The organism is Alteromonas sp. ABE4_545 (assembly GCF_056161325.1).
Window position 1 is genome coordinate 115134 of sequence record NZ_JBSWYY010000007.1, and the last position, 57671, is coordinate 172804.

Below are 57671 nucleotides of genomic sequence, written 5' to 3' on the forward strand. Positions count from 1 at the left end.
ACCAAAGTCATCAAGCAGAAATAAACTTGCTTGTGATGACTTGTCGACAACCGCGAATTGCGACACACTGTCGCGGTTGTCTTACTTTTTAGGCATGACGAGATTGAAATACGACTGGTTATTATTAGGCGGCACTCTGGCACTGCTAAGTGGTTGTGCAAACACAGTAGCTAGCACAAATGGGCACAACGATGATGTTTCAACAACACCGTCTTTGCCCTCTCTTGCGTTGCATAAAAAGTCGCAACCGTTTAATGATATTGATGTAAATGTGTTCTCAACTTACCTAAGCGAAGCGTCACAGCAAGCCTGTCAAACCGCAAATCAGCACCATACGCCGTGTACTAACGATGTAATTGCGCCACAACAGTTTTTATCTGCATTAACAGACAGCGCCTTATTCAGAGAATTAAGTCCATCAGCGAATCAATTTGATTACGAGTTGCTAATTGGCAATCAAGCCAGCGCCGCTTACGAACAGCAACACGTTTTTACCGAAATCACCTTAGTATGGCGAGGCGTGGAACTCGACACATGGCAACAAGCCGCCTCGACTGATGCCCACCTGACCGACGCAGATAAAGCCAGTGCGATTGTGAACCAGTGGGGCGAATACGCCCATCAACAATCTTTGTTTTCTGCTGACTTTTTGTATAAACAGTTAGGCGCGAGTAACTACATAAAAGAACTGCAACTGCCGGCTTCGATTGGCGAATTCCAACAAACAGGCATTCAACTGTATCCCGACCCGTTTAAAGGGGCCATCGTGCGCTACCTGCACCCGGAATATGAAGAGGCAATTCTCGATATCAGCGTATACCCTATTTTGGATTCAGCGAACGGTAACGCCGAACAGCTATTGCTCCAAGAGTTAAAGAAAGAACAACAAGATGCAGCCCACATTGCGAAAACACGAGGAATGACACTGTTCGTTGACACCCCAGTCTCTCGCTTTCCATTACATAATGAGCAGATGGGTGCCGTGCTGGCAATGCATGCCGAAAAATCTGATAACGAATCTTTATTTGCTACTATCTATTTGTTTAAACAAGAAGATAAGTTCATTAAATTAAGCACTACGTTTCCCGAACGCGTGGGCGATGAGTTAGTAAGAAATGCCTTACCGCAAATTCAGGTGCCACGAGAGTCACCACTAATGGCGCAAATCCGCAACCTGTCCTCGCCCAAGTAACTCGTCTTGCCCAAACACAAAAAACCCCGGACTTTGCCGGGGTTGATAATATTGCGCACGTCACTCACATGAGTGATTACTTTTTCTTACTGTGAAAAGCCATCATCCGTTTGCGCTTGCGTTGCTGAGCAAGGGTTAATTGGTTCTTCTTGCCCTCAAATGGATTCGCCCCTTCGCGGAACTCAATTTTAATCGGCGTTCCCATTACCTCTAGCGCTTTGCGGAAATAGTTCATCAAGTAACGTTTATACGACGTGGGTAAGTCATCCACTTGGTTACCGTGAATAACAATAACAGGTGGGTTATATCCCCCAGCGTGGGCATATTTCATCTTCACTCGACGGCCACCTACCATTGGCGGTTGGTGGTCTTCTTGGGCCATCTCCATAATTTGCGTCAGCATAGACGTATTTACCCGTCTTGTGGCGCTGTTGTACGCTTCTTGTACCGATTCAAACAAGTGCCCTACGCCAGTGCCGTGTAGCGCCGAGATAAAATGCAAACGCGCAAAGTCGATAAAGCCTAATCGACGATCCAATTCACGTTTAATTTCATCTTTAACGTAAGTATCCAGCCCGTCCCACTTATTCACTGCAAGTACTAATGAGCGGCCAGAATTCAACACAAAGCCTAGCAAACTCAAATCCTGATCGGTGATGCCTTCTCGCGCGTCAATCACCATCAATACCACATTGGATTCTTCAATTGCTTGTAAGGTTTTTACGATAGAGAATTTCTCGACCGCTTCTGACACTTTCCGGCGTTTTCGTACACCTGCAGTGTCGATGAGAATATATTCTCTGTCGTCGCGCTCAAGAGGAATATACACACTGTCTCGGGTGGTGCCAGGTTGGTCATAAACCACCACGCGCTCTTCACCGAGAATTCGGTTGGTCAGCGTTGACTTACCCACGTTGGGTTTACCGACAATGGCAAGTTTAATGGGGAGTGATTGCAGACGCTCCAATTGCGCTTCTGCATCTTCCTCATGTTTGACTTCCTCTTCTTCCTGACGCATTTCAGGAAACTGCTCTTCGAGCGGAACTAAAGCCGTAGCCATTAGTTGGCTTATGCCTCGGCCATGAGCCGCTGCAATCTGATGCACATTACCTATGCCCAGAGAATAAAACTCGGCACTTTCACTGTTACCATCGATACCATCGACCTTATTGGCAACGAGGAAAACTTGCTTGTTGCTGCGGCGCAAATGGTCAGCCAAGCCCTGATCAGCAGGTAACAGGCCTGCTCTTGCATCAACAAGAAACAACACAACGTCCGCTTCTTCGATAGCCAGTAAAGATTGATGAGCCATTTCGGCATCAATTCCAGCTTCATCGCCGGTAATACCACCGGTATCTACCACAATAAATTGACGACCTTCAAAGGTTGCCTGACCATACTTTCGATCACGCGTGAGACCAGGATAATCTGCCACCAACGCGTCGCGGGTGTTCGTTAAACGATTAAATAGTGTGGACTTGCCCACATTAGGTCGCCCAACTAGAGCAACTACGGGTAGCATAAATCTGATTCCTTACCCTGTTAAAAATAACAAAAGGGCTGCGCAACGCGCAGCCCCAAATTCGGTTGTTCGCAACGGCAACGCCGTTACGTACTCACAATTACGGCTTAGGTAACTTAACTGCGGCTACTTCACCGTCGCGCGTGGTAGCAATAATCATGTCGTTCACTTTAAGTGGTGCAGAGAACAAAGCTTCGTCTTCGTCATCGCCACCCACTTCAATGCGTGAAACAATCTTACCGGTTTCTTGCTCAATAAAGTGCATGTAACCCCAATTATCGCCAACTACAACGTATTCATCAAATGGTTCTGCGCTCGTTAGCAAACGCCCACGCAAACTATTTTGTGACCACAACTCTACGCCGTTACGGCGATCAAGTGCGTACACATATGCATTGTTGTCTACCACAAACAACTTGTTACCTTGAACCGAGATGTTGCGATAAGCGCCATATTCGCGCTTCCATACAACTCGACCACTGCGCATTTCTACCGATGCGAGCGTTCCATTGTAAGACACAACATAAATAGTACCGCCGACAATCACCGGAGAGGTATCAACGTCAACAATACGCTCAAGCTCAGTTGCCCCAGCTGGCGCTGTAATTGCCGCTTCCCAAGCCATTAAGCCTGAGTTAATGATATTCACCTGTAGTTTGCCCGTAGGCGTACCAACCAGCGCACCACCATTACCCGCTGCTGGGGCCGAAATACCACGAAGCGTAAGTGGCGGCACGTCAGTTTCGGTTTCCCACAAGGTTTCACCTGTGGTGATATCCAAACCAAATAGCGTACCAGCCCCAGTGTTCACTACCAAAATGCCTTCATCCATTGCTGGCGGCGCTAACACTTCGCCATTCAAAGACACTTCCCAGTCTAGTTCACCAGACTCGGCATTCAAGGCCATTAATTTGCCGTCTTCCGTGCCAATAAATACGCGGTTGTAACCCACGTTTAATGCACTGACTTTAGCCGACGCGCCACTGCGCCATAAACGGGCAATTGAATCCCAAATACCATCGTCGGGAAAAATAGCAAAATTCGTTTCCCAAATGCGCTCACCGTTTTCTGGATTCAGTGCTGCAACCACACCATGACGCTCTGCCGCATAGAGTTTATCGTATGCATATACAGGGCGTAGTGTTGAGAAATAATCATCAACCCCTTCACCTAGGTCGGTTTGCCATACAATTTGAGGCTCAAATTGCATTTCGATAGGTTTTAAGCGACGAATTTCTAACTCTTCTTCATCGGCAAACCAATCTGAAATAGTACTACAGCCACCAATGCTCGCGAGCATAACAGTGGCAACGCAAGCTCGCGTAAGCGACTTGCGGTTCACTCGTGTTTTACGCATAAAGCTAGCAATCATTTATGAGCCCGCCGTAACAGACAGGTTATCAAGTTTCATTTCAAGCAGGCGGTTGCCCCCGGCCTTTTCAAGGGCGGTAGAATAAGCTAAACGGGCTTGGTCGAATTTTTGTTGTGCAACGTAAATGTCGCCTTTAATCTCTTCAACTTGAGCAACGAATGCGTCTTCAGTTACACCTGCTAAGGTAGTTAGTGCGGCGTCGTACTTTTCTTGTGCCAATTGAACACGCGCTAGTCGTGTACGTGCAACACTGGCTAAATGCTCGTCACCGGTATTGGCGATAGCAGTGTTAAGATGTTTTTCAGCTGACACTAGGTCGTCTGAAGAGACCGCTTGCTGTGCAGCAACTAATGCAGCAATATCAGCATAGCCACTGTTGCCTTTGTTATCATCAATAAAAACTTCAAGCTCAGCAAGGTTACCACTGTCATCGATCGACTCAACCGCAGCTTGATAAGCAATAGACGCTGTTTCCTTTTGCTCGATTTTCATATCGGAGTAATAACGCCAACCGACCAAACCACCAAGGCCGAGTACCGCACCGACAATAATTGACGTGCCGTGGTCTTTCCAAAACTGCTTTATCGCTTCAACTTGTTGTTCTTCTGTTGCGAACTGTTCCATGCATATACCTCTATTATGCTTAGCAGAGCTTTTGTCATGCTAAGTGTTATGCTGTGTTATCTTAAATCAGTGAGTCTAACTGGCTGATAAATTCGTCTAGCGCCATTGTTGTTTGTTCACCATCACCACGTAGTGGTTTGAGTGTCACTTGCTGCTGCGCCTGCTCGTCAGAGCCCAACAATAACGCGTATTTCGCACCGGTTTTATCAGCGCGCTTTAACTGTTTCTTCAAATTACCACCACCACAATGCAACATCACACGTACGTGAGTATTGGCATCGCGAATGGCTTCAGCCACGCTAAATGCATAGCTTTCAGCATCTTCACCCAATGCCGTCACATAAACGTCTGCGGTACCTTCAGGACCAACCGCTTTTTCTAGTGTAGTAAGAAGCAGCACGAGACGTTCAAGGCCCATCGCAAAACCAACAGCGGGGGTTGCTCGGCCGCCTAATTGTTCAACTAGACCATCGTAACGGCCGCCGGCACACACGGTACCTTGCGCCCCTAAACTTTCAGTAACCCATTCAAACACAGTGCGGTTGTAATAGTCTAAGCCACGCACGAGACGAGGGTTAATCTCATATTCGATACCCGCTTGCGTCAAACGTTCACATAAAATTGTAAAATGTTGTTTAGATTCATCATCCAGATGGTCCATCAACGAAGGCGCACCCACTAATGCGGCTTGCACATCAGGGTTTTTACTGTCTAAAACACGTAACGGGTTGGTGGTCATTCGACGCTTTGAATCTTCGTCGAGTTTATCTTCGTGTTGCTGTAAGTAAGCAACCAAAGCATCGCGATACGCTTGTCTCGCCTCATTGGAGCCTAGCGAATTAATTTGCAAGGTTACGTGGTTTTCAATACCGAACACCTTCCAAATACGCGCGCTGAGTAATATCACTTCGAGGTCAATATCAGGGCCATCCAGGCCATAGGTTTCCACGCCAAACTGGTGGAACTGGCGATAACGCCCTTTTTGTGGACGTTCGTGGCGGAACATGGGCCCCATATACCACAAGCGTTGCTGCTGATTGTAGAGTAGACCGTGCTCGTTGCCCGCTCTTACACAGCTCGCTGTGCCTTCGGGACGAAGCGTTAGGCTATCGCCGTTGCGATCTTCAAAGGTGTACATCTCTTTTTCAACAATATCGGTAACTTCACCGATTGAACGCTTAAACAGATCAGTACTTTCAACAATTGGCGTGCGGATTTCTTGATAACCGTAGCTTGCCACGACTTGTCTCAATCGCGTTTCTACTTCTTGCCAGATACCAGAAACTTCTGGCAGACAGTCATTCATCCCACGAATTGCCTGAATTGTTTTCGCCACCTGTGACTTCTCTTTCTTTGGGTTATAAATAAAAGCCCCGTATTATAGGGGCTTTAGCAGTAAACAACAATCGTTGAAAACAATTGAACAAAAACCAAACGGTCAGTTTTTCAATTGAATTTGTATCTTGTTATTTTCGTCGAGCATGGAGGCTTTAGCACGAATGCGCTTTTCGAGTTGATCAACGAGATCGTCATTCGCGAGGCGTTCTTTTTGGCGCTTGCCATCAAGGTAATAACCGCTCATATTCCGCGCCCCTGTTAGCCCTAAATCAGACACTTCTGCTTCGCCTGGGCCATTCACCACACAGCCGATAATCGACACATCCATAGGAGTGAGAATATCTTCCACGCGCTGCTCAAGGGCATTCACGGTGCCAATAACATCAAATTCTTGCCGTGAACAACTCGGGCAAGCAATAAAATTAATACCACGAGAACGAATGCGCAGAGATTTTAGAATATCAAAGCCAACTTTAATTTCTTCCACTGGGTCAGCCGCCAACGACACCCGTAAAGTGTCACCAATACCTTCGGCCAACAACATGCCCAAGCCGACTGCACTTTTAACCGCGCCAGCTCGTTGACCGCCTGCTTCAGTAATACCCAGGTGCAACGGTTGGTCAATTTGTTGAGCCAATAAACGATACGCCCCCACGGCTAAAAATACATCCGAGGCTTTCACTGACACTTTAAACTGATCAAAATTGAGTTTGTCGAGAATATCAACATGTCGCATTGCCGACTCTACCAAGGCTTCGGGTGTAGGTTCACCGTACTTTTCCTGTAGGTCTTTTTCCAGCGACCCGCCATTTACGCCAATGCGAATGGGGATGTTTTTGTCTTTGGCACAATCAACAACCGACCGTACACGCTCCATGTTGCCGATATTACCTGGGTTAATACGCAGGCAATCAACACCGTATTCAGCCACTTTCAACGCAATGCGATAATCAAAGTGAATATCTGCGATTAGAGGAACGTCGACTTGCTTTCGTATTTCTTTAAATGCCTCTGCTGCGTCCATCGTTGGCACTGACACTCGAACCAGTTCTCCGCCCACACCGACAATTCGCTTAATTTGCGCAACCGTGGCGTCTACATCGGTAGTCGGCGTGTTCGTCATCGATTGCACAGCAATTGGCGCGCCATCACCTATCGGTACGTTACCCACATTGATGCGGATAGACTTTCTACGTTTGATTGGAGATTCAGCAAACATCATGATTCCTGTAGGGGTAAATTGAATCGAGCAGTGCGCCCTTCTCTAAAGCGCGACAAATCTACGGGTTCACCGTCAAAGGTCAGTTTCACAACTTGTGGCGCACCTAGAGTCACTTCAAAAGGCGCATAACCTGTCACGGGCATCACTCGTCCCGCGGCTTTAATGCCATAGGCGATACGTTCACCACTGGCGTCGGTAATATTAACCCAGCAATCTTCGCTAAAGGTAAAAACCAATTCGACCGGCGCCCCCAAGTTTACAGGTTCGGCAACGGCTGGTTGTGGGGTTGTTTCTGCAACAAACTCGCTGCGCTCATCAGCATCGTCGGCGACTGTCGCGGCGTACTGGTCTGCCAATACATCTTCTTGCACTGGTGTAGACAAAGGTTCGTCAATCGTTCCATCTGAAGCGAGTGATGACTCACTATCTACGTTTTCATCAGCTGGTGCTTGTGTTGAATCGAACGTTTGCGCACTTGTGTCGACACTATCCTGACTGTCTTCGGCAGTCACCACTGCGGCAACGTCTTCACTTTCATTGGTAACCGAATCAAATAGGTCACTGGTTGAATCAGTTTGTTGAAACCACCACACCACGGCACTGGCGATAACCACAATGAGAATAACATACGTTACCATCATCCAACGGTCGTCGTTGGCCTGCTTTGCTACGCGGCGTGAAAAACTCTGCAATTTCGCCGGTTCAGGCTTGGCCGTGTGATACTGCTCAAAACTCTCCACCACTGCCGCGACATCTAACCCCAAGTGTTTGGCGTAAAGCTTCACGTATCCCTTTGCAAAGGTAACGGATGAGTTATCATTAATTTTGTCATGCTCGATGTCATCGATATTACTAACCCGCAAATATAGCTTATTCGCCATATCAAGCTGCGTCATGCCTTGAGCTTCTCGCGCTAAACGCAGTTGTGTACCTGGGCTCGTTTGCGTATTCGAGTCTTGTTCGTTATCAACAACTTCTGGTGTTTCTTCTGTCATATTCGCGATTCCCTACTTACTTTGCTGCTCGGGTGGAACCAACCAAATTTTTTGACCCACTTTGATTACACTTGTTGAACTAAGATTGTTCCATTCTCTCAGTGTGTCTAACTTAATATTATATTTAAGCGATAAACGATATAGGTTTTCAGTTGCGTTAACAATATGGAAGCGGCGATCGTTCTGAGCTTCCCCCAGCTCTGCATCGCTCGTTGTTTTTGTTACTTCCTGAACGTGTGCAACTGAAGGTGCAGGATCTGAATTTTGCGCTTCGCTCTGGGCAGATTCAGCGACTTTGGCCTTACGCGTCACTGATACCACAGGAAGTGGCTCTTCATGTGCCATATATTGTTTTGTAATAGGGTGATTAGGGTACATGCTAACCAACATGTCACCATAGCCTCGCGCCGTCATGATATCGCCCTGCCCTTCGGCAATTTGCACCGACTTCCACAAGATATCAGGCGTAATCTTGCCCGTTTTTTGATAGCGTTTCATGGCGTCACTGGCCTTGTCCCATTGCTTCTGGGCCAAGTGTAACTCTACTAACAACAATAAACTTTTGCTTCTGCCGGGCTGGTGATTGAGCGCGCTTTCCAAATAGGTTTCTGCTTCGTCAAACCGCGCTTCACTTTGCGCACACAAAGCCATGTTTTCGTAGGTTTCTGCGGTATTCGCATATTGAGGGTTGTTAATCGCTTTATCGAAATACACTTTAGCGTCGTCTAATCGACCAAGTTGACACAAAAACGCGCCGTAACTATTGGCTATATCGGCGTTATTGGGTGCCAGTTGCAATGCTTTCTTATACGACGACTCGGCTCTGGCGGTCTCTTCGACTAGCTGATAATAATAGCCTAGGCCGTAATGCACGTCGGGTAGTGATGGCGCATACTGAAGCGCCATATCTAAGTTTTTCTTGGCTTGGGTGAAGTTCCCATTTTTAAGATAAGTTAAGCCAAGCGAAACGCGGGTTTTGGCCGCGTCCTGAGCGTCGAAATCCCCGTTTGAAAAACGGTTGTTACTCGATTGACTCACACAGCCAAACAGTGTGAAACAAATCATAAAAATGGCGGCGGTGATACGCATAGGACTCCTACCCTTTGGTTATCATCTTGTTATTCTGCCATTTTTACCGAAATTGCTTCACCCTTCATCTGTTTTTTCAACATTCTTTTGGTTCGGTCGACAACATCCCCCACTAATTGGCCACATGCAGCGTCAATATCGTCACCACGAGTTTTGCGTACAACTACCGTAAAACCGTAGCCCATCAGTACTTTAGCGAATCGATCGATACGCGAATTACTCGAACAGGTGTACGGTGAACCGGGATAAGGGTTAAAGGGGATCAGGTTAATTTTGCTCGGTGTGTCATTCAGTACTTTCGCTAACTCATGCGCTTGATCAGTACTGTCGTTAATTTGGTTAAGCATCACGTATTCAACTGTGACCTTACCTTGGTTCGCCCGAGACTTACTTAAATAACGACGCACACCGGCAAGGAATACATCGATAGGGTACTTTTTGTTAATCGGTACAATTTCATTACGCAACGTATCGTTAGGCGCATGTAACGAAATGGCAAGTGCCACGTCAATTTGGTCTCCCAGCATATCCAATGCAGGTACCACACCCGAGGTACTCAACGTTACGCGACGTTTCGACAAACCAAAGCCGAAATCGTCCAGCATAATGTCCATCGCTGGCACCACGTTTTTCAGGTTAAGCAAAGGCTCACCCATGCCCATCATCACCACATTGGTCACTGGGCGCTTAGAAGTATCGTTAGACAAGCCGAGCGTGGTTGCTACTCGCCATACTTGCCCGATAATCTCGCTGACCGTCAAGTTACGGTTAAAACCTTGTTGTGCGGTAGAGCAGAAGGTACATTCAAGCGCACACCCTACCTGAGATGACACACACAAGGTTGCGCGATCCGCTTCAGGTATCCACACGGTCTCAACTTCTTGCCCGCCTTCCAATTTCAAGGCAAATTTAATTGTGCCGTCTGTCGCTTGCTGGTAATAAGCAATTTCAGGCGCTTTAATCTCACATTTATCGATGAGCTTCTCACGCAAGCCTTTATTCAGGTTTGTCATTTCATTGAAATCACTGACCCCTTGCTGATAAATCCACTTCATTAGCTGATCAGCACGAAATGGCTTTTCGCCAATTTCCTTGAAAAAATTACGCAAGCCTTCGCGATTAAAATTAAGCAGATTGATCTTTGCCATGAATAAAAACCTTTATGAAACGGGAAGCTATCTATGACGCAAAAAGGGAGCCAAAGCTCCCTTTCTGGTCGTTGACACGTTTATTTTAGCGTGTACGAGGGCAAATCTCTTCTTCTGAGAAGAAATAAGCGATTTCACGTGCCGCTGATTCAGGAGCATCAGAACCGTGAACTGCGTTTTCGTCGATAGAAACCGCGTAGTCTGCACGTAGAGTACCTGCAGCCGCTTCAGCTGGGTTAGTTGCACCCATGATTTCACGGTTTTTCACTACTGCGTTTTCGCCTTCAAGTACTTGAACCATTACTGGGCCAGAAGTCATGAAGTCAACCAATGCACCGAAGAAAGGACGCTCTTTGTGTTCAGCGTAGAAACCTTCAGCCTGCTCTTTGCTCATGTGCAGCATTTTAGAAGCAACAATGCGCAGACCAGCAGATTCGAAACGATTGTAAATTGCACCGATCACGTTTTTCGCAACGGCGTCAGGCTTGATAATAGAAAACGTACGCTCTAGAGCCATTTTCTGTCTCCGTCAATTAAGTAATATTTAAAATTTTGGCCGCGAATTATAGGCAAAATTCTTCCCGTTGACTAATTTTTTACGCACTTTTTTGCAGCTGAATGACAGTTTTATTATAACCGCCTAATTTAGCTGAAAAAATTATAGTTTTTGTAGGGCAGTTTGCTTAATTTTCTGAACGATTGCGCGAAGGCCATTACCTCGTGTAGGCGTAATATGACGCTCAAGGTCGAGCTCGCCAAAATATCCGTCTACGTCGAATTCGGTGATGGCCTGAGGGGTTTTGTCATGAAATGCGGCCAGTACCAAGACTAACAGGCCCTGAACGATTACCGCGTCGCTGTCTACATCAAACTGAAGTTTGCCGTCTTGTTCACGCGTTACCAGCCACACATTCGACTGACACCCTTTTACAATACGATCAGCCGTTCGTTCTGATTCAGGCAAACCCGGTAATGCTTTTCCCAAGTCGATGATATATTGGTAACGCTGTTCCCAGTCGTCAAAAAACGCCAAATCGTCAATGATTTCTTCTGTGCTTGGCAACGCCATGATGTGTCCTGATGTATGAATATCGTTAGAAAAACAGCCCAGCTTCAAGCTGCGCTTCTTCACTCATCATATCACGAGACCAAGGTGGATCGAATACCAACTCCACTTTTACCTGCGTGACATTGGGCACCAAACCCACGCGATATTCTACATCACCAACTAAAACCGGTCCCATACCACAGCCTGGAGCGGTCAATGTCATATTAACTTGTACGCTTTTGTTATCTTGATCAACGTGAACACCGTAGATCAAACCCAGTGACACCAGGTTAATTGGGATTTCGGGGTCGTAAATGGTTTCTAAGGCGTCCCATATCTGTTGCTCGCTAATGCTGCCATCGGTCGGCGCTTCAAAATCGAGAACTTGGGGCTTGCGCCCTAGCGCGTCGGCATCGGTGCCATCAATTCGCAACATATTGCCGCGCCACGTAATGGTGTAATTCCCGCCCAAATCTTGGGTGATATTGACAAATTCGCCTTCAGGAACCGTTTGCTTTTCACCGGAAGGAACACGTCTAGCGAGTACGTCACGTTCGGTGACGACCATTTTTTGCGCCATAGTAAACTACTTATCCCGCTGTAATGTTGAAGCTTTCACCGCAACCGCATTCATCAACCACATTGGGGTTGTTGTATTTGATAATGCCGTTGATCCCTTCCATCACATAGTCGATTTCGGTGTTTTTCACCATCGGGATTGCATCACGCGCGACAGCCAACTTGATGTTTTCGTTTACTTCAACAATTTCGTCGTTTTCTTCAGCAGCTTCAGCAAAATCCAATACGTAGGCATACCCTGTGCAACCACTGACCTTGGTTGAAAAGCGAATCAGTGTGCCCGGCTTGTCTTTTAACTTACGCTCAAAGTGTTTAATGGCAGTATCCGTTAACGTAACCACTGACTTACTGGGTACAAAAGTTTCAACAGACATAGTTATTCTCCGTTACGCTAGCATCATTTGCGCCTTGCGCAATGCTGCAAACAAGCTATCAACTTCGTCTAAGGTGTTGTAAATAGAGAAAGAGGCGCGCGCTGTACCTTTGATTCCCAAACGGTTCATTAGGGGTTGAGCGCAATTGTCACCTGTGCGAATAGCCACACCTTGACGATCTAAAATAAATCCAATATCAGCAGGGTGAGCGTTGTCAAAGACAAAACTCAAAATACCCACTTTGTTTTCAGCCGTACCAATTAAGCGCATGCCCTCAATGGTTTTCGCTTGTTCCATCGCCGTTGCGATTAACTGTTTTTCGTGGGCTTGAATAGCGGCTAAGTCTTGCGCAGCGAACCATGCGAGCGCCGCCCCCAAGCCAATAGCACCAGCAATATTTGGCGTACCCGCTTCTAAGCGATTCGGCAACGCGCCCCATGTGGCGTCTTGATAACTCACATCAGCAATCATTTCACCACCGGTTAGCCACACAGGCCAATCTTCCAATACCGACTTTCTTCCCCACAACACGCCCACACCAGTGGGACCGAAAATTTTGTGACCAGAAAACGCATAGAAGTCGCAGCCAATCGCTTGTACGTCTACGTCGCCGTGAGCAATCCCCTGAGCGCCGTCAACCAACACCCATGCGCCCTTTTCTTTGGCTTTTTCAGTCAGCCACTGAATAGGGTTGATCGTACCTAACGCATTGGATACATGGGGGAAAGCCACTAATTTGGTGTTGTTACTCAACAGCGACTCAAATGCCACTAGGTCAAGTTCACCATTGTCAAAAATAGGCACTACTTTTAATGTCGCGCCACTTTGCTTACAAGCTTGCTGCCAAGTCACCAAGTTAGCGTGGTGTTCCATTTCGGTCACCATGACTTCATCACCGGCCTTAAGTAACGTGCCTGCGCCACGAGCCGCAAGGTTTATTGCCTCTGTGGTACCACTGGTCCAAATGACTTCTTCACGCGATGATGCGTTGATAAAAGTTGCCACAGTGTCGCGAGCTTGTTCATAACGACGCGTAGCTTCATCTGAAAGCTGATGCGCGCCACGATGAACATTGGCGTTGCAGTGAGTGTAAAAGTCGACAATCGCGTCGATCACTACCTGAGGTTTTTGCGTCGTTGCCGCGTTATCAAGGTAAACCAGAGGTTTGCCGTCTACCTTCTGCGATAAAATGGGAAACTGAGCGCGCAAGGCTTGTAGGTCGAAACTCATTTCACCTCCATCTCGGCGAAACGTTGGCTAAGAATGGGCTGTAGCCAATCAGACACCGCCGCATTAGGCATGTTGTTAATCAACTCTTGAATAAAGCCAAAATTCAACATCACTAGCGCTTTACTACGCTTAATACCGCGACTCAATAGATAATAAAGTTCTTGCTCAGAAATTTCGGCAATGGTCGCACCGTGTGCACAGCGTACGTCATCGGCATAAATCTCAAGCTCTGGCTTAGTGTTCACCACACCACGGCGAGACAAGAGCAAGTTGCGATTGTTTAACTCGGCGAGTGTTTTCTGTGCATCACGATGGATGTGAATACGCCCGTTGAACACCGCTCGCGCATTGTCGCCCACAATACCTCGAATGTTTTCTTCGGTTGTGCAATGAGGCACAGCGTGTTCGATGGTTGTGTGCAAGTCGAACAATTCGCCTTCCGCCAACAAATAAATGGCATTTATTTCAGCGTGAGCGTTTTCACCAGCGTAGTCTACGTCCATATCTAAACGTGACAAATCGCTACCAAAACCCACCACAGAGCTATTCAACTGCGCTTCGGCATGTAAACGGAAGTGACTCCCGCCAAGCTGCAATGCTTTATTGGTGTACAAAGCAAAACGGTAGTGTTCAAGCTCAGCTTTTTCTTCGAGCACGTACTCAGCAAAGCTGGTATTGGCACTCGGAGCGTCACCGTAGCCGTGTTCGATCACCGTTGCTTTTGCGTCAGATTCAATGTGTACCAACACGCGCGTGTGTTGATCAACGTTATCAGTCGCCACGTTGTGAATGTGAATCGCTTTATCCAGTGTGACACCTGCGGCAACATGCAAATAAATGCCTTGCTGAAGCACCGCGTCATTCACCATACCAAACAAGTGGTGTTGAGGTTTTACACTCCCCATCAATTGGGCAATACGGGCTTGCTGAGCGTCGTTTGCATCAGCGAAGCTGCATAATGTCACGCCTTCTGGTAACGCAATTGTGGTCAAATCTGTATGTAATTCACCACCGGCGAACACAATATGGTGCGCGTCGATACCGGGAATGGCTTGCTTTTCAACCGCAGGCGATGTCGCTGCTAAGTTGGCGTTGCGCTTTTCTAATGCCGCTAATGGAGTGAAACGCCATGCTTCTGTACGACGTGTTGGCCATGCAGTCTGTTGTAGATTTGCGAGGGCCGCCTGACGCACAGGGGCCAACCAATCTTGTTGGCTTTGGCCGCTTTCAATAACCTGTGTCAGCCATTGGCTCATGCCTCGGCCTCCTCGTAACCTTTACCTAGGAATGCATACCCTGATTTTTCTACTTCAAGGGCAAGTGATGCATCGCCACTTTTCACAATTTTACCGTCGGCAAGAATGTGAACGAAATCAGGCTTGATGTAATCGAGTAATCGTTGGTAGTGCGTAACAACGATAAAGCTTCGTTCGCCGTCGCGCTGGCTGTTTACACCATCCGCGACCACTTGAAGTGCATCAACGTCAAGGCCTGAATCTGACTCATCCAGAATACAAAGCTTCGGCTCAAGCAAAATCATCTGCATGATTTCGTTACGTTTTTTCTCACCACCTGAGAAACCTTCGTTCACACCACGCTTTAGGAAGTCGAGTGGCAAGTTAACTTGCTTGCAGGCTTCTTTGGCTTTCTTAAGAAATTCAGCTGCAGTTAGGGGCTCTTGACCACGGCTTTCACGGGCCGCATTAACCGACTCTTTCATGAATTCCATGTTGCTAACGCCAGGAATTTCAACTGGGTATTGGAACGCCAAGAACAAACCTTCGTGGGCGCGTTCTTCAACTTCTAGTTCCAACATGTCTTTGCCATTCAACGACACTTCGCCTTCAGACACTTCATAACCTTCGCGGCCAGACAACACGTAGCCCAGAGTACTTTTACCAGCACCATTAGGGCCCATAATCGCGTGTACTTCACCTGGCTTTACTTCAAGGTTAAGGCCTTTGATGATATTCTTTTCTTCTACACTGGCATGTAAGTTACTGATTTTAAGCATTGATTTTATTACCCCACTGAACCTTCAAGACTAATTTCGAGCAACTTGCCAGCTTCAACGGCAAATTCCATAGGAAGCTCTTTGAACACTTCTTTACAGAAGCCATTTACAATCATGGATACCGCTTTTTCCGGATCCAAACCCCGTTGTTGACACAAGAACATTTGTTCATCGCTGACTTTTGAAGTTGTGGCTTCGTGTTCAACAATCGCCGACGGGTTGCGGCTTTCAATATACGGGAAGGTGTGCGCGCCACAGGTATCGCCAATCAATAGCGAATCACACTGAGTAAAGTTACGTGCACCGTCTGCGCGAGGCCCCATTTGTACTAGGCCTCGGTAAGCGTTATTACTCTTACCGGCAGATATACCTTTTGAAATAATGGTAGAACGGGTGTTTTTACCAAGATGTATCATCTTAGTACCTGTATCCGCTTGTTGACGACCACGAGTCAAGGCCACTGAGTAAAACTCACCGACACTGTTGTCGCCTTTCAATACACAGCTTGGATACTTCCACGTTACCGCAGACCCAGTTTCAACCTGAGTCCAAGAAATTTTAGCGTTGGTGTGGCAGATTCCGCGCTTTGTCACAAAGTTATAAATACCGCCTTTACCGTTTTCGTCACCGGGATACCAGTTCTGAACCGTAGAGTATTTGATATTGGCATCATCTAAAGCGACCAATTCAACAACTGCAGCATGTAATTGGTTTTCATCGCGCTGAGGCGCGGTACAACCTTCGAGATAACTTACATGGCTGCCTTCATCGGCAACAATAAGCGTACGCTCAAACTGGCCGGTATTCTGCTCGTTAATACGGAAATAGGTCGACAATTCCATGGGACAACGCACGCCCTTGGGAATGTAAACAAAAGAACCATCAGTGAACACAGCGCTGTTTAACGCGGCAAAGAAGTTGTCGGTACGAGGAACAACAGAACCAATGTATTTCTTCACCAAATCGGGATACTTCTGCACCGCTTCAGAGATTGGGCAGAAAATCACTCCCGCTTCTTCGAGCTTTTCGCGGAATGTTGTAACAACAGACACCGAGTCGAATACTGCGTCTACAGCAACGCCAGCCAACATTTCTTGCTCGTGAAGTGGAATACCTAATTTTTCGTAGGTACGCAGCAATTCTGGGTCAACTTCGTCTAGTGACTTAGGTTTGTCCTTCATGCTTTTCGGCGCTGAATAGTAAGAGATGGACTGATAATCAATTTTCGGATAATCGACGTGGGCCCATTCAGGCTCGTCCATTTCAAGCCAGCTGCGATAAGCCTTCAAACGCCACTCAAGCATCCACTCAGGCTCGTTTTTCATTGCCGAAATACGTCGAATAATCGACTCGTCCAGGCCACTTTCAAACGTTTCGGATTCAATTTCAGAATAAAACCCGGCTTCGTATTGTTTAGATAACGCCTGTTCGATCTGTTCACTCATGTTGGGATCTCACTTTTGCCTGTTCTGATTGGTTTGCCTGCCTTGTTTCGCTCTTATTCTGGCTTGCAACTTACTTTTCCCGGAATGCTAGGCATTCCTCAGGACGGCACCAACCTATTTTACGTTTGTGCAGATTACAGCGACTGTCGCTAGCGCACTGCCCAATCGTGCTAATTTGTTCGCCACTTAGTGACACTTGTTCAAAAATGCGCGCGGATCATGCCCGAATAAGGCTAAATATTCAATTGTACGCATAATTTATTGCGTCCTTGCCAACCAATAAGGTTGTATTTACACAGCTTGTGAATGACTTGACGCTTGCAGCGTGGTCACTACTTCCTTTACGCGCTGGATCACATACTCAATTTCTGCTTCTGTAGTAAAGCGACCAACAGAAAACCGCAAGCCACTGTGTGCTAACTGATCCGATAGTCCTAGAGCTTTGAGTACATACGACGGCTCTAAACTTGCAGATGTACACGCCGAGCCTGTAGAGAGCGCTACATCATGTAGGCCCATGATTAAACTTTCGCCATCAACACCGGCGAAGCTTACATTTAAGTTACCCGCGACACGCTGTGCTAGATCACCATTGAGTACTGCGCCGTCGATTTGCTTCAGCCCATTCCACAAGTTGTCACGCAACGAGCGAATGCGCCCTTGCTCTTCTTTAAGCTCTGCGCCAGCTAGCGCGAAGGCCTTTCCCAAACCCACAATTTGATGGGTAGGCAAGGTGCCTGAACGCATACCGCGCTCATGACCGCCTCCGTGCATCTGCGCCGCCAATTGTACCCGTGGGCGACGACGGGCATACAAGGCACCAATACCTTTGGGGCCATAAACTTTGTGTGCCGAAAACGACATTAAATCAACGGGCAAAGTGGTCATATCAATTGCAAGTTTGCCTGCACTTTGTGCCGCATCAACATGAAAAATCACACCTTGGCTTTTACATAACTCACCAATGGCTTGAATGTCTTGTACCACACCAATTTCATTGTTCACGTGCATAATCGAGACTAAAATCGTGTCGTCTCTCATTGCATCGCGCAAGGTGTTAATATCTAGCAAGCCATTTTTTTGAGGTTCGAGATAGGTAATGCTAAACCCTTCTCGCGATAACTGTTCACATGTGTCTAAGACCGCTTTGTGCTCAGTTGTCATGGTAATAATGTGCGTGCCTTTTTCTCGATAAGCGTACGCCGCACCTTTCAGCGCTAAATTATCAGACTCTGTCGCACCAGAGGTGAACACCACTTCTCGTGGGTCGCAGTTAATTAAATCAGCCACTTCATTACGAGCAACATCAACCGCTTCTTCAGCCTGCCAGCCAAAACGATGTGAACGTGAAGCCGAATTACCAAATACACCGTCCATCGTTAGATGCTGCATCATGGCTTCAGCCACACGAGGGTCTACGGGCGTCGTTGACGCATAATCAAGGTAAATGGGAGTCGAAACAGTACTCTTCATTACAGTTGAATACTCACTTCAATTTCATCATCGAGTCGCATAGAGCTTCTATCTTGTCGCCCAGCAACAGCCTTTATATCGCCTTTTTCCATTAGCTCTCCTAATGAAATGCTGTCGAGAAACAAGCTAATGCGGTCGCTCAAATCTTGCCATAAGCTGTGGGTTAAGCAACGCTCACCAGCCTGACAATCCCCTTTGCCTTGGCATCGGGTAGCGTCGACAGATTCATCAACCGCGCGGATCACTTCACCCACTGCAATATCACGGGCTTCGCGCCCAAGGCGATAGCCGCCACCGGGACCACGAATACTGTCAACGAGTTGTTCTTTACGCAATCGCGAAAACAATTGCTCTAAATACGAAAGGGATATTTCCTGACGGGCTGATATATCGGCCAGAGGCACCGGACCACGCTCAGAATGCAGCGCGACGTCTAACATGGCAGTAACCGCATAGCGCCCTTTAGATGTTAATTTCATAATCCTTACCTCGCCGTTTGGATGGCACGAATTTTTCCATACCTGACTAAAATGGTCAAGTATAAAACCTAGTAAATTAGTCAGGAATTATTCGATGCCAACGATAAGAAAAATCAATTAAATACTGGGGTCAAAGGCATCATGCTGTTGCGCAGAATGCTTTGACACAGTGGGTGAAATACCCGTTTCCGCGAAGTCCTCGGCCGTTATCGCGGTTAGATTATCAGTACACACATCGCCACCTAACGTTCGAATGACTCCGCATAGCTCTTCTACTTTGGTGTCCATCATGTGCATGTGTTCTAACATCACCCCCATGGCGTTGGCGACTGGGTCTGGATTTTCTGCAGACACTGCGTAAGCATCAAAACCATATTTTTGCGCTATTTTATGGCGCTTCGCGTCTTGCTCGTCGTCGCTGGATTGCTTACTGACAACAATACGTCCAGGTATGCCCACCACCGTAGCGCCAGCGGGAGTATCTTTCACGACGACAGAGTTGGAGCCCACTTTAGCACCTTTGCCTATTATGATAGGCCCTAGCACTTTGGCACCGGCACCCACCACTACGTTGTTTTCTAATGTGGGATGTCGCTTACCGGCTTTCCAGCTTGTTCCACCCAGTGTTACGCCGTGATACAGGGTTACGTCATCACCAATTTCGGCCGTTTCACCGATAACCACTCCCATGCCATGGTCGATGAAAAAACGACGACCAATGGTAGCGCCTGGGTGAATTTCGATCCCTGTTAACCAACGGCTAAAAGTCGACAATGTGCGCGCCAACCATTTGAGTTCCCATCCCCACAACTTATGGCTCACACGGTGTAACCACACCGCGTGCAAACCGGGATAATTGGTAAGCACTTCAAAGGTATTTCTTGCGGCAGGATCTCGTTCAAAGACCCCTGCGATGTCTTCTTTTATGGTGGAGAACACGGCGTTACTCTTTAGTCGATTTATCGATTGACGATAAGATCCCACGTAAAATATTCAGCTCTTGGGATTCAGGACGGGCTCGATTGAACAAGCGGCGTAATTTGGTCATCACCATACCCGGATGATTCGCCACGATGAAATTCGTTTTTTGCAGGGTTGATTCCAAATGCGTATAAAAACGCTCTAAATCTTCATTCAGCGGGTATTCCTGCTCTTGCTCTGGAATCGCTTCTCGGCCTAGGTAGCCCATTCTAATTTCGTAGCACAAAGTTTGTACTGCGGCTGCCAAGTTCAGGGAGCTGTATTCTGGGTTGGCAGGAATACAAACGTGAAAATGACATTGTTGTAATTCTTCATTACTCAGACCGTTGTTTTCTCTTCCAAAAACAAGCGCTACTGGGTAATTCTCCACTTCTTGGACGAGCTTCTGACCACACTCACGAGGCTCTAGCATTGGCCAACTATGAGTACGTGAACGCGCAGAAGTACCTACTACTAATCCACAATCAGCCACGGCTTCTTGTAAGGTAGACACAATGGTAGCGTTCCCCAATACATCCCCAGCTCCGGCGGCTAATGCGCTCGCTTGCCCATCCGGTTCACTGACAGGGTCAACCAAATAGAGGTTGCTCAACCCCATGGTTTTCATAGCGCGTGCTGTCGAGCCAATATTGCCCGTGTGCGACGTATTCACCAGTACAATACGAATATTTTCTAACATACTATTTCTTACTCTGCGAAGTGGCGGCGGATCATAGCACAACTTAGCGGTAAAAGTGAGTAGCCTAACGTGCTACGCGCCATTGTACGAGGGCTCAGTGAGGAAGTGCTCTCTTACCGGTGAAAGCGAAGCTTAACCAGCGGTTTCGACTTATGACTCGATGGTAGATCAAAAAACACAGCAAGTAGGTCGCTACTACGATAAATGTAAACTTAAGCCACAAATTCACCGGCACATTGAGTAACAAACAACCTAGCAAAACAACTATGCTGTGATGAAAAAGATAGAGGGTCATCGACGCTTGACTAATTCGACTTAGCACGGGTAGCTCGACACTGCCTAAGCGGAAAAACAAGCGGATCAAAAACACCGCACTGAGTATGGCAACAAGCTCTTTCAAGTATACCGACAATACCGTACCGACCAGACCGTGAGATGGCACACACAGCATCGCGGATACAGCAAACAAAATCCCTGCTCCCGATGCTCTCAGCGAGACAGCTCGAATTTGATTCAGTAACCCTGAATAAGTGAAAATCACGCACCCCAGAACAAAATAAGGCAAATACATCACCATTGAATGGACATTAAACACGCCGAAGGGAAATGAATACAAAGGAAAACCCAACTTATTTGCGCCATAAAAACCAATAAAGAGTAACGGAAATCCCCCTACGCCTAACCAAAGAGGGAGACGACCTAACCGCTCTACACCTTGGTAAATAAACGCCCATACAGATGCATTCAACACACGTCGACAAAGTACAAACAACGCGATATAAACCAGTAAATTCACCAAAAACCACAAATGCTGTATATAACTACCCTGTCGCCAATATTCTGGCCACGTTAACGTTGTTTGACCGAAATATAACAACACAAGTTGCTGTAAGGTATTGAGCGTTAATGCCGTAACGATCAATGGCACGGCAAGACGCAGCAGGCGCTTTTTAACAAAGACATACGGGGAATAGCGTTGCCACATTAGCGCGGTGAAGAACCCTGCCATAATAAAGAATGTGGGCATACGAAAAGCGATGATGCTGTCTACAATCACGGCCATAACAAACGATGACTGTTGGTCTTCTACGACCCAGTGAGCAGCGGGGTTATAAAGCTGTGCTGCGTGAATCACAATACCTATCACCATGAGTACTGCGCGCAAGTAATCTAAATCACGATAATAGTCACCTTGCATTAATCGCACAGTGTTGGCACTCCTTGAAGGAAATACTGATAACCAAGAGCAGTAAGATGGATACCATCATCAGCAAAATACCTAGCAAAACTCGGTTTTTCGGACTTGACAAAATGCCAATGAAAATGAAGATGCTGCGAGTTATCGGCCTTCGCTGACAAGGTGTTATTAAGCGCATCCACTGCTGCCCACATCGCTTTTCTAGCCGGTGCTTTTTTCACCGCCAAAAGATGAATATCGGGCGATTCATAAATAAGGTTAACTTTGTCGATGAGAGTTTGGTAATGCGCTGCGACATCAGTGACTGTTTGCCCTCTGGCCAAGTCATTGTCGCCAGCATAAATATAGATCAAGGCGGGGCGATAGTGTGCTGGTGACCACTGCAAGTAGGCCATTAACTCACTAATAGAAGCATTACCTATTGCCCTATTTAGCCAACCGTGACAAAAAGGTTGTGCCTGCGTATTCAAACGCGCCAGTGTTGAACTCCCGAGTAATATCCCCTTTTCGGCTGACGTTGAAAAATCGTCTGTCGACACGTCGTTGACGAGGTGCTGAGCGAGCATGCGGTATTGCTCTGGCAATCTTTGCCATTGCCAATAACACAGTGCCAAAAGCATCACGACAAGCGCAATACATACGGGCCACTTTGTTAATAAAACGTGCTTCACTGTCAATCCTGCACCACAGTTAGAGGTTTTTAGTACACCTTGATTTGATAAAAGTTGCAATTCAAACTTTTGCTGCTAAACTTCGCGCGGCTTACATTTTGGGCACTTATTCGCCCAACTCATTCGATCTTTGACAATTGGTGGTACTTACATGCATCCGATGCTGAATATTGCGGTGCGCGCTGCTCGCGTGGCCGGTTCAATTATTGTTCGTGGTTTTGAAAACCGTGACGATCTAGTTTTGCAGTCTAAAGGCAGCAATGACTTTGTGACGCAAATCGATAAAGAAGCGGAAAAAGCAATTATTCATAAAATTCAGCAGTCTTACCCTAACCACGGTTTTCTTGGCGAAGAAAGTGGTGAAACTCAGGGTGAAGAAAAAGATTTTCAATGGATTATCGACCCTCTCGACGGTACCACGAACTTTATCAAAGGTATTCCTCATTTTGCTGTTTCCATTGCGCTACTCCATAAAGGTCGTTTAGATCAGGCCGTTGTTTTTGACCCGATTCGTGGTGAATTGTTCACTGCCAGCCGTGGTCAAGGTGCACAATTGAACGGGTATCGTATTCGTGCCAGCCAGCCTCGTGAAATGACTAACACAATACTAGCAACGGCATTTCCGTTCCGTGACAAATCGAGTTTTGTTAGCGCCAACGACAAGTTCTGCAAGATTTTCTCACAAAGCGGTGATGTACGTCGCTCAGGCAGCGCCGCGCTAGACATGGCTTACGTTGCAGCCGGTCGTTATGACGGTTACTGGGAACAAGGTATCAAAGCATGGGATATCGCAGCAGGCGAATTGTTGGTACGTGAAGCCGGCGGTTTGGTTACTGACTTCAAAGGCGGCAACGACCCACTATTTAAAGGCGAAGTAGTCGCAGGTAGTGTTAAAGTGGTGCAAAACTTGGTGAAAAACCTCAAGTAAGCCAGCAACAAGCAAAAACAAACAAACACAAAAAAAGCGGCGCTAAGCCGCTTTTTTGTGTTTAACGATCATATCGTTAACTCTCTTTAGGCAACGCCACATGCAGTTTTCCGTCTTTATAATCAAGGGTGATTAAAAAGTGCTGCATCAGGTCGTAACCAATTATACCTACCACTTTTTTGCCTTTAATTCGGCTACCGGTATTAGAATACTGACTTTCCAGATTCATAGACTCGCCTTTTGCAGGAAAGCTCACCAATACGTCTTTAATGTCGTAGGGGCCAAAGCCAACTTCAGTTGCATAGGCAAAATCACTCATCCCAGAGCCATTCACACCACGTGACATTGCACTTCCCTTCACATCATCGAGCAAGCCTACCTGAGATGCATAACGGCGTTCCATTATAATGCTGCCCGAATTTCCAGTATCGACTAAAAACCAAAACGGCTTGCCGTTAATCAACACTTCGGCAATCGGCATACCTCTGCCTCTGTCAGACATGGAAGGGATATTCGACACCTCTTTCATATCTACGGTGTCACGGGTAAGTAAACGAATTTGCTTTTTCGGATAGTTTAACTGCACGATAAAGTTATTGAAAAAGCCCGCACCCATCAACAGACCTACCGAATGGTGGCCCAAATTGGTTTCGATTACTTTGTCTAGGGTAAAATCTGTAGCAAAGAAATTGATATGTAAGTTATTGTACGAAGTACGACGCTCTACATCGTGTACCCCTTGAATGCGCACTTTTCCGCCTTTATTAAGCTCGAGATGATTCTTGCCAATAAACGCTTTGTTGATCCCGTGAACTTGGGCGCCAGAATCCAGCATCACTTGAGTTTCGACGCCTTCAACAGTTATGGGAAGAAAAACGTGACCACGATCTAAAGTGAAATCGATCCACTGGGTACCAGCGGAATAGGCATTAAATGCCCAAAAGAACAGTGCGAACGCACTTAAATATTTCATAAAAAATCCTTTTAATTACAACTTACTACGCACCTACATTTAGATGCGTAGTAAGAAGTATACGCATTTAGGGCAATGCGTCTAGATCTTCGCCTTCTTTTTCCACTTCTGTTGGCATCAAATCTTCCCTGCTGATACCAAGTGCTAGCGCTACAGAGCTGGCAATATAAATTGAAGAGTAAGTTCCCACGACAACACCAAACAACAATGCAGTGGCAAAACCGTGGATAAGTGCACCGCCCACAAAGAACAATGCCAACAATACTAAAATCGTGGTCAAAGACGTGATAATAGTACGGTTTAGCGTTTGCGTAAGCGACACGTTGATAATTTCAATTGGCTCGCCTTTGCGCATCTTGCGGAAGTTTTCTCGGATACGGTCAGATACAACGATAGTATCGTTGAGGGAGTAACCGATTACAGCAAGCACAGCCGCCAACACGGTCAGGTCGAACTCTAACTGCAAAAAGCTAAAAAGCCCTAATGTTAAAATAACATCGTGTACCAAGGCTGAAACAGAACCAAGAGAAAAGCGCCATTCAAAACGCATAGCAACATAGACCAAAATACAAAGTAGTGCGACCAACATAGCCAAACCACCTTGTTCAGTGAGTTCTTCACCCACACTTGGACCAACAAATTCAATACGGCGCATTTCTACCGCTGTGCCGTCAGCACGCAGCACCTGCATGACTTCATCGCCAATTTGGTTCGACTTCACACCATCACGAGGAGCTACTCGAATCAGCACATCTTGGCTCGTTCCGAAGTTTTGCACCGTCGCATCAGCGTATGATGAATCGCCCAATTGTGCGCGAATATGTTCAAGATTTGCAGGCTTTTCATAGCCTACTTCAATCAAGGTACCACCGGTAAAATCAAGGCCCCAATTTAACGAGTTCACCGCGAGTGAAACCAGTGAAGCCAAAATCAATAAAGTAGACAACACCATCGCAGCGATGCGAAGGCGCATGAAGTTAACAGATTCTGGAAGAGTGATTAAACGCATAGTGCTTCTCCTATATCGCTAACTTGCTAATTTTACGACCACCCCACACGGCGTTAACCACGACGCGTGTGACCAGAATTGCCGTAAACATTGAGGTGGCAATACCAATCATCAATGTGATTGAGAAGCCTTTGATTGGGCCTGTGCCCACTGCGAACAGAATCAAACCTGCGATAAAGGTGGTAATGTTAGCATCGAGAATGGTAGAAAATGCGCTGTCATAGCCTTGGTGGATAGCCTGCTGTGGGCCTCGTCCGTCGCGCAATTCTTCGCGAATACGCTCGTAGATAAGTACGTTAGCATCTACCGCCATACCAACGGTAAGTACAATACCCGCCATACCCGGTAACGTTAGAGTCGCCCCTGGGATCATAGACATGATACCGACAATCATAATGATGTTGGTAAACAAAGCAATGTTCGCCACAATACCAAACGCTTTGTAGTAAACCAGCATAAATAGCATTACCAGAGCTAAGCCCCAAATGATGGCCTGCATACCGAGCTCGATATTTTCTTTACCCAAGCTTGGCCCAACTGTGCGTTCTTCTACAATTTGAATCGGCGCGATCAGTGCACCGGCACGTAAAAGCAACGACAAATCACGGGCTTCTTTAGGTGAATCAAGGCCGGTAATACGGAAGCTACTGCCAAGCTGCGCTTGAATAGTTGCGATACTGATCACTTCTTCGTGTTTTTCAAACACAAGTTTGCCGTTTGCATCGCGCTTGTTAGTGGCTTTATATTCAATAAATACCGTTGCCATTGGCTTGCCGATGTTACCGCGTGTCGCGCGAGACATCTTACTACCGCCTTCTGAATCCAACGAGATATTAACCTGAGGGATGCCGTATTCATCTACGCCACTGTTTGCGTCGATAATATGGTCACCAGTCAGCATGGCGCGTTTTTCAAGCAGCTGCGGAACGCCGCTTTGGTCATTGATCACTTGAGAACGAGCCGGTACACGCCCAGCCAACGCATCACGAATATCGTTGTCTTGGTCTACCATACGGAATTCCAAGGTCGCGGTTGCATTCAAAATCTCTTTCGCACGGGCAGTGTCTTGAATACCAGGCAACTGCACCACAATGCGCTCTGCGCCTTGCTTTTGTACGATAGGCTCAGCTACACCAAGTTGGTTCACACGGTTGCGAATAATGGTGATGTTTTGCTTAACGGCGTAATCTCGCAATTCTGACAATTTTGCTTCCGAGAAAGTCGCACGCAATACTAAATCTTCCATCTCGTTAAATACGAGGTCGCGATTGCGGTTTTTAAGGAAATATTCAGCGCTATCCAGGGTTTCTTGATCACGGAATTGCACATCTACATGGTTGTCGCCACGCGACACTTTGCGGTAGCGAAGGTTTTCTTCACGCAAAGCGCTACGGAAGTCGCCTTCAGCATCTTCTAACGCTTTGTCGATCACAGCGCTCATATCCACTTCCATTAAGAAGTGAACACCACCACGCAAGTCAAGACCCAATTTCATGGGGTTTGCACCAAAGCTTTCGAGCCATTCTGGCGTATCTGGCGCAAGGTTGATAGCAACGTTGTAGCCTTGACCTAACTTAGTACCTAACAATTCACGAGCGCGAAGCTGTACGTCAGAATCTTTTACGCGAATAAGAATTTGGTCATTTTCAAATTCCACAGCTTTGGGCGTAATGTCGTTGTCGGCTAATGTTTGCTTAACTTCAGCCACGAGTTCAGCGGTAACTTGTGTGTCACGGCCTGCAGAGATTTGAACGGCGTGATCTTCGCCGTATAAGTTTGGAAGCGCATAAAGAGCACATAGCCCTATCACAAATATGACTGTGAGCACCTTCGCAAAAGAGGTTTGGTTTAACACGAGCGGTTCCTCGGGAGTATTTCCTTTGGTGAAAAGCCCACGAATGTGGGCTTTTCAGGCATTTAATTAGATAGACTTCATCGTGCCTTTAGGCAGAACTGCGCTAACAGATGACTTTTGTACCAAGATATTGGTGGTATCGTTTAACGAAATTTCGATAAACTCTTTTTCTTCAGACACTTTAGTAATTCGGCCTAGTAAGCCACCCTGTGTCATCACTTCATCGCCTTTGCTCAATGATGTCACCAAGGCTTTGTGCTCCTTTACACGCTTCGCTTGTGGGCGATATAGCAAGAAGTAAAAAATAGCACCGAAAACCGCCAACATAATCAGCATTTCAAGACCACCACCTTGTGGAGCAGCAGCTGGTGCGGCATAAGCGTTAGAAATAAATAAACTCATCGTTCTTCCCCAAATTAAAATTGTTTTTATAACGCCGGTACAGGCATGTTTTTCTGAGCGTAAAACTCTGCTACGAACTCTTCGAGCTGATCAGCTTCGATTGCATCGCGTAGCCCTTGCATTACACGTTGGTAATAACGCAAGTTATGAATAGTGTTCAAACGAGCACCCAAGATCTCATTACACTTATCGAGATGATGTAAATATGACCGTGAATAGTTTTTACAAGTGTAACAATCACATTTTTCATCAAGCGGTGATGTATCGTGCTTGTGTTTCGCATTGCGAATTTTAATTACACCTTCGGTCACGAACAAATGACCATTGCGCGCATTACGGGTTGGCATAACGCAATCAAACATATCAATACCACGGCGAACCGCTTCAACGATGTCTTCTGGTTTACCAACACCCATTAAATATCGCGGTTTTTCGTCTGGAATTTTAGGCGCGGTATGATCAATGATGCGGATCATGTCTTCTTTCGGTTCGCCCACAGACAAACCACCAATGGCATAACCGTCAAAACCAATGTCTTCAAGCCCTGCCAAAGAGATGTCGCGTAAATCTTCGTACATACCACCTTGGATGATACCGAAAAGCGCAGATGGATTGTCACCGTGCTCCGCTTTACTGCGTTTTGCCCAACGCAATGACATTTCCATCGACAAACGCGCTTCCTGCTCTGTGGCGGGGTAAGGCGTACATTCGTCAAAAATCATAACGATGTCAGAGCCAAGATCACGCTGAACTTGCATCGACTTTTCAGGAGTCAGTAAGATCTTTTCGCCATTTATCGGTGAACGGAAGGTTACGCCTTCTTCAGTGATTTTGCGCAAATCACCTAAACTGAATACCTGAAAGCCGCCCGAATCGGTAAGAATAGGCTTGTCCCAGTGCATAAAGTCGTGAAGATCACCGTGTTCTTTGATGATTCCCGTGCCTGGGCGTAACATCAAATGGAAAGTATTGCCCAAACAAATGTGGGCGCCGGTGTCGGCTAACTCTTCGGGTGTCATACCTTTAACGGTACCGTAAGTACCAACGGGCATAAAAGCAGGCGTCTCTACTACGCCACGATCAAACTTTAATCGTCCGCGTCGAGCTTTGCCGTTGGTTTTTAACAACTCAAATTGCATGTCGCGATGTATCCTGTTCGGCCACCCGCTCGCTCATTCGAGCAGGTGCGTGTTATTTGGTGCGCGATTATATCAGCATTCATAGGGCTTCGTCATGACGTCTTGTACCGATCTCGGCACAGTTATCGCAGCTTTTGCCACTCTGGTCAGTCAGCGCCCTGTTTTTCAATAAACATGCTGTCGCCATAACTGAAAAATCGATATTCATTGTCAATCGCTTGTTGATACGCGTCCATCACATGTTGGTGACCGGCGAACGCACTAATTAACATCATCAAAGTCGATTCAGGAAGGTGAAAGTTGGTAAACATAGCGTCGACCACTTTGAACTCAAATCCTGGATAAATAAATATTTCCGTGTCTTCGAAAAACGGCTCAATAAGGGGAGCTTGTTCGTCAGATGGGTATTTTTCTGACGTCGCTTTAGCGGCTGATTCTAGCGAGCGAACAGATGTCGTTCCCACAGCGATGACACGATTTCCCCTCGCCTTGGTTGCTAATACCGCATTAACAACCGATTCATCCACCTGCGCGAACTCGGCATGCATTTGATGCTCTAAAATGTTCTCTACGCGAACTGGCTGAAAAGTACCGGCACCAACATGAAGTGTCACAAAAGCGATATTCACGCCGTGTGCTTTTACCGCTTCTAAAATTGTTTCGTCAAAATGCAACCCCGCGGTAGGCGCGGCTACTGCACCGGGTGTGGCATTGTAGACAGTTTGATAGCGCTCTTTATCACTGTCTTCATCTGGACGGTCAATATAAGGCGGCAACGGCATATGGCCGTGCTGGTTCAGCAAAGTGAGTGGCGGTTCATCGTGGTCAAATCGTATATGGAACAACGCCCCTTTACGCCCTATCACGGTGGCATTAATCGCGTTTTCTAGCACTAACGTAGTATCGGGTTTAGGTGCCTTACTTGCCCGCACATGCGCGAGCAATGTGTTGTCATCTAAAATACGCTCGACCAATACTTCTACCTGGCCTCCGGTTGCTTTTTTACCATGCAAACGGGCGGGAATTACGCGGGTATTATTGAATACCAGTAAATCTCCGGGATGCAGTAAGTCGAGTAATTCTCGAAACATTTTATGTTGTACTTGGCCAGTATTCCCATGCAAATGGAGTAAACGGCTTGCCGCGCGATCAGGCGTGGGATATTTAGCAATTAAGTGCTCAGGCAAAGTAAAGTTGAAATCTGATAATTTCATTATTTCTCAATCTATTAGACAGCAGTGAACATTAAGCGACAGATATAGATAAATATAAAATAGCCAATTATAACGTATTAAAAAATATACTTATTCATAGGTTTTCATAACCAATGACACTGTTCATTCTTTCAACAGCAGGTACAATTAACTTGTTGTGTGAGTGTTCTCCCATTCTCCATCCTTACTGGCCCGGAAATTTTCCGGGCTTTTTTATGTCCCTATCTCTCAAAATACCTGTGCCGCTTAACTTAAATCAGCCGCTAAGTTTACCTTAAATACACGCATTTTGTGAGTATTAAGGCGATTCACTTTCAATATCAGTTAATATTTCAGACAAGACTTCAACACTGATCGCCCGCCCGTTTAACACATAAAGGATCTGCAACAATAAATCGGCGCCCATAATGCCTTTATTCACTTTATTGCGCAGGTTGTCTGCCGATTGTTCAATACCAATAGCCGCAAGCCGTTCACTTAACCCTTGATATTTTACCCCTCGCACAGACATCTCTGATCGGACTATTCGAGTTACGGCTTTACGCCAGTCGTTTTTAGCCAAAATAAACCCCTTTTGTGAATTATATTTTACAAAAACACATTTATTTACACTCTTGAAGTACATTTATTATTGACTAGTTTGATCGCATCTGTCTACACTAATGTCCATACGTTGGCGACTTAGTGATAAATCGCTACAGTGTAGGTACACAAACTGCCCGATTCGTAAAGGAGAAACGCTATGGTCTGGGATCTTCAACAACTTGAAGCCCTTTTTAGTCAACAAGATGACTATGTTGTGACACAGGAAGACAACTGCTTAATGATTGCCAACCAAGACGGTATTGACGCTTGGTTAGCCATTAGCGGCGAACAAATCATCGTTGAAAGCCTGTTGTTTTCTGCATCACAAGTGAAAGACAAAGCGGCGCTGGACCACGAGATTTTGTCGACGCATATGATATTTCCGTTAACAACGGTAGGTATTTCGACCATTGACGGCGAAGAATACTACACCGCGTTCGGCGCGCTCAGTGCGCAATCAAAACCGGAAAGTGTTGAAATTGAAGTGGCAACACTGTTTCAAAATGTGGCAGCTTTTCTTGATGCCTACGAAACCCATTTGCAATAAACGACTGTGACAGGAGAAGAGTTATGTCTGTTTGGAAAAAGCTAATTACTGCGGTTAAAGGTGGCGCAACAGAAGCAGCACAATCTGTTGTCGACAGTCAAGCTATCCGCATTCTGGAACAAGAGATTCGCGAAGCAAAAGAAGAACTTCGCAAGTCGGATCACGCTCGTACGCAAATTTTAGCCAAATGTAAGCTATCTCAGCAAAAAGTAGACAGCTTTAATAGCTCAATTGCTGAATATGAGGCTCATGCACGTAAAGCGATTGATAGTGACCGTCAGTTAGCATTAGATTGTGCGCAAAAAGTGTCAGACCTGAAAGCTGAACGCGATCAAGAGCAAAGCTATCTAGATCAGTTCAATCAATCTGAAAAGCAACTGGCAAAAAACATCCAGCAAGCCAAAGCCAACTTGCGTCGCTTGGAACAACAAGTTGATATGGTAAAGGCCACTGAAAGCGTTCAAAAAGCGCAAGTTGCGGTATCGTCTCGCCACATGGGTGCGAACAGCAAGATGAAGACGGCAACTGAGTCTTTGTCTCGCATTCAGGAAAAGCAAAAAATGCGCAGCGCTGAGCTAGAGGCTGCAGAAGAACTCGCTAGCGACGAGTCGAATGACGATTTGGAAAAACGCTTGGCGGCCGCTGGAATCAAAGGTGGCCAAACAAGTGCAGATGATGAATTAAGCCGTATTTTAGGCAAGTAAGTTTTTCATCCCAACCGAAAAATTCACTTACACTTTCATCATTACTTTTGACTGGCCAAGCCTTGCGAGGCTTGTGCCAGTTATTTTCTCTCAATTACGGTGTATCTCGCCCGTCATTGATTTGCAAAATCAATACTACTTCGGGCAAGATGCCACTACTACTATTTACAGGACGTAATCACGAAAACGCTTATGTTCTCACGTATTCGTAAAGTCATGATGCGGTACTTCGCAGAATCACGTTGGTATACCATCGTGATGGCGACCTGTTTTTACGCAACCACCAGTTGGCTATTACTTTACTGGGCTGGCGAAACAGCACTCACTGCACACATCGACTTTATTTATTGGTTAGCGGTAACCGCATCTACCGTGGGCTATGGTGACCTCTCACCCACTACAGACATTGGAAAAATGATCGTTGCGTTATATGTAATCCCACTAGGGTTAAGTATATTTGCCATGGTCATTGGCCGCATTGCGAGCTGGGTTAGCATACAATGGCGAAAAGGAGTCATGGGTTTGACTAAATTACATGTTAACGATCATATCTTAGTTATCGGTTGGAATGACCAACGCACCTTACAACTACTCAGCTTACTGTTAAAAGAACGCGACGCACTACCTGAGAAGCCCGACATTGTTTTGTGTGTAAAAGCAGAAATAGAAAACCCCATGCCTGGCAAAGTGGAATTTGTTCGAGTGGAGTCGTTTAATAAAGGTGAAGATATGAATGCAGCTTGCATCGCTGATGCGCGCACCATTCTCATTGATAACCCACTAGACGACGTAACCCTCACCACTGCACTCTACTGTAGTCAGCGCAATCCTAACGCCCACCAAGTGGCTTATTTCAACGATGAAAGCTTAGTTAAGTTACTGCAACAGCATTGCCCAAAAGTGGAATGTACACCAAGTGTGGCGGTTGAGATGTTAGCAAAGTCGGCGTTTGACCCTGGTTCAAGTATGCTTCATCACGATCTACTCAGTGTCGACGACGATGGACAAGCACAATTTTCTATTGGCGTACCGGCCGATATTCCGCCACTGACATTTGAACAACTCTTCGTCAACTTAAAACGCCGATACGATGCCATTTTAATTGGCTTCGCTCCCCAAGGCGTTTATCAAAACATGCAAGTTAACCCAGCAATGCATGAGCAGGTATCGGCGGGAGATAAACTGTTTTATATCGCTCGTTCACGAATTGCTGAACTCGACTGGCAACAATTGAGGGCCGAATAATGTTCAAGAAATGGTTTTCAAAAGACGAACCAACCACGCCAAAAGCACCAGAAATCATGGGCCTCTACTTAGGTGGCTCGTTCGAGTTGGACTCGCTAAAAATACGCTTAATTGAACCCCACCTCACCATTGAAGGGGCTGCAACCAAACATTTCATTCAAGCGGTAGGTAAGGCGGAGTTGGACTCTGGTGGCACCTTATTACGCTTTTACACCGACGATGATGCCTTTTTACAAGTGGTACTCGACGGCGGTATGAGCGAAGAGTACATCACCGATGTCAAATTGTGGTATTTCTACTCTACCGATACCATTGGCAATACAACTCAATGGCAACACAGCTTAAAGCAAACTATTTCACAACCAACCTATGACTTAGATGGGGTAACATTTACACGTGTGTGGAATGCAGTTGGCGAGGAGTCTCCACCGGTAGCGGTAACAGAAACCACCTATGAAGAAGACGGTGATGTGAGCACAACCGACCAATTTATGATGTTATATGAGCGCGTCATCGACGATGAACGCACTGAATCATTACTTATTGCGGGTGAAGAAAAAATCGTAGGCAACAACGCTGACCGCTGCTTGGTGATCAGCACAGGCTTTGATTTACAACCCACTGACCTAAAAATTAACGGCTAAATAACGACAATAGGAGTCAATCATGGATGTAGTGATGAATTCGCTGGCAGGGTTGGGCAATTTTGCCCTGTACTTCGGCATATCAATCGTCTTCTTGTTTATTTTCAAAGTTGTGTACGCATGGGTAACGCCTCACGACGAGTGGAAATTAGTTAAAGAAGAAAAAAACATTGCCGCCGCTATCGGTTTCGGTGGTGCTATTATTGGTTTCACCCTAGCGTTGTCTGGTGCTGCGGCAAACTCAGTTCACCTCGTAGACTTTGTTATCTGGGGTGTTGTTGCCATTATTGCGCAGTCATTGGCATTTGCATTGTTACGCTTTAGTTTTATGCCAACTATTGCTGAGCGGATAAACAATAATGAAGCGTCAGCCGGTATTATGCTAGCTGCGATGTCAATTGCCGTTGGTTTGTTAAACGCAGCCTGTATGACCTACTAGGAGGGCGTACGATGTCGCAACAAAAACGTACCAAACAAATAAACCTCAGCCAAATGCGTAAAGCGTTTGCATTAAAGCCTCTAGCGATTGGTGTCGCCGGAATCTTGCTAACGGGCTGTGGCGAAGAAAAGCAACAAGCTGATATTTACACCAACGTTGATGAATGTATCAACGATCATCCAGATGCTGCTGATGTGTGCCGCACAGCCTATCAGAATGCGCTAGATGAAGCCTCGCGTACAGGCCCCAAATACTCGACGCAAAATGACTGTGAATACGAATTTGGCAATAACCAGTGCCAATACGTACAAACACAATCGGGCAGTTTCTTTATGCCGTTTATGGCTGGTTATATGGTGAGCTCGCTGCTATCGCCGCGCCCGTATTACCAACCTATCTACACGTCTTACTCACCGTATTCGTCGTATCGCTCACGTTGGGTAACCGCCGATGGTCATATCTTCGACGGTGATGTGAGAAAGCGCAACTATTCGGTGCCTAAATCTGTCTACAAACCTAAACCAACGGTTAGCCGCACTATTAAGCGCGGCGGATTTGGGTCGAGTGTAAGAGCGAAATCATCATGGGGAAGCAGTAGCAGCCGCTCTAGTGGCTGGGGTGGCTAATGCTCCGCATAACTCACACGCCTCGCGCCAACTGGCAGCAACTTGCTGCCGAGTTTGGCTTTCACTTTCACACTATGTATGGCGAGCCCTATTGGGATGAAAGTGCGTATTATCAATTTACCTTGCCGCAGATAGAAAACCATATCGAAGACCCCACTGCAGATATTCATCAAATGTGCTTAGCCGTGGTCGAACGCGTGGTACATGACAGCGAATGGATGCGACGTTTTCGTATTCCTGAAATGCATTGGGATGCCGTACGTGACAGCTGGCTAAACCGCGACCCGTCTTTGTACTCTCGCTTAGACCTTGTTTACGATGGTAAAAACCCAGCCAAACTCTTAGAAAACAATGCCGACACGCCCACCTCGCTATATGAATCAGGGTTTTGGCAATGGTTGTGGTTAGAGCAAAATGTCGATAACGGTAAGTTGCCCCGTACTGCCGATCAATTCAACTCGCTACAAGAAAAGTTAATTAATCAGCTCGCTGATATCGCCCACCACTATCGCACCAAGCAAATTCACTTTTCATGTTGCCAAGATACAGTAGAAGATCGCGGAACCGTGCAGTACTTACAAGACTGTGCAAAAGCCGCGGGATTGGCCGCCCCCTTTGTGTTTATAGAAGATATCGGCTTAAGTGAATCCGGCCACTTTACCGATCTGCAAGACACCGTTATTGACACCAGCTTTAAACTTTACCCTTGGGAGTTTATGCTCAGCGAGGAATTTGGTGATGCGCTGAATAGTGCTGAGGTCAATTGGTTGGAGCCTCTATGGAAATCGGTGTTGTCTAACAAAGCCTTACTACCATTACTTTGGCAAATGTTTCCCGATCACCCCAATCTCCTACCCGCCTATTTTGCTGATGACGCCCCACATGGACTAGCGGGTAAATTTATCAAGAAACCGCTGTTTTCTCGTGAAGGCGCCAACATTAGTTTGGTTGAAGACGGTCAAACAACGACTCTGTCTGAAGGCCCATACGGTGATGAAGGATTTGTCTTACAAGGTTTTCACCCGCTGCCTGAGTTTGGTGATAACCATACACTGATTGGAAGTTGGCTCGTTGATGATCAGCCTGCAGGCATCTCTATTAGAGAAGACAAGTCAGCAATTACTCAGGATTTGTCTCGTTACTTGCCACATATTATTTTATGAAACGTCAATTTACTTTTTCCACTCAGCTACGCATATTACTGTTCACAGCAGGTCTGTTAATTGTTATCGAAGTCATCAATGCCTTGTTGGGACATCGATTAAATAGCTTTGGCATTTTGCCTCGTAGTTTGAGTCATTTACCCGGTATATTGGCTGCGCCTCTTCTCCACGGTAGCCCTGCTCATTTGGCCACTAACTTAATTCCCTTACTTTTGTTCATTTGGCTGTCTATGCAGTGGGGTGTAAAAGTATTCTTGCAAGCCACTGCTACCATCTGGCTGTTGTCAGGCCTTTGTGTATGGATATTTGCGCGAGAAGCCTACCACGTCGGAGCCAGCGGTATTGTGTATGGCTATTTTGGGTTCCTTGTAGCAGCTGGGTTTAGTGCCAGAAACTTTAAATTGTTAGCCATTTCCATTGGCGTCGCTTTTTTATATGGCGGCATGTTATTCGGTATTTTTCCACAACGCGCTATGGTGTCGTTCGAATATCATCTTTTTGGACTAATTGCCGGAATTATCGGAGCACGGGCTTGGGCAAAATAAGTGATTTCCGTATACTGAGTCTATGTTCGCTACAGTAATTATTTATGAGTAATACAAACACTTCTGCCAATCAGCAAAACCAAGGCTTTTTTGGCAACCTCGCTTTTAATATTGTCATTCCCGTACTCATTATGAGCTACGCCAGTAAAGAAGAATATTTAGGCCCTGCATGGAGCATTGTCGCGGCACTGGTTTTCCCAATCGGCTATGGTTTATGGGATTTAAAAAAGTCGGGGAAAGTTAACTTTTTTTCTATTCTCGGTATCATCAGCGTGCTTCTCACTGGAGGCATTAGCTTACTCAAATTACCTGCTGAATACATTGCCATTAAAGAAGCGACTATCCCTGCTATTATTGGTCTTGTTGTGCTTGGCAGCCAGTACACCAAAAAGCCACTCGTCAAATTGCTTATCCTTAACGATCAGTTAATTAATTGGGCGAAACTCAATGAAGTTCTTGAGGAACAAAACAAACAAGGCGAATTCAATAAGAAAATCGCTGTCAGTTCGTATATTGTCACCTCTTCATTTTTTGTCTCCTCAGTGCTCAATTACGTGTTGGCAAAAATTATTTTAGTCAGTGAACCTGGGACGACTGCTTATACTGAAGAGTTGGGAAAAATGACCGCATTAAGTTACCCCGTGATTGTGATCCCGAGTATGATCATTCTACTAGTTGCACTGTATTATTTGTTTTCTCAGATGGGTAAAGTGACAGGGAAAGATTGGGTTGAGTTTGTGAATCAGTAATTGCTCAGAAGCCCCCTATTAATTACACAAAAAAGGAGCGAATTATCGCTCCTTTTTACTCTGTAGACATTACACAGAATGAATGCTTATTGGCAACGCCAATCCGATTTAAAGTCACAACCGCTAGCTGATGAACCTTGCTCGTTGGTCGTCTCATTCTCAGGTGATGCAACTTGCCCTTTGTGTTGCGCTAAGAAATGGAAAATCTTTTTCGCAATATCCGTATTGTCGTATTGACCGTAGAACGCTTCTTTCCCTTTACCAAAGGCAAATACTTCAACATCAACACCGGTATGGCCGCCTGTTGTCCAGCCAGTATTAGTGCGAATATCTAGTAAATGCTTAATACCCGTTTCGATTTCTCGCACGTTGTCTAACTTGGCCAATACGTTAACTGTAGCGGCTTCTTCATCGGTTAATGTGAAACCTAGCATATCGTTCATGTAAGCGACGGGGTTTTCCTGTTCACCTAGCGCTTTTGCCATCGCAATCGGTGACCCTTTTAAACCACGTAAATACTCTGGACGCCATTCATAGGTACCGTTTGCACCAATAGTTAGGCCTCCTGTACTGTGATCTGCGGTCATTACAACCAGAGTATCGGGATGAGTTTGTACATAGCCATATAAGAACGTCATCATTTTTGCCATGTCATCCATTTCGCCCATCGCAGCAGCGATGTCATTGGCATGACCACCCCAATCCACTTGGCTTGCTTCCACCAGCAAAAAGAAACCCTCGTCGTTTTCTAGATGTTTAATCGCATGCTCTGTCATATAAGCTAAACGATTTTTGCGTTTATCGTCGAGCGTCCAAGGCAAGCCTACAGGAGCAAAAAGCCCGAGTACTTTCGAGCCAGTTGGAACTGCCGCCAAGCGGTTATATGTATCAACGTACTGGTACCCTGCATCGATAAACTGCGCGACTAGATCACGGTCTTCTCGTTCAAAATAATTGGTTCCGCCGCCTAACATCACATCAGCGACAAAATTGCCATTAATACGATCGTCAAAGAAACTGTCGGCAATCTCGTTATAATTTTTGCGACTCTCATTGTGTGCCACGTATGATGCCGGCGTTGCATGGTTGATTTGTGATGTCACCGCCACACCGGTTTTCAAGCCTTTCGACTTAGCGTATTGCAGCACCGATTGAACTGGCTTTTTGTTTACATCAACGCCAATGGCACCATTGTAACTTTTAACTCCTGTAGCTAGTGCTGTTGCCGCCGCTGCTGAGTCAGTGACATAGCCAGAGACATGTGCAGGATAAGTACTAGCGTTACCGACAAAAATGTCATCTAGAATGACACCTTCTATTTCAGGCGTTGCAGGATCATCTTTATAATTGCGATAGGCAGTTGTATAGGCTGGGCCCATACCATCGGTAACAACCATAATAATATTTTTAGGTGCCGTCATTTCTGCTGACGACGAAGTAGTTGGTGCTGACGTTATTTGTGAGCAACCTTGAAGCGCGAGTAGCGCAGAAGCAATCAAAACGGTAGATTGACGAAACATAAATGCTTCCCTGTTAAAAACGAAACCGTAGTTTAAATCAGTGCCGACGTAGGTACAAAAAGAAATCCGGCAAATGTCATTATCTTGAGTTTAACGCTGAGGCAATAGCAAAGTAAAAATGCCATGGTTAAACCCTACCTGTAAGGTAGAAATAATGACAAAAACCAAGTATCAGTAACGGTCATCATTCACAAAAATAATAATAAAAAACGCCAAAAAAACTCTTACTCCATATAAAACAAACAAACATCACCAATATACCAAAAACAAAATACTCATAAATAACAAAAGATTGAGTATTTTAAGCAGCTACGTCGGCCAGCCAAAACCTACCCAAATCTTCGTGATAAACCCAGGATAATGATCTCATCAAAACATTCACACCATGAATTATGTCGATGCGAATTATATATTTTTTTTATCAAAAAATTCACACTAGGATGATTGTGAACCGGATGAACAGCTTCAGTAGGAAGAGCTGGTTTCCACCAATTTGTACCCGTAAGTGGGAGGAGATATTCTCATGTCACAATACCAAAAAGATATTGATACTATCGCAACACTCGTTGCAGCTAAGCAAAACACATGGAATGGCATTAGCCCAGAATATGCAGCGCGTATGAAAGCGCAAAACCGCTTTAAAACGGGTTTAGATATTGCTCGCTACACTGCAGGCATCATGCGTAAAGACATGGCAGATTACGACGCCGACCCAGCGCAGTATACACAATCACTCGGTTGCTGGCATGGTTTCGTTGGTCAACAAAAAATGCTCGCGGTGAAAAAGCACCAAGGCACAACAAGCAAAAGCTACCTCTACTTGTCGGGCTGGATGGTTGCCGCACTGCGTTCAGAATTTGGTCCACTACCAGACCAATCTATGCACGAAAAAACAACCGTACCAGCTTTAATTGAAGAGCTTTACACTTTCTTGCGTCAAGCTGATGCTCGTGAGCTTGGTAACTTGTTCAAAGAATTAGACCAAGCAAAAGCAAACGGCGGTGACGTTGCTGCAATACAAGCACAAATTGATAACTTCGAAACCCACGTTGTACCAATTATTGCAGACATTGATGCAGGTTTTGGTAACGAAGAAGCCACGTATTTACTCGCTAAGAAAATGATCGAAGCTGGCGCTTGCTGTATCCAAATCGAAAACCAAGTTTCTGATGCGAAACAATGTGGCCACCAAGACGGTAAAGTTACCGTACCTCATGAAGACTTTCTCGCTAAAATCAACGCGGTTCGCTATGCCTTCCTAGAGCTAGGTGTAGACGATGGTGTCATTGTTGCGCGCACAGATTCTCTTGGCGCAGGCTTAACGCAGAAAATCCCCGTATCTAGCAGCAAAGGTGACTTAGCCGCACAATACAATGCGTTCCTAGAAACAACTCCAGTTAACTCTGCTGACGACTTAGTAGAAGGCGACATGGTATTGAAGCAAGATGGCCAGTTAGTTAAGCCAGTGCGTTTGCCAAATGGTTTGTATCGCTTTAAAGAAAACACAGGGTTTGACCGCGTTGTACTTGACTGTGTCACTTCACTTCAACACGGTGCTGACCTACTTTGGATTGAAACAGAGAAACCTCACGTTCGCCAAATCGGTGATATGGTGGACGCGATCCGCAAGCAAGTACCTGATGCCAAGCTTGTTTACAACAACTCGCCTTCGTTCAACTGGACACTTAACTTCCGCCAGCAAGTGTTCGACGCTTGGGAAGAAGCCGGTAAAGACGTGTCTGCATATGAACGTGCTTCACTCATGTCTGCTGAGTATGATAACAGTGATTTGGCAATTGAAGCGGATGCGAAAATCCAGAGCTTCCAAGCTGATGCTGCACGAGAAGCCGGTATTTTCCACCACTTGATCACTCTACCTACGTACCACACTGCGGCATTGTCTACCGACAACCTTGCGAAAGGCTACTTCGGTAACGAGGGTATGCTGGCGTACGTGAAAGGTGTACAACGTCAAGAAATTCGTCAAGGGTTGGCTTGTGTTAAACACCAAGCAATGGCGGGTTCTGACCTCGGAGATACACACAAAGAATACTTCTCAGGTGACCAAGCATTGAAGGCATCTGGTGATGACAACACAATGAATCAGTTCGATTAATCACACGCTGATGTGCCCTACCAAGGCTTCCTTCGGGAAGCCTTTTTTATTCCCCCCTTACATTCACTTTATTTATCCACATTTATATTATTAATTACACCATTACGCTTACAATAGCGTAACAACCACCTCATAAAGCCTTTAAATATAGTATTTTGCCTTACGACTAAAAGCCTATCTGACAGGAGTGAAATTAGTCGTTATAATAGACCGCGTTAATATTATTAATATAGGCTATTACAACAATGAATATTGCAAAGGTCGACCTCAACCTCTTGGTTTATTTAGATGTCTTGCTGCGCGAAGGCAGTGTGACGCGAGCAGCTAACCAGCTCAGTATTACCCAGCCCGCAATGAGTAATGGCTTAAAACGCTTGCGCGATCTCTTTAAAGACCCATTGTTGGTACGAACCAGTGATGGCATGACCCCCACCAAAAGAGCATTAGAGCTACAACCGGTCATTCGAGACGTATTGAGTAAACTCGAAAGCTCGATTCAACCAGAAACCGACTTTAACCCAGATACCAGTACGCGCACTTTTCGCATCATGACCAGTGATTATGCAGAGTCGACGCTGTTACTAGAACTTGTTGGGCGCTTAGCCAAGCTCGCACCGAACATTACGCTAGATTTGATCACTCCGAGTGATGTTACCTTTCACGATGTAGAGCAAGGTAAGGTCGACATGGCCATTAACCGCTTTGAAGAATTGCCCTTGTCGTTCCACCAAAAAGTGATTTGGTATGACACTTTTTCTTGTGTGTTGAGCGCCACCCATCCGCTTGTAGAAAAATTCGATCTTGAGTCCTACCTCAAGGCACAACACATTTGGGTGAGTAAAACGGGCTTTGGCGTGGGCGTGGGCATCGACCCAAATGAAGTGCAGAAGTTAGGCTGGGTAGATGCCGAGTTAACCAAAATTGGTAAACAGCGTGATATTCGCGTGTTTACTCGTCACTATCACGCAGCGTTACAAATTGCCAAAACTCAGGATTTGATCGCAACCTTACCCACCAAGGCCGCGGCGCTGTTTAAAGATGACCCTTCAGTGGTGTTAAAAACACCACCTTTCGACATTCCGCCTATTGCCCTAAAAATGGCATGGAGCGCCTTATTACATCACGATGCAGGGCATATATGGTTACGCCGTCTTATTAGTGATGTAGCAACTGAATTAAACGAAAGGTAGCATTCACAAAATATATGGCAAAGATACAAACCATAAATTAAAAATTACAACATAAAGTCTCTACACTGGGGTTATTGACTCCAGTGATAGAGGTGTTTATGCAAGATTACATTCAACGCGGCCGCATGCAGGTTGCTACACAATTAGATGGTTTTATTAATAACCAAGCCCTCCCACATACTGGGGTAGATGCCAACGCATTCTGGTTAGGCTTCGAAGCGATACTGGCAGAATTTGTCGCGCCCAACAAAGCTTTACTCGCGAAACGCGATGCCCTTCAACATAAAATTGACGAATACCATAAAGCAGGAAACCCTGCATCTGGTGATAGTTACATTCGGTTTTTACGCGAGATCGATTACCTCGTCGATGAGCCGGCCAACTTCGAAATTACGACAAAGCATGTCGACCCCGAAATTGCGACTATGGCAGGCCCACAACTTGTGGTTCCCATCAACAACGCACGCTATGCGTTAAACGCTGCGAATGCCCGTTGGGGTAGCTTGTACGATGCCTTGTATGGCACAGATATGATCTCAGATGATGGTGGTGCTGAGGCAGGCAAAGAGTACAATCCTGCTCGCGGTCAGAAAGTGATTCAAGCCGCCAGAAGTTATCTCGATACCCTACTGCCTCTCGCCTCCGGCTCGCATATGGGTTCTACCGCTTACACCATTACCGACAACGGTATTCAAGTTACACTCGACAGCGGCGAAACCACCACATTAGCAACACCTGAGCAATGGCGTGGTTTCAACGGCGACAAGCAGGCACCCACAGCCCTGCTCTTCGTACACAATGGCCTACACTTCGATGTTCAAATAGATCCTAACCACCCGATCGGTCAAGCAGACCCCGCCGGCATCAAAGATATTATTCTGGAGTCTGCATTAACGACCATTATGGATTGTGAAGATTCAGTAGCGGCAGTTGATGCTGAAGATAAAACCCTTGTTTATCAAAATTGGCTGGGGTTAATGATGGGTGACTTGTCGGTATCTGTAGCCAAAGGAGGTAAAACTATTACCCGCTCGATGGACGCAGATCGTCAATATGTTGGTACCAACGGCGAATCGCTAACCTTATCTGGTCGTAGCCTAATGTTTGTGCGCAACGTTGGTCACTTGATGACTAACGACGCCATTTTATTCGATGGCGAAGCTGTGCCAGAAGGTATTATGGATGGGGTAATTACATCGCTTATCGGCAAACACGACCTGCTTAAACGAGGGCAATTCCAAAACAGTCAGGCTGGCAGTATTTATATTGTAAAACCCAAAATGCACGGGCCTGAAGAAGTGGCATTTACCACCCAATTGTTCACGCGGATCGAGGCCTTACTAAATCTTGCGCCTAATACCTTAAAAATGGGCATTATGGACGAGGAGCGCCGAACCAGTATTAACTTAAAGGCCTGTATTTACGAAGCCAGAGAGCGCGCTGTTTTCATTAATACCGGCTTCTTAGACAGAACCGGCGACGAAATTCACACGTCGATGTTGGCAGGTGCATTTTGTGACAAAGCAACACTGAAAACAAAACCTTGGATCCAAGCTTATGAGCGAGCCAATGTGAATACCGGTCTCGCCTGTGGCTTATCAGGTAAAGCCCAAATTGGTAAAGGCATGTGGCCAATACCCGATCAAATGCAGAACATGATGGAAGCCAAAGTTGGCCACCCAAAAGCCGGTGCGAATACCGCTTGGGTACCGTCACCCACGGCCGCCACGCTTCACGCACTGCACTACCATGAAATTGATGTATTTGCCTTACAGCAGAGTTTATACAGCGAAAGCTACAATGGCGTGAAAGATATTTTAACCATTCCGTTGTTAGAAAAACCTGAAAACCTAACGGCAAAAGTTATTGAGCGAGAAATCGATAACAATGTGCAAGGCATTCTCGGCTATGTGGTGCGCTGGGTACACCAAGGCGTAGGTTGTTCCAAAGTGCCTGATATTAATAATGTCGGCCTAATGGAAGACAGAGCGACACTTCGTATTTCGAGCCAACATATCGCCAATTGGCTAGCTCACGGCATCACCAATGAGTCACAAGTACGTGCGTCATTAGAGAAAATGGCCAAACTGGTTGATAAGCAAAACGAAGCCGACAAAGACTATATTGCCATGACGCCTAATTTGGCTGAATCAATAGGCTTTCAGGCGGCATGTGACCTGATATTTAAAGGGAAAGAACAGCCGAATGGTTACACCGAACCGTTACTTCACGCGCGTCGTCGCGAGATGAAAGCAACGCTTAACTGCCGTTAACAGCGGTTTTGCCATCAGTGCCGTGTCAACATCACTGATGGCTTTTTTCGTTATACTTGGTAGTACGATTTATACCAATCAACGAACGCTTGAATACCAGTTTCGATCGTTGTTTGAGGCTGGTACCCCGTCGCCTCGACTAACTTGCTCACATCGGCATAGGTTGCTTGCACATCGCCTGGCTGCATAGGTAGCATTTCCTTTATGGCCTCTTTGCCAATGGCCTTTTCTAGCGTTTCGATAAAGCTCAAAAGATGCACCGGTGTTTGTGCACCTATGTTATAAACCCGAAAAGGGGCTTTACCGCTGCTTGGATCACTGTCTTTCCAGTCTTCATTTGGCGTAGCAACGCAATCCAATGAACGAACAACCCCTTCCACTATGTCGTCGATATAAGTGAAATCTCGTTGATGATCACCGTAGTTATACACCTTAATCGAATCGTCATCGAGAATCGCTTTGGTAAACTTAAACAACGCCATATCAGGGCGACCCCACGGGCCATAAACAGTAAAAAAGCGCAGCCCCGTAGTAGGCAAGTTAAAGAGATGACTGTAAGTGTGTGCCATCAATTCATTCGCTTTTTTCGACGCGGCATACAAGCTAACAGGATGGTCGACACTGTCTTGCTCTGAGAAAGGCATTTTTTCGTTCGCCCCATACACAGAGCTTGAAGACGCGTACACCAGATGTTCAACATCATTGTGACGACACCCTTCAAGTATGGTGGTAAACCCTACTAAGTTAGCGTCGACATAAGCCAGTGGGTTCTCGATGGAATAACGCACACCGGCTTGGGCAGCTAAATGCACAACACGATCAAATTTTTCATCGGCAAACAATGTGGCCATCGCCTCTCTTTCTTCGACGGCGATTTTTTTGAATGTAAACCGAGCAGCGTGAGGAGAACGCTCAACGCGCGCAATACGGTCGAGCTTGAGCTGAACATCATAGTAGTCATTGAGGTTGTCGATCCCAACTACCGTGTCTCCACGATTTATCAGGTATTCGCTTACCGCAGATCCAATAAAGCCAGCCGCACCAGTCACCAAAACCTTCATCGATTGTGTTTACCTTCTTGGTATTGTTTTATAGAAGTTTGCAATTGTTTGATACTTTTTACAACACTGTGTTTGAGCAGCATACCCAGGGGCATTTTGATCAAATGGCTTCTGCTGAATAGCAGCCATTCCGCCCACTTGTCTTTGCTATTGCGCTTGACCGCAACCGGTTGCATGAGCATGCGTAAATAACAAGGCTTTTGCCATCGCCAATGGCGTAAATGGCACAAGGTAGTGTGCACTAATTCGCGAGTCTGCTCAGCCAGTGTTACTGCAAATACAGACTCAAGTAAGCCTAACGCCCGTGCGACATCGTCGGCTAAGCCAAGCTGTTGGGCTCGAGCGAATAATGCGACATCTCCCCCCTCACTCGCCACAATTAGCCGGTGAAGGTGATACATATCATATAAATCTCGTAGGGCGCGATGAAAAACACTGTCTTGAAATAAGTGCGCCGCTGAATGTATGAAGAGATCTTGTAAGCTCGGAATATTAATATTGTTCTCAAGGGATTGAGCTTCGTCAAACAAGGCTGAGGCTTCAATATAGCGTTTGGAAACAATGGGTAAAATATTGTGATGTAAGTCGAGAGTAATATGAGATTGGGGATGGTAAAAAGGCGGTAACTCGTGCATCCATTGACGGTAGTAGTAATCGTCATAATCATCTTTTAAAGACGCTTTAAAGCCGTGCACAAACAACCAAAATTCCGCGTCATTGAGAGACGCTTTATCCACCAAAACATCTATATCAGAAACAATACGTCCGTGGCTATTGGGTAAATCTGCCAGAATATACGCGGCCCCCTTCAACAACAGAAAAGGCGTAGATTCGGGATTCAACTTAGCCAGCGACTCGGCTTGCCACTGCAATGATACTTTTTGTCGCTGCGCCTGTTGCCAACCGCTGAGAAAATGGCATTGAATACGTTCAGAAAGTTGAGGCCAGACGTCAGACCGTGACAAGATAAAATACAACGTACCGAGTAAACCGAGTTGGCGTGCCAACCCCACAACAGCCCCCCATTGTTGTTCCGTTAACTGAGAAGGGCTATCTCCACGCAACAGGGCAATAATTATCAAACTCGGACTAGTCATCATCAACCTGCTCGTTTATCCAATCTATGGCCTCATTCATATTGGCGTAGTGAAGCGTGTAAGCGCGACAGGTTTCAGCAATGTGGCGCAATGACGATATCGCTTCATGCCCGAGCACATGGATATTAAAGCTCTGGTCAAGCAACCTTTTAAAACAGTCCAGCGCCGAAATCGGCTCAACGCGTAAGTGCTCAACGTCTGCTTGATATTTGGGAAATACCACTAACTTTGGCTTAGTCGCCTGCGTTTTATTGTGCCAGCTAATATCTGTTGGGCGCACATGGGAGACTCGCCCTTTTACTGTATTTTCAGCAACCACACCCAATACAAGTTCACGGTAAGATACTTGTATTACGTCTATTGCGCTTTCTTTTATACTAACTGGGCGTACAAAGGGGTGAATCAATCCAGTCTGGATATTGACGAGTGTCAGTTCGTCAGTTAACAAGCGCCAGCCAGAGGCCATCATGCCACAAGACAACGTGCTTTTTCCGCTACCTGAGTCGCCACTAATAATGACTCCGTTTGGGCCTCTTGCCACTGTAGCCGCGTGCAGTATTTGGAAGGTTGATATATTGGTAGAAACACACCAATTCATCCCCCACTCTAATAAAGCGGCAGAATGCGCTGCGGGGCCTTTAACGAAAGGTTCTATGCCATCTAAATGAAATACACTGCGATGCAACTGAGGCATGCCCATAATACGAGGGTGTTGTAAGCCCACTGAAAAATCAACAAATTGAGATGACTCAGGCTCTGGCTCAGTTAACACACTCGAATGGTAAAGCGACTGAATATTGTCAAATACCCACCCCACAGAACTCGACACACAAAATGAGAACGGATGCGTATTAATGATAAGAGAACGGCGGGCCATATTACTGATTACTCGTCAATCATATTTGCTTGAACGAGCTTTGCATAAACCATTCGAAAAACCTCAGACGCTTCCTGCAGGTCATCTATGTGGTCGGTGCCGCGCTCCAATGACTGGATGAAAGGTATGGCCTCTTCTGTGAAAGTGAAGAGTTGACCATTTCCAATATGAAAAAGCGTGACAAACGACGTGGCATAATCGATTGTCACCCAGTGATTGAATAATCCGTTACTCACAAGATGTGTAAGCTGTTAGCCGCGTAGCGACGACGGATAACGACTCTTAGACCCCATACAATTTGAAAAGTTGGAGTAACGTTTCTTTTGGTAAGAATAATTGTTGCTCCATGGGTCTCGTGAACTGTATGTACTACACAACTCTAGGTCATTCGACGAGTATATCTTAAGCAGATTAGAATCGAGCTGATTTCGGCTATTCATTGAAGCTATCACTTCGCCAAAGCGTTGCATGATTGAATAGTCATTTTTGGCTTCTGCTTTATTTGTATATTCAACCACTTTTTCGATGCTATAACCGTAATTGACTTTGTCATGGCAAGCATTGAGTACGGCTGCAGCGTAGTGTTTTTCTAAATCGCTTGCACCTGAGTCCCGCTTTATCGACTCCCACACGGTGTCTTTATCAATAAAACTAGGAACATAACTGCCCAGTAACGATCTCCAGCTAGACGCATAGGTGCCATAGTGAGAATCGGTAACACCCAGATCTTTCTTCCAAGTGTAAAAGCTATTTCTGCCGACTTTGTAGTCAGAGAGTTCATCACCGTATTGGGTCCAATCCCATTTACAATTGAAGTCACTCTTATTGCTAAACACCATCAAACCGGGAAAAACAACCTTCGGCCAACATTGGGGATTATCTTCCCAAAAATCAGGCGAGTTACCGTCTTCAGTGAGCGAGTCTGAGGGCGTATCGGGACAAACGCGAGATGGGTTATTGGAAATCACACCTGAGATATTACAAGACGCAGCCCACACTGACTTCGAAGAGGCCAATGCGAGAAGTGGAATCGACTTGATAGACCCACCTAGTAACTTACGACGACTTATCTTACTCATAGTTCTTACATCTCAACTGTAGCTGATTACACACATCAATAACCAAAAGCTTATTGATGCAAAAAACATTCCAAACCAAAGGTAAGAATAACCCACTGATTAATATGAAGTTATCATTTTCGACTTCGTATTATCACCGACCGATGTAAAAAAAACTGACGAAGTCACAACTTAATTTTATGCCTTTCTGCTAATGCGATCAAATATTCAACGGGGATCGCATAAGTAATACCGCTCGGAGTCGACAAGGCGCTTTCTTTCCCTTGATGAACAAAAACCTTGTTAATCACACCGATTATCTCGCCGGTGCGCTTATTATACATTGCACTGCCGCTATTACCGGGGAATGCCGTCGCGTCGAGTTGATACACCATAAATGTGTTTTCAAGCCGAGATAACAGGCTTTGCTGTAACTTTTGCCCCGCATAAATTGGCGTAGCATCAGGGGTGATCGCTGCTACAAAACCAGAATGTGTGGCGGGATATAAACCGAGTACGGCGCCAATAGGAAAGCCCGTAAACGCGATTTCAGTGCCAGGCCTGACATAATCACCACGATGAACCGTAAATCGCGTAGGCAAAGTGGCAGAAGTGTCTTTGAGTTTTAAAATAGCAAGATCATGAGTCGGGTCAGACGCCACCACCTCAACTTGGTGCAAGCGAGGTCGTCGGCCTTGCCCTTGTAGGACCACACGATGCTGTACTTTGTTGATATCGAGTGGTTGATTAACCACATGGTAGTTGGTAACCACATATTGCCCATTACCAACCACAAACCCCGTTCCTTGTAGCTGTGCGGCATTACCTTCCATCGGAGTTAAAATACCTATGCCAACCACACTGGGTGTAATTTTGGCGATCAACGCAGGAAAGGCACTTTCATCATGGGCCATGGCGCTGAAACTGCACAAACACAAATAACAAAGTGAAGCCCAAACGAGTGTTGAAATGTACTTCAATGACAAACTGTGTTCCCCTTTTTCTTAACATTTGCCCCATCAACAAGTATAACAACATCTTTAATTTATTGAATGTCGATACCGTGTTAGCTTCACTCGCCAACTTACTCTGCGACCCTTTATTGCAATGTCTGGTACTGTTTGTACTGGCTGTTGCCATTCGCCTTATCAGCCCCAAACGAAAGCGGATGTTTATCCTTTGCTTTAGTGTGGCCGTTCTTTGGCCCTTTGTGTGGAGCCAGCCTTATTTTGCTAAAAACCTCATTGCGCCGCTGGAGCACGGTAGCCTGAAAGGCACTCCCATTCAACGTACCGACAATATCGACGCTCTCTTCTTGCTCGGGTGCAATTACTACGACGACAAACGCGCTCCTAATATTGCTAGGTGGCCTCGCTGTTCATTACAACGTATGATGGGAGCCATCGACAGTTATAAACGCTATCGCGTCCCTGTTATTGTCACCGGCGGACAGTTCAGAGATTGGGATTTTCCCTATGCATTCTATGTCACGCAATTTCTAGTGAGCCACGGCGTACCGCCAGAGGCGATTATCATGTTGCCATATGGCTATGATACAGGCACCGAAGTCAATGCGGTTGCTACTTACACTGGTTATAAAAAGGTAGGCGTAGTCACATCGGCCAGCCATCAACTACGAGTGCAGCGCTATCTCGCTTTATTTGGTATTGAAGGGGTGGGCATTGCAGTGGATTACCACGACATTGGTCGCACCCCACTGTCACTTGCAGTACCTGACGGCAGCTACTTGCATACGGTAAAACGTGCATGGCATGAATATGTGGGCTTACTCGAAGTCGAACTTTGTGCTAAAAATTACGTTGACTGTGGTTTCAATACCGCGGGACTGAACAATAACACAGCGCTAAATACTGAAGAGTAAAACGGATTTACCCGAGGTAACGATTAGAACCTATGAAACTATTGGCTGTCACTGAAACCCCGTTATCCGCGCTCGATTTGAAAGCGCTGGAGCAAGAGTGGCTCACCCTTGAGTCGAAAGCGGCGACCAGCTTTTTTACCTCTTGGTCGTTTATTAAAGTATGGCTTACTACCATGGGGCAAAACAGTTCGCTACTGCGAGTCACCGACCATCAGGGCACCGTGGGTTTGGTGTTTTGTTGTGCCCACACATTGCGTACCCACTGGCTCAAAACCCATCAAATCTGGTTGAACCGCACCGGTGAACAACGCAAAGATCAAATTTGGTCAGAGTTTAATGACATCCTTTGCCCGGTGGGACGAGAGTGGGCGATCCGCTCTGCGATCTTTTGGTATTTAGAAGCGCAATATCCCAACGTTGATGAATTTTTATTAGGTGTGAGTCAGGCGTCTATCGAAGAAACACCTATCCCAGATGCGTTAATGCAACGCGTGGTGTGGGAAACTACCAGCTATTCGGTCCCCCTCATCGACAAATTTGAACAAATAGATCATTACCTAGCCACCTTATCGAGAAATACACGTCATCAAATACGACGGACACAAAAAATTCTCGAACAAGACGGGCCAATTACACTCACGCCAGCCACTAACGTTGAAGACGCTTTGCAAGCATTTGACGCCGCAGGCGTGTTACATAAACAACGCTGGTCTGGTGCGCAAAGTGGTTTTAACAACCAAGCATTTACAACCTTTCACCGTTCGTTAATTACAACACTGTTTGAGCAAGGTTTAGTCGACCTACTCACTCTAAAAACCGGCGATACGCCAGTTTGTTACCTGTATAACTTTGTGTATCAAGGCTACGTGTATTTTTACCTTTCCGGTATTCGCTATACCTCTGATAACCGTGTAAAACCTGGCTTACTGGCCCACAGTCTTGCCATCAGTTATTACGCAAGTAAAGGCATGACAGTTTACGACTTTATGGGCGGCAGCGGCCAATATAAACAATCGCTATCACATCAAACCGAATCTCTCGTTATTTCGAGCTTCCAGCGCAAGCGACCCGACTTTTTAATTAATCGACTCATCGATAAATTCAAGGCTAGCCGGACTAAAAAACAGCTCCTTCATGACAACTACTACTGATTTTGTAAAAAGCGCAGTTTGGTATTCAGGCGTATCATGGTTTAACCGCTTACTGGGGTTAGTCTCCGTCTTTATTCTGGCGCGGTTATTGTCGCCGGCTGATTTTGGCGTGATGGCCTCAATAATGGTAGTTATACAGCTCGCACAAACCTTAAGTGATGCCGGATGTGAGCAATATTACATTCAAAAGCAACAGGCCACCGAGCAAGATCTTGTGCTCAGTTGGAGTGTTAACCTTGTACTCAAAACGGGTATGTCAGCCTGTATTATGATCGCGACTGCTTTGTTACCGTCGATGGGCCTTTCTGACACACTGCAAGCACCATTGTTTGTGCTGGCCATGCTTCCTTTTCTTACTGCTCTGACAAATAAAGAAGTGATGGCTCTGAAAAAACGCATTCAGTTTCATCGGTTTTCTCACTTATTGGTTTTTTCTCAACTCGCGGGTAACCTCACCTCCATCGGCTTAGCCGTAATGCTGCACAGTTACTGGGCTTTGGTGTATGGCGTTTTACTCAACACCTTAGTGTATACCGCGCTAAGCCACCTTTTGTTACCCTCGAAAATGGCGTTTACGTTACAACAATGGCGTTTACCCTTCCATTTTGGTAAATGGGTGATTCTCAGGAGTGTGGTAGGCCACACACGAGCTAAGTTTGATATTTGGTTTGCAGCTTCAGTGTTCACACCATCTGAACTTGGTGGTTATCAAATAAATAAAGACATATCGGTAATGCCAAGCAGGGAAATTCTTGGCCCGGTTCAGCAAGTCGTTTTCAGTGGGGTGGCGAGTCACCCTCGACATTCAACCGCGCAAATTAATCATATTTACGGTGCCTTGTTTCTCCTACTGTCGATAGCCACAGCCATGACAACCGGGCTGTCGGCGCTGGCAACGCCGCTCACGCATATTTTATTAGGTGAACAGTGGCTAGAGTTTGCGCCTTTACTTCACTACTTGGCGATTATGCTCGTCACATTCACCATTGGTAACTTCTACAGTGACGTATTAACCGCAACTGGGTACGTTAAGTCTTTATTTATATTCGATTGTTTGAGTCTTGGCGTTTCATTAGCCCTGTTAACCAGTTTTACCACATGGTTAACTCATGCCGCCGATCTAGCTGTTTTTCGCTCAGCAACGGGCCTACTTGTTATAGGCGGAGGCTTAGCTTGGATGGTTGTTGTATTAAACTTATCTTTCTTACGTACAGGGCGATTAATTTTCACCGCTCTTGTCCCTGCAATTGGCATGTATTTATCTCTGCAACCTTTGGCGGGGCTGGCGTTGTCCCCTCTGGCGCACGTTGCATTATCAATCGTTGTGGGAGTCTTTGTTTACTCGTTGATTTGGGTAATAATGTTGTTACTTGGAACGCCTGACCGCCAAGACAAAGACTATCTTACATCGCTAATTAAAAGGATTAAAAGCCGGTAATGCACATGCAGTTGAGCCTATTTTTGGATCGCGATGGCGTGATAAATGAAGAAGTGGATTATTTGTACAAAGCCGAAGACTTCATCTTCACTCGTGGCTGTATTGATGCATTGCAAAGCTGGAGCAAGGCTGGCCACAATATCTTCATTGTGACCAATCAATCGGGCATCGGTCGAGGCTATTACACCGAAGACGACTTCGCTCAACTCACACAATGGATGTTAACGGTTATGGCGCAACACAATATATCCATAACCGATATTGCTTATTGCCCTCATCACCCAACAAAAGCTCTACCGCCTTACCAGCTTGATTGTGATTGTCGAAAACCTGCTCCAGGGATGTTTAATCAACTCATGCAAAGACACAATATTGCACCACAGAATGCAATAATGGTGGGGGATAAAACCACAGATTTAGCGGCCGCCGAAGCAGCCGGTATTACAGAGTGCTATCTGGTAAAAACCGGCCATAAATTCGACGAGCGCGATGTTCCCGAGAGATGGCATATCTCCGACACCTTATCAGATGTCATCGCAACGCGGTTAAGAGACGGAGCAACAAAGTGAAGAACTCTCCACTGTACAACAAAACCGTACTCGTCTTAGGTGAAGATACCCGAAGCTTTTTGTCTGTTATTCGCTCTCTCGGTAAAGCCGGCATGCAGGTCGATGTGGTTGGCTTTGCCAATAACAGCCCGGCCTTAGCATCGCGTTATATTCGCAATGCGTATATGATCAATTACCAGGCATACAGCGCCGAAGAATGGCAAACCGAAGTCGAGAAAATACTCTGCCATCAGCTTTATGATTTGGTTATACCTTGCGACGAACGCGCTATGTACCCGCTCTTCAACTTGCAAGAAAAACTCGATATACCTACCTGTTTCGCCATCCCTGATACACACCAAACTGCGCCCTTATTTGACAAAGTTGCCACTCGTGAGCTGGCACAATCATTGGGTATTAACGTCGCCCAAGGTAAAGAGGTCAACCTTACTGAAGTTGCATCAAGTGACATTATCAAGACATTCGGTTTACCTGTGGTTTTGAAGCCGGCTAAGTCATACGAGTCAGACAAACTCAATCAGCGCAATAGCGTGGTGATTGCCCGTTCAGAAGCGGATATTTCAGCATTCGCCGTTCACAGCCCTGAATGCCTTATTGAGCAATACTTTACCGGTTACGGAATGGGCGTATCGATACTCTCTGCCAACGGGAAAATTAGCGCAGCTTTCGCTCATAAACGCGTGGCCGAACCAGAAAAAGGTGGCGGCAGCTCATATCGACGTGCTGTGCCCTTATACCCCGACATGCTCGACGCCTGCCAGCGCTATTGCTTGGCACTTCAATATACCGGTGTCGCCATGTTTGAATTTAAATACAACGAGCAAACCCAAGACTGGATACTGATAGAAGTCAACGCTCGCTTTTGGGGTTCACTGCCATTAGCAATTTTTGCTGGCGTAGATTTCCCAGCTCTACTGGCACAGCATCTACTCACGCCTGAGCGAACGTTTAAACTCAAATATAACAGTGCGGCACACGCGAGAAGCCTGTCAGCGGACATTTATGATATCAAGAGTGAATGGGATGCTCTGCAAGCTCAAGGCAAGTCTGTGGCAATTAAAGCCACGCTTTCTCGACTACTCGGATTTACGCGGTTATTAACCTTTCAAGACACCATAGACTCTTTTGCATGGGACGACCTAGGGCCATTTAAAGCAGAGTTAAACGCATTATTACCCGACAGAGTACACGCAAAAATTAATCGTAGATTAACCTTGGAAAACCGGCTAAACCAAGCGATTAAGTTGATCAACGCCATCGCCCTAGAAGAAATTATTGTGCTTTGTTATGGCAACATTATGCGTTCGCCTTTTGGCGAATTATATCTGCGTCCACTGCTCAAGAAGAAAGGCCTGGGTCATATCAAAATTTCCTCAATGGGCCTTCATCAACACGAAAATCGCACTTCGCCCGAGCGCTGTGTGCAGTGTGCAAAAACCTGGCAAGTAGATTTGTCACAACACCGTTCTCAATGGTTAAAGCAGCACCACATTTGCAAAGATACGCAACTTATTTTGTATTTTGACCTAAAACAGGCGTATTTGTTGGAAAGTTACTACCGCGACTATAACGCGATAAACCTCGCGTGGTTTGTCACCGCTCCCTTGGGCCCATTAAGTGAAATTGCCGACCCCTACGATGCAGATGACGCATACTTGCATGCTTGTTATCGTATGATCACCAATGCAATAGACAATTTTGCGGATTACTGTCGTGATGCCCAACGAAAAAGCTAAGCTCGATATGCAGAAAAGAAGGACGAATTAAGGTGTCTCTATCGCTTTCACGCCCCCCTAAACTCGCTATTGTGATCCATACAGAAGAAGAGTTTGACTGGTCTGGCGCATTTAACCGGCAATCAACGCAAGTCACACATGGCGAAGCTTTACAGCACCTCCTCGCAGAACAAATACAACTTGGGGACAAGTTTACACTGGCAATGGATTACCCTTTTGTCACCAGCGCACAAGGGCGCGCTTGTATTGATGCGATGAAACATGAAGCTGGGCAGCACATCGAATTTGCTACCCACTGTCACCCTTGGGTTAACCCGCCGTTCGAAAACAACGAGTCCATCGTTGACGAAAAAGACTCTTACCCGGGAAATTTATCGAAGGAAATGGAACACGCAAAACTGGCCACCCTAACCGACGCCATTGAATCGGCGAGCGGACACAAGCCAGTTACTTATTTAGCAGGCCGCTATGGCATAGGCAAAAACACCCATTCTATTTTGACCCAACTGGGCTACAAAATTGACGTCAGTGTTAGCCCATTTGCTGACTTTCGCCACCAGCATGGTCCAGACTTTAGCGCGTTCAACAACGATATTCAGCGTACAGGGCAACTTATTTCCTGGCCTCATACCAGTGCAGTCGTGTCTTTGTCGCCGTCATTAAATCGGTTTTACAACCAGCATCCTGAGCAATATTACGATCAACGTTTTTTGTCTAAGTTAAAGGCAAAACTGTTAAGAGCTAGGTTATTACGTTTATCACCTGAAGGATTTTCACTGAACGATTTAAAGAAAATCACCCTCAACCAGCTTAAACTTGGACAAGAGTATTTCATCTTGTCTTTTCACTCGCCCAGTGTGAAAGCCGGTTTAACGCCTTATGTCACCTCTGAAGGCGACGCAGAAGCTTTTAAGCAAAAAATACGCGACTACACAGCTTGGTTTAAACATGCGCTATCGGGCAAGTCTATTTGTGTAAATGAGGTAGGCGAGCCATGAGCAACCCACCGTTGCTATTCAGCGTAATCATTCCTAGCCGCAATCGTCCAGACGTGTGCCAGCGCGCGATTCATTCTGTACTGGCGCAAACCCTGACTCAATTTGAAATTATCGTGGTGTGTGACGGCGCCCTTACCCAGTACGAAGAAGCATATCGCACATTGTGCAATACCGACCCAAGAATAAAACTGCATATGTTGCCTCAACGACAACATGGTCACGGCCCCAGTTTTGCGCGAAACACCGGTGTATCACTCAGCCGTGGAAAATACATCGCATTCTTGGACGATGATGACTTGTGGAGCGATTCTGAGCACTTACACACCGCAGAAAAGGCCTTGGAAAATGCAGATAACCCTCAGGTATATTTTACCCATCAGTTTGCCTGTTTTGCCGATGGCACAGAAAAAGCCAATGGTGTTTGGGTTGACGAGTCTCATTATCAGAGCTTTGCAAAAACACTGACTGCACAATGCGTGAGTGTCGATGCACGCAAATTGTTAGAAGCGGGGAAATTTTGTCATTTAAATTGCACTATTCTCTCGCGGGAGCTATTTGATAAAGCCGGTGGATTTGATGAACATTTACGCTACGAAGAAGACAAAGATTTGTATTTCAGAGTATTGCGAGCATCGGACAGTGTGCTATTTTCTCGCCAACATATTGCGCGTCATTTTGTTCCGGTAAAAAGCTCGGCATCTACAGACGTACAGCAAAAAAACAAACTGCTTTACCAATTGTCTCTTTATCAAAAAGCACTCACGCTATTTCCAACCAGTCGTCGCATTAAACTCGACCTATATTATGTGCTACAACACTTATGCTCTCTGGCAATAAAAGAAACAAACAGTGAAGAAGCCCAATACTGGGCCAAGATGGCGCTAGCTGTGAATTTTAATATCAAGTGGGCACTGTACGTACTTAAACTACACTTATTAAAGCGCTAACCAATCGAGCTAGCAAAATACCTTGCCATCAAGGTGATCGCGGCGGGGTTTGGCCTGGCAAGAGTTTTGGCTTTTTAACCACGGTATACAAGGCCACCACACAGCCCAATACAGAGAAGTACAAATCGTTGTAGGCAGAACTGAGTGCAGCCCCTGACGCATAAAAAACTAACAAACTTAATCTCAGCATTTCTGCGGCATTCGATTGCCACGCTTCTGTGGCGTTTTTGATGATATAACCGCATGCCAGTAATGCAGAAAGTGCAATAATGCCGTACCAAAATAGGCCAACAAACCCAGTATCTGCGAGCACTTGGA

At 46.0% G+C, this 57671-nt stretch carries 59 protein-coding genes (2 of these 59 cut by a window edge); 22 read left to right on the forward strand and 37 right to left on the reverse strand.

Going from position 1 to position 57671, the window contains the following annotated elements; genetic code table 11:
- Both xseA and ACXAH6_RS09115 read left to right on the forward strand, forming a co-directional pair.
- Positions 1-24 carry the end of an exodeoxyribonuclease VII large subunit gene (gene xseA, locus ACXAH6_RS09110; protein ID WP_474876345.1) on the forward strand. The gene continues 1350 nt to the left of window position 1, outside the view, so only the last 24 of its 1374 coding nucleotides appear in the window; its start codon lies off the left edge, out of view; it ends in the stop codon at positions 22-24.
- Positions 25-40: 16 nt separating this feature from the next.
- Positions 41-1192: a hypothetical protein gene (locus ACXAH6_RS09115; RefSeq protein WP_474876346.1), complete on the forward strand. Its 1152-nt coding sequence runs from the start codon at positions 41-43 to the stop codon at positions 1190-1192.
- Positions 1193-1268: 76 nt separating this feature from the next.
- On the opposite strand, the gene der is transcribed toward ACXAH6_RS09115, so the two are convergent.
- The 22 genes from der to ACXAH6_RS09225 form a co-directional block, all read right to left on the reverse strand.
- Positions 1269-2714, reverse strand: coding sequence for a ribosome biogenesis GTPase Der (gene der / locus ACXAH6_RS09120; protein WP_474876347.1), 1446 nt, complete (start codon positions 2712-2714; stop codon positions 1269-1271).
- Positions 2715-2814: 100 nt separating this feature from the next.
- Positions 2815-4086, reverse strand: a complete 1272-nt coding sequence (gene bamB / locus ACXAH6_RS09125; RefSeq protein WP_474876348.1) for an outer membrane protein assembly factor BamB — start codon at positions 4084-4086, stop codon at positions 2815-2817.
- Positions 4087-4710 (reverse strand): YfgM family protein, encoded by a 624-nt coding sequence (locus tag ACXAH6_RS09130; RefSeq protein ID WP_474876349.1) that lies wholly within the window; start codon positions 4708-4710, stop codon positions 4087-4089. It lies immediately after the preceding gene.
- Positions 4711-4771: 61 nt separating this feature from the next.
- Complete coding sequence (gene hisS, locus ACXAH6_RS09135) at positions 4772-6046, reverse strand: histidine--tRNA ligase (protein ID WP_474876350.1); 1275 nt, start codon at positions 6044-6046, stop codon at positions 4772-4774.
- Between the two features lie 102 nt (positions 6047-6148).
- Complete coding sequence (gene ispG / locus ACXAH6_RS09140) at positions 6149-7267, reverse strand: flavodoxin-dependent (E)-4-hydroxy-3-methylbut-2-enyl-diphosphate synthase (protein ID WP_474876427.1); 1119 nt, start codon at positions 7265-7267, stop codon at positions 6149-6151.
- Positions 7267-8265: a RodZ domain-containing protein gene (locus tag ACXAH6_RS09145; RefSeq protein ID WP_474876351.1), complete on the reverse strand. Its 999-nt coding sequence runs from the start codon at positions 8263-8265 to the stop codon at positions 7267-7269. Before ACXAH6_RS09145 ends, ispG begins: the two co-directional genes overlap by 1 nt.
- A gap of 12 nt (positions 8266-8277) precedes the next feature.
- Positions 8278-9354: a type IV pilus biogenesis/stability protein PilW gene (pilW, locus tag ACXAH6_RS09150; protein ID WP_474876352.1), complete on the reverse strand. Its 1077-nt coding sequence runs from the start codon at positions 9352-9354 to the stop codon at positions 8278-8280.
- 29 nt (positions 9355-9383) lie between these two features.
- Positions 9384-10502 carry a dual-specificity RNA methyltransferase RlmN gene (gene rlmN, locus ACXAH6_RS09155; protein ID WP_474876353.1) on the reverse strand — a complete coding sequence of 373 codons (1119 nt, stop codon included), beginning with the start codon at positions 10500-10502 and terminating at the stop codon, positions 9384-9386.
- Positions 10503-10587: 85 nt separating this feature from the next.
- Positions 10588-11019 (reverse strand): nucleoside-diphosphate kinase, encoded by a 432-nt coding sequence (gene ndk, locus ACXAH6_RS09160; RefSeq protein WP_115591749.1) that lies wholly within the window; start codon positions 11017-11019, stop codon positions 10588-10590.
- A 141-nt stretch (positions 11020-11160) separates the two neighbouring features.
- Positions 11161-11571 carry a SufE family protein gene (locus ACXAH6_RS09165; protein WP_474876354.1) on the reverse strand — a complete coding sequence of 137 codons (411 nt, stop codon included), beginning with the start codon at positions 11569-11571 and terminating at the stop codon, positions 11161-11163.
- Between the two features lie 25 nt (positions 11572-11596).
- Positions 11597-12130 carry a putative Fe-S cluster assembly protein SufT gene (sufT, locus tag ACXAH6_RS09170; RefSeq protein WP_474876355.1) on the reverse strand — a complete coding sequence of 178 codons (534 nt, stop codon included), beginning with the start codon at positions 12128-12130 and terminating at the stop codon, positions 11597-11599.
- A gap of 10 nt (positions 12131-12140) precedes the next feature.
- A complete protein-coding gene (locus ACXAH6_RS09175; RefSeq protein ID WP_474876356.1) occupies positions 12141-12503 on the reverse strand; it encodes a HesB/IscA family protein in 363 nt (120 codons plus the stop codon).
- A gap of 12 nt (positions 12504-12515) precedes the next feature.
- The gene (locus ACXAH6_RS09180) at positions 12516-13733 is read right to left on the reverse strand and encodes an aminotransferase class V-fold PLP-dependent enzyme (protein WP_474876357.1); all 1218 of its coding nucleotides are present in this window, start codon (positions 13731-13733) and stop codon (positions 12516-12518) included.
- Positions 13730-14989 carry a Fe-S cluster assembly protein SufD gene (gene sufD, locus ACXAH6_RS09185; RefSeq protein WP_474876358.1) on the reverse strand — a complete coding sequence of 420 codons (1260 nt, stop codon included), beginning with the start codon at positions 14987-14989 and terminating at the stop codon, positions 13730-13732. Before sufD ends, ACXAH6_RS09180 begins: the two co-directional genes overlap by 4 nt.
- Positions 14986-15747 (reverse strand): Fe-S cluster assembly ATPase SufC, encoded by a 762-nt coding sequence (gene sufC / locus ACXAH6_RS09190; protein WP_474876359.1) that lies wholly within the window; start codon positions 15745-15747, stop codon positions 14986-14988. Before sufC ends, sufD begins: the two co-directional genes overlap by 4 nt.
- 8 nt (positions 15748-15755) lie before the next feature.
- Positions 15756-17192 (reverse strand): Fe-S cluster assembly protein SufB, encoded by a 1437-nt coding sequence (sufB, locus tag ACXAH6_RS09195; RefSeq protein ID WP_474876360.1) that lies wholly within the window; start codon positions 17190-17192, stop codon positions 15756-15758.
- A 291-nt stretch (positions 17193-17483) separates the two neighbouring features.
- Positions 17484-18665 (reverse strand): IscS subfamily cysteine desulfurase, encoded by a 1182-nt coding sequence (locus ACXAH6_RS09200; protein ID WP_474876361.1) that lies wholly within the window; start codon positions 18663-18665, stop codon positions 17484-17486.
- Positions 18665-19144, reverse strand: a complete 480-nt coding sequence (gene iscR, locus ACXAH6_RS09205) for a Fe-S cluster assembly transcriptional regulator IscR (RefSeq protein WP_474876362.1) — start codon at positions 19142-19144, stop codon at positions 18665-18667. Before iscR ends, ACXAH6_RS09200 begins: the two co-directional genes overlap by 1 nt.
- A 117-nt stretch (positions 19145-19261) precedes the next feature.
- Positions 19262-20083 (reverse strand): serine O-acetyltransferase, encoded by an 822-nt coding sequence (cysE, locus tag ACXAH6_RS09210; RefSeq protein ID WP_474876363.1) that lies wholly within the window; start codon positions 20081-20083, stop codon positions 19262-19264.
- 4 nt (positions 20084-20087) lie between these two features.
- Positions 20088-20804 (reverse strand): tRNA (cytosine(32)/uridine(32)-2'-O)-methyltransferase TrmJ, encoded by a 717-nt coding sequence (gene trmJ, locus ACXAH6_RS09215; RefSeq protein ID WP_474876364.1) that lies wholly within the window; start codon positions 20802-20804, stop codon positions 20088-20090.
- 94 nt (positions 20805-20898) lie between these two features.
- Positions 20899-22002 carry an acyltransferase family protein gene (locus ACXAH6_RS09220; protein WP_474876428.1) on the reverse strand — a complete coding sequence of 368 codons (1104 nt, stop codon included), beginning with the start codon at positions 22000-22002 and terminating at the stop codon, positions 20899-20901.
- The gene (locus ACXAH6_RS09225; protein ID WP_474876365.1) at positions 22002-22673 is read right to left on the reverse strand and encodes a GDSL-type esterase/lipase family protein; all 672 of its coding nucleotides are present in this window, start codon (positions 22671-22673) and stop codon (positions 22002-22004) included. Before ACXAH6_RS09225 ends, ACXAH6_RS09220 begins: the two co-directional genes overlap by 1 nt.
- Positions 22674-22824: 151 nt before the next feature.
- On the opposite strand from ACXAH6_RS09225, the gene suhB reads away from it, so the two are divergent.
- Positions 22825-23601 carry an inositol-1-monophosphatase gene (gene suhB / locus ACXAH6_RS09230; protein WP_474876366.1) on the forward strand — a complete coding sequence of 259 codons (777 nt, stop codon included), beginning with the start codon at positions 22825-22827 and terminating at the stop codon, positions 23599-23601.
- A gap of 76 nt (positions 23602-23677) precedes the next feature.
- Here suhB and ACXAH6_RS09235 read toward each other — a convergent pair whose 3' ends face one another.
- The 7 genes from ACXAH6_RS09235 to ACXAH6_RS09265 all read right to left on the reverse strand — a co-directional run bounded on the left by ACXAH6_RS09235 (position 23678) and on the right by ACXAH6_RS09265 (position 30758).
- The gene (locus ACXAH6_RS09235; protein WP_474876367.1) at positions 23678-24574 is read right to left on the reverse strand and encodes an aspartyl protease family protein; all 897 of its coding nucleotides are present in this window, start codon (positions 24572-24574) and stop codon (positions 23678-23680) included.
- Between the two features lie 67 nt (positions 24575-24641).
- Positions 24642-25583 carry a protein translocase subunit SecF gene (secF, locus tag ACXAH6_RS09240; RefSeq protein WP_474876368.1) on the reverse strand — a complete coding sequence of 314 codons (942 nt, stop codon included), beginning with the start codon at positions 25581-25583 and terminating at the stop codon, positions 24642-24644.
- Positions 25584-25593: 10 nt separating this feature from the next.
- Positions 25594-27438: a protein translocase subunit SecD gene (gene secD / locus ACXAH6_RS09245; RefSeq protein WP_474876369.1), complete on the reverse strand. Its 1845-nt coding sequence runs from the start codon at positions 27436-27438 to the stop codon at positions 25594-25596.
- Positions 27439-27504: 66 nt separating this feature from the next.
- Complete coding sequence (gene yajC / locus ACXAH6_RS09250) at positions 27505-27840, reverse strand: preprotein translocase subunit YajC (protein ID WP_474876370.1); 336 nt, start codon at positions 27838-27840, stop codon at positions 27505-27507.
- 26 nt (positions 27841-27866) lie between these two features.
- Positions 27867-28979, reverse strand: a complete 1113-nt coding sequence (gene tgt, locus ACXAH6_RS09255; protein WP_474876371.1) for a tRNA guanosine(34) transglycosylase Tgt — start codon at positions 28977-28979, stop codon at positions 27867-27869.
- A gap of 146 nt (positions 28980-29125) precedes the next feature.
- A complete protein-coding gene (gene queA, locus ACXAH6_RS09260) occupies positions 29126-30193 on the reverse strand; it encodes a tRNA preQ1(34) S-adenosylmethionine ribosyltransferase-isomerase QueA (protein WP_474876372.1) in 1068 nt (355 codons plus the stop codon).
- Positions 30194-30491: 298 nt separating this feature from the next.
- On the reverse strand, positions 30492-30758 hold the full coding sequence (locus tag ACXAH6_RS09265) for a DUF6471 domain-containing protein (protein WP_474876429.1): 267 nt from the start codon (positions 30756-30758) through the stop codon (positions 30492-30494).
- 177 nt (positions 30759-30935) lie between these two features.
- On the opposite strand from ACXAH6_RS09265, the gene ACXAH6_RS09270 reads away from it, so the two are divergent.
- The 9 genes from ACXAH6_RS09270 to ACXAH6_RS09310 all read left to right on the forward strand — a co-directional run bounded on the left by ACXAH6_RS09270 (position 30936) and on the right by ACXAH6_RS09310 (position 37440).
- On the forward strand, positions 30936-31325 hold the full coding sequence (locus tag ACXAH6_RS09270; protein WP_474876373.1) for a DUF2170 family protein: 390 nt from the start codon (positions 30936-30938) through the stop codon (positions 31323-31325).
- 23 nt (positions 31326-31348) lie between these two features.
- A complete protein-coding gene (locus tag ACXAH6_RS09275; RefSeq protein WP_474876374.1) occupies positions 31349-32029 on the forward strand; it encodes a PspA/IM30 family protein in 681 nt (226 codons plus the stop codon).
- A 192-nt stretch (positions 32030-32221) separates the two neighbouring features.
- Positions 32222-33274: a potassium channel family protein gene (locus tag ACXAH6_RS09280; protein WP_474876375.1), complete on the forward strand. Its 1053-nt coding sequence runs from the start codon at positions 32222-32224 to the stop codon at positions 33272-33274.
- A complete protein-coding gene (locus tag ACXAH6_RS09285; RefSeq protein ID WP_474876376.1) occupies positions 33274-33918 on the forward strand; it encodes a YjfK family protein in 645 nt (214 codons plus the stop codon). The genes ACXAH6_RS09280 and ACXAH6_RS09285 overlap by 1 nt, the downstream gene beginning before the upstream one ends.
- 22 nt (positions 33919-33940) lie before the next feature.
- Positions 33941-34357 (forward strand): DUF350 domain-containing protein, encoded by a 417-nt coding sequence (locus tag ACXAH6_RS09290; RefSeq protein ID WP_474876377.1) that lies wholly within the window; start codon positions 33941-33943, stop codon positions 34355-34357.
- Between the two features lie 11 nt (positions 34358-34368).
- Positions 34369-34983 (forward strand): DUF1190 family protein, encoded by a 615-nt coding sequence (locus ACXAH6_RS09295; RefSeq protein ID WP_474876378.1) that lies wholly within the window; start codon positions 34369-34371, stop codon positions 34981-34983.
- Entirely contained in the window at positions 34983-36146 is a 1164-nt protein-coding gene (locus tag ACXAH6_RS09300) for a glutathionylspermidine synthase family protein (protein WP_474876379.1), read from the forward strand. Before ACXAH6_RS09295 ends, ACXAH6_RS09300 begins: the two co-directional genes overlap by 1 nt.
- Positions 36143-36691, forward strand: coding sequence for a rhomboid family intramembrane serine protease (locus ACXAH6_RS09305; protein ID WP_474876380.1), 549 nt, complete (start codon positions 36143-36145; stop codon positions 36689-36691). The genes ACXAH6_RS09300 and ACXAH6_RS09305 overlap by 4 nt, the downstream gene beginning before the upstream one ends.
- A gap of 44 nt (positions 36692-36735) precedes the next feature.
- Entirely contained in the window at positions 36736-37440 is a 705-nt protein-coding gene (locus ACXAH6_RS09310) for a VC0807 family protein (RefSeq protein WP_474876381.1), read from the forward strand.
- A gap of 86 nt (positions 37441-37526) precedes the next feature.
- Here ACXAH6_RS09310 and ACXAH6_RS09315 read toward each other — a convergent pair whose 3' ends face one another.
- Positions 37527-38960, reverse strand: coding sequence for an alkaline phosphatase (locus ACXAH6_RS09315; RefSeq protein WP_474876382.1), 1434 nt, complete (start codon positions 38958-38960; stop codon positions 37527-37529).
- 523 nt (positions 38961-39483) lie between these two features.
- Between ACXAH6_RS09315 and ACXAH6_RS09320 the strand changes: the two genes are divergently transcribed.
- The 3 genes from ACXAH6_RS09320 to ACXAH6_RS09330 all read left to right on the forward strand — a co-directional run bounded on the left by ACXAH6_RS09320 (position 39484) and on the right by ACXAH6_RS09330 (position 44539).
- Positions 39484-41076: an isocitrate lyase gene (locus tag ACXAH6_RS09320; RefSeq protein ID WP_474876383.1), complete on the forward strand. Its 1593-nt coding sequence runs from the start codon at positions 39484-39486 to the stop codon at positions 41074-41076.
- Between the two features lie 245 nt (positions 41077-41321).
- Complete coding sequence (locus ACXAH6_RS09325; protein WP_474876384.1) at positions 41322-42266, forward strand: LysR family transcriptional regulator; 945 nt, start codon at positions 41322-41324, stop codon at positions 42264-42266.
- A gap of 98 nt (positions 42267-42364) precedes the next feature.
- The gene (locus tag ACXAH6_RS09330) at positions 42365-44539 is read left to right on the forward strand and encodes a malate synthase G (RefSeq protein ID WP_474876385.1); all 2175 of its coding nucleotides are present in this window, start codon (positions 42365-42367) and stop codon (positions 44537-44539) included.
- A 50-nt stretch (positions 44540-44589) separates the two neighbouring features.
- Here the strand turns inward: ACXAH6_RS09330 and ACXAH6_RS09335 are convergent, their stop codons facing one another.
- The 6 genes from ACXAH6_RS09335 to ACXAH6_RS09360 form a co-directional block, all read right to left on the reverse strand.
- Positions 44590-45600, reverse strand: coding sequence for an NAD-dependent epimerase (locus ACXAH6_RS09335; RefSeq protein WP_474876386.1), 1011 nt, complete (start codon positions 45598-45600; stop codon positions 44590-44592).
- A complete protein-coding gene (locus tag ACXAH6_RS09340) occupies positions 45597-46700 on the reverse strand; it encodes a nucleotidyltransferase family protein (protein WP_474876387.1) in 1104 nt (367 codons plus the stop codon). The genes ACXAH6_RS09335 and ACXAH6_RS09340 overlap by 4 nt, the downstream gene beginning before the upstream one ends.
- Positions 46690-47574 carry an HprK-related kinase A gene (locus tag ACXAH6_RS09345; protein WP_474876388.1) on the reverse strand — a complete coding sequence of 295 codons (885 nt, stop codon included), beginning with the start codon at positions 47572-47574 and terminating at the stop codon, positions 46690-46692. Before ACXAH6_RS09345 ends, ACXAH6_RS09340 begins: the two co-directional genes overlap by 11 nt.
- Before the next feature lie 8 nt (positions 47575-47582).
- Complete coding sequence (locus tag ACXAH6_RS09350) at positions 47583-47810, reverse strand: hypothetical protein (protein WP_474876389.1); 228 nt, start codon at positions 47808-47810, stop codon at positions 47583-47585.
- 15 nt (positions 47811-47825) lie between these two features.
- The gene (locus ACXAH6_RS09355) at positions 47826-48653 is read right to left on the reverse strand and encodes a hypothetical protein (protein WP_474876390.1); all 828 of its coding nucleotides are present in this window, start codon (positions 48651-48653) and stop codon (positions 47826-47828) included.
- A gap of 164 nt (positions 48654-48817) precedes the next feature.
- Positions 48818-49618 carry a S1 family peptidase gene (locus ACXAH6_RS09360; RefSeq protein WP_474876391.1) on the reverse strand — a complete coding sequence of 267 codons (801 nt, stop codon included), beginning with the start codon at positions 49616-49618 and terminating at the stop codon, positions 48818-48820.
- Between ACXAH6_RS09360 and ACXAH6_RS09365 the strand changes: the two genes are divergently transcribed.
- From ACXAH6_RS09365 to ACXAH6_RS09395, 7 genes are read left to right on the forward strand one after another with little or no spacing between them, the layout of a single operon-like run.
- The gene (locus tag ACXAH6_RS09365; RefSeq protein ID WP_474876392.1) at positions 49612-50514 is read left to right on the forward strand and encodes a YdcF family protein; all 903 of its coding nucleotides are present in this window, start codon (positions 49612-49614) and stop codon (positions 50512-50514) included. The genes ACXAH6_RS09360 and ACXAH6_RS09365 overlap by 7 nt on opposite strands.
- 32 nt (positions 50515-50546) lie before the next feature.
- A complete protein-coding gene (locus tag ACXAH6_RS09370; RefSeq protein WP_474876393.1) occupies positions 50547-51665 on the forward strand; it encodes a GNAT family N-acetyltransferase in 1119 nt (372 codons plus the stop codon).
- On the forward strand, positions 51649-53103 hold the full coding sequence (locus ACXAH6_RS09375; protein ID WP_474876394.1) for an oligosaccharide flippase family protein: 1455 nt from the start codon (positions 51649-51651) through the stop codon (positions 53101-53103). Before ACXAH6_RS09370 ends, ACXAH6_RS09375 begins: the two co-directional genes overlap by 17 nt.
- Positions 53104-53108: 5 nt before the next feature.
- On the forward strand, positions 53109-53672 hold the full coding sequence (gene gmhB / locus ACXAH6_RS09380) for a D-glycero-beta-D-manno-heptose 1,7-bisphosphate 7-phosphatase (RefSeq protein WP_474876395.1): 564 nt from the start codon (positions 53109-53111) through the stop codon (positions 53670-53672).
- On the forward strand, positions 53669-55408 hold the full coding sequence (locus tag ACXAH6_RS09385) for an arsenate reductase/protein-tyrosine-phosphatase family protein (RefSeq protein ID WP_474876396.1): 1740 nt from the start codon (positions 53669-53671) through the stop codon (positions 55406-55408). Before gmhB ends, ACXAH6_RS09385 begins: the two co-directional genes overlap by 4 nt.
- Before the next feature lie 32 nt (positions 55409-55440).
- On the forward strand, positions 55441-56406 hold the full coding sequence (locus ACXAH6_RS09390; RefSeq protein WP_474876397.1) for a polysaccharide deacetylase family protein: 966 nt from the start codon (positions 55441-55443) through the stop codon (positions 56404-56406).
- Positions 56403-57353 (forward strand): glycosyltransferase family 2 protein, encoded by a 951-nt coding sequence (locus ACXAH6_RS09395; RefSeq protein ID WP_474876398.1) that lies wholly within the window; start codon positions 56403-56405, stop codon positions 57351-57353. The genes ACXAH6_RS09390 and ACXAH6_RS09395 overlap by 4 nt, the downstream gene beginning before the upstream one ends.
- A 28-nt stretch (positions 57354-57381) precedes the next feature.
- On the opposite strand, the gene ACXAH6_RS09400 is transcribed toward ACXAH6_RS09395, so the two are convergent.
- Positions 57382-57671 carry the final stretch of a putative O-glycosylation ligase, exosortase A system-associated gene (locus ACXAH6_RS09400; protein ID WP_474876399.1) on the reverse strand. 1021 nt of this gene lie beyond the right edge of the window, so the window shows 290 of its 1311 coding nt (coding positions 1022-1311); its start codon lies off the right edge, out of view; the stop codon is at positions 57382-57384.

What these genes read in the sequence shown, in the direction of transcription:
- der (WP_474876347.1), bottom strand. Translation starts at nt 2,714, where the DNA reads ATGCTACCCGTAGTTGCTCTAGTTGGGCGACCTAATGTGGGCAAGTCC.
- bamB (WP_474876348.1), bottom strand. Translation starts at nt 4,086, where the DNA reads ATGATTGCTAGCTTTATGCGTAAAACACGAGTGAACCGCAAGTCGCTT.
- ACXAH6_RS09130 (WP_474876349.1), bottom strand. Translation starts at nt 4,710, where the DNA reads ATGGAACAGTTCGCAACAGAAGAACAACAAGTTGAAGCGATAAAGCAG.
- ispG (WP_474876427.1), bottom strand. Translation starts at nt 7,267, where the DNA reads ATGTTTGCTGAATCTCCAATCAAACGTAGAAAGTCTATCCGCATCAAT.
- ACXAH6_RS09145 (WP_474876351.1), bottom strand. Translation starts at nt 8,265, where the DNA reads ATGACAGAAGAAACACCAGAAGTTGTTGATAACGAACAAGACTCGAAT.
- pilW (WP_474876352.1), bottom strand. Translation starts at nt 9,354, where the DNA reads ATGCGTATCACCGCCGCCATTTTTATGATTTGTTTCACACTGTTTGGC.
- rlmN (WP_474876353.1), bottom strand. Translation starts at nt 10,502, where the DNA reads ATGGCAAAGATCAATCTGCTTAATTTTAATCGCGAAGGCTTGCGTAAT.
- ndk (WP_115591749.1), bottom strand. Translation starts at nt 11,019, where the DNA reads ATGGCTCTAGAGCGTACGTTTTCTATTATCAAGCCTGACGCCGTTGCG.
- ACXAH6_RS09165 (WP_474876354.1), bottom strand. Translation starts at nt 11,571, where the DNA reads ATGGCGTTGCCAAGCACAGAAGAAATCATTGACGATTTGGCGTTTTTT.
- sufT (WP_474876355.1), bottom strand. Translation starts at nt 12,130, where the DNA reads ATGGCGCAAAAAATGGTCGTCACCGAACGTGACGTACTCGCTAGACGT.
- ACXAH6_RS09175 (WP_474876356.1), bottom strand. Translation starts at nt 12,503, where the DNA reads ATGTCTGTTGAAACTTTTGTACCCAGTAAGTCAGTGGTTACGTTAACG.
- ACXAH6_RS09180 (WP_474876357.1), bottom strand. Translation starts at nt 13,733, where the DNA reads ATGAGTTTCGACCTACAAGCCTTGCGCGCTCAGTTTCCCATTTTATCG.
- sufD (WP_474876358.1), bottom strand. Translation starts at nt 14,989, where the DNA reads ATGAGCCAATGGCTGACACAGGTTATTGAAAGCGGCCAAAGCCAACAA.
- sufC (WP_474876359.1), bottom strand. Translation starts at nt 15,747, where the DNA reads ATGCTTAAAATCAGTAACTTACATGCCAGTGTAGAAGAAAAGAATATC.
- sufB (WP_474876360.1), bottom strand. Translation starts at nt 17,192, where the DNA reads ATGAGTGAACAGATCGAACAGGCGTTATCTAAACAATACGAAGCCGGG.
- ACXAH6_RS09200 (WP_474876361.1), bottom strand. Translation starts at nt 18,665, where the DNA reads ATGAAGAGTACTGTTTCGACTCCCATTTACCTTGATTATGCGTCAACG.
- iscR (WP_474876362.1), bottom strand. Translation starts at nt 19,144, where the DNA reads ATGAAATTAACATCTAAAGGGCGCTATGCGGTTACTGCCATGTTAGAC.
- trmJ (WP_474876364.1), bottom strand. Translation starts at nt 20,804, where the DNA reads ATGTTAGAAAATATTCGTATTGTACTGGTGAATACGTCGCACACGGGC.
- ACXAH6_RS09220 (WP_474876428.1), bottom strand. Translation starts at nt 22,002, where the DNA reads ATGCAAGGTGACTATTATCGTGATTTAGATTACTTGCGCGCAGTACTC.
- suhB (WP_474876366.1), top strand. Translation starts at nt 22,825, where the DNA reads ATGCATCCGATGCTGAATATTGCGGTGCGCGCTGCTCGCGTGGCCGGT.
- ACXAH6_RS09235 (WP_474876367.1), bottom strand. Translation starts at nt 24,574, where the DNA reads ATGAAATATTTAAGTGCGTTCGCACTGTTCTTTTGGGCATTTAATGCC.
- secF (WP_474876368.1), bottom strand. Translation starts at nt 25,583, where the DNA reads ATGCGTTTAATCACTCTTCCAGAATCTGTTAACTTCATGCGCCTTCGC.
- yajC (WP_474876370.1), bottom strand. Translation starts at nt 27,840, where the DNA reads ATGAGTTTATTTATTTCTAACGCTTATGCCGCACCAGCTGCTGCTCCA.
- tgt (WP_474876371.1), bottom strand. Translation starts at nt 28,979, where the DNA reads ATGCAATTTGAGTTGTTAAAAACCAACGGCAAAGCTCGACGCGGACGA.
- queA (WP_474876372.1), bottom strand. Translation starts at nt 30,193, where the DNA reads ATGAAATTATCAGATTTCAACTTTACTTTGCCTGAGCACTTAATTGCT.
- ACXAH6_RS09270 (WP_474876373.1), top strand. Translation starts at nt 30,936, where the DNA reads ATGGTCTGGGATCTTCAACAACTTGAAGCCCTTTTTAGTCAACAAGAT.
- ACXAH6_RS09275 (WP_474876374.1), top strand. Translation starts at nt 31,349, where the DNA reads ATGTCTGTTTGGAAAAAGCTAATTACTGCGGTTAAAGGTGGCGCAACA.
- ACXAH6_RS09280 (WP_474876375.1), top strand. Translation starts at nt 32,222, where the DNA reads ATGTTCTCACGTATTCGTAAAGTCATGATGCGGTACTTCGCAGAATCA.
- ACXAH6_RS09285 (WP_474876376.1), top strand. Translation starts at nt 33,274, where the DNA reads ATGTTCAAGAAATGGTTTTCAAAAGACGAACCAACCACGCCAAAAGCA.
- ACXAH6_RS09290 (WP_474876377.1), top strand. Translation starts at nt 33,941, where the DNA reads ATGGATGTAGTGATGAATTCGCTGGCAGGGTTGGGCAATTTTGCCCTG.
- ACXAH6_RS09295 (WP_474876378.1), top strand. Translation starts at nt 34,369, where the DNA reads ATGTCGCAACAAAAACGTACCAAACAAATAAACCTCAGCCAAATGCGT.
- ACXAH6_RS09300 (WP_474876379.1), top strand. Translation starts at nt 34,983, where the DNA reads ATGCTCCGCATAACTCACACGCCTCGCGCCAACTGGCAGCAACTTGCT.
- ACXAH6_RS09305 (WP_474876380.1), top strand. Translation starts at nt 36,143, where the DNA reads ATGAAACGTCAATTTACTTTTTCCACTCAGCTACGCATATTACTGTTC.
- ACXAH6_RS09310 (WP_474876381.1), top strand. Translation starts at nt 36,736, where the DNA reads ATGAGTAATACAAACACTTCTGCCAATCAGCAAAACCAAGGCTTTTTT.
- ACXAH6_RS09315 (WP_474876382.1), bottom strand. Translation starts at nt 38,960, where the DNA reads ATGTTTCGTCAATCTACCGTTTTGATTGCTTCTGCGCTACTCGCGCTT.
- ACXAH6_RS09320 (WP_474876383.1), top strand. Translation starts at nt 39,484, where the DNA reads ATGTCACAATACCAAAAAGATATTGATACTATCGCAACACTCGTTGCA.
- ACXAH6_RS09325 (WP_474876384.1), top strand. Translation starts at nt 41,322, where the DNA reads ATGAATATTGCAAAGGTCGACCTCAACCTCTTGGTTTATTTAGATGTC.
- ACXAH6_RS09330 (WP_474876385.1), top strand. Translation starts at nt 42,365, where the DNA reads ATGCAAGATTACATTCAACGCGGCCGCATGCAGGTTGCTACACAATTA.
- ACXAH6_RS09335 (WP_474876386.1), bottom strand. Translation starts at nt 45,600, where the DNA reads ATGAAGGTTTTGGTGACTGGTGCGGCTGGCTTTATTGGATCTGCGGTA.
- ACXAH6_RS09340 (WP_474876387.1), bottom strand. Translation starts at nt 46,700, where the DNA reads ATGATGACTAGTCCGAGTTTGATAATTATTGCCCTGTTGCGTGGAGAT.
- ACXAH6_RS09345 (WP_474876388.1), bottom strand. Translation starts at nt 47,574, where the DNA reads ATGGCCCGCCGTTCTCTTATCATTAATACGCATCCGTTCTCATTTTGT.
- ACXAH6_RS09355 (WP_474876390.1), bottom strand. Translation starts at nt 48,653, where the DNA reads ATGAGTAAGATAAGTCGTCGTAAGTTACTAGGTGGGTCTATCAAGTCG.
- ACXAH6_RS09365 (WP_474876392.1), top strand. Translation starts at nt 49,612, where the DNA reads ATGACAAACTGTGTTCCCCTTTTTCTTAACATTTGCCCCATCAACAAG.
- ACXAH6_RS09370 (WP_474876393.1), top strand. Translation starts at nt 50,547, where the DNA reads ATGAAACTATTGGCTGTCACTGAAACCCCGTTATCCGCGCTCGATTTG.
- ACXAH6_RS09375 (WP_474876394.1), top strand. Translation starts at nt 51,649, where the DNA reads ATGACAACTACTACTGATTTTGTAAAAAGCGCAGTTTGGTATTCAGGC.
- gmhB (WP_474876395.1), top strand. Translation starts at nt 53,109, where the DNA reads ATGCAGTTGAGCCTATTTTTGGATCGCGATGGCGTGATAAATGAAGAA.
- ACXAH6_RS09395 (WP_474876398.1), top strand. Translation starts at nt 56,403, where the DNA reads ATGAGCAACCCACCGTTGCTATTCAGCGTAATCATTCCTAGCCGCAAT.